Genomic DNA, 57,671 nt, shown 5'->3' with positions numbered 1-57,671 from the left:
GTGACGCGCACCCACTACGACGCCACTGCCACCATCGGCAACTACACGCACGCCAACATCGGCGGCACGTGGGACGCAGGGTTTGCGAAGTTCTTCGCGCTCTACAACAAGGTAACGGTGAAGCTCGCCGCAGGCACGGTGCGCAAGAACACCGCCGAGATCGGCGCGCACATTCCGGCTTTCGAGGTCGGCCGCATCCGCGTGAGCTACGCCTACCTGAACGACCGCAGCGACGAGAGCCTGCGCAATGCCAACGGCATGCCGCGCAACCGCGACGATGCGCGGCAGTTCGGCATCGGCTACGTGCACAACCTCTCCAAACGCACCGCGCTCTACGGCACCTACGCGCGGCTCATGAACAGCGGCCAGGCGCGCTATGTCGTCAGCGGCGGCGTGGCACCGGCCGGTGGCCGCCGCTCGTCGGGCTGGGAGCTTGGCGTGCGGCATCTCTTCTGAATAAGGAGCAAAAAATGCGACGCAGAAACCTGACGCTGGCGGCCCTTGCAGCCGGCGGTTCGCTGGCCATGCTGCCCGGCGCGGCGGCTTGGAGCGCGGAGACCTATCCAGACAAGCCGCTGCGCCTGATCGTCGGCTTTGCACCCGGAGGCGGCGCCGACGCGCTCACGCGCATCATTGCGGAGGGGCTGTCGAAGCAGCTCGGCCAGCAGGTGATCGTGGAGAACAGGCCCGGCGCCGACGGCGTGCTCGCGGCGCAGGCCACGTCATCGGCCAAGCCCGACGGCTACACGCTGCTGATGGGCACCAACACCGCGATGGTGGCGGCGCCCACGCTGCGCCCCACGCCGCCTTACGACCCGTTCAAGGCCTTCACGCCTATCAGCTCGGCCGGCCAGTTCTCGATGTTCCTGGTGGTGCCTTCGAGCCTGCCGGCGAAGAGCGTGAACGAGTTGCTGGCCTTGGTCGCGGCCAAGCCCGGCGCCTACAACTCGGCCTCGAGCAACAGCGCCTCGGAGCTGGCCATGCTGCAGCTGCTGGGCGAACGCAAGGTGGTGAACGCCCGCTACAAGGGCGACATGCAAGCCATGACCGACCTGCTCGGCGGCCAGATCCACATGATGTTCACCACCGGCACGCTGGCGCCGGGTTTCGTGAAGGAAGGGCGCATTCGCGCGCTGGTCACGCTGCTGCCGCAGCGCAGCGCCTTGCTGCCCGACGTGCCCACCGGCAGCGAGCTGGGGCTGGGCAAGCTCACCATCACGCCCTGGGCCGGCTTCTTCGGGCCGCCGGGGTTGCCGCAGGCCATTACCGACAAGCTGTCGCAGGAACTGCAGAACACGCTGAAGCGGCAGGACGTGCATGCGCAGCTGGTGCAGCAGGGCTTCGAGGGTTACGGCATGAGCCCCGCGAAGTTCGCCGAATTCTTCCGCGCGCAGTACGAGGCCTTCGGCGCTACCGTGCGGCAGCACAACGTGAAGTTCGAATAGCGGCGGTTGCGGCTCAGAGGCCGATCGAGCGCGCGTTGTTGCGCCAGAACGCCGCATCCGGAAACGAGCCCGCGCCGGCCGTTGCGTTGTCGGCCATATGCTCGGCGCGGCTGGTGCCGGGAATGGTGCAGGTCACGGCAGGGTGGCTCAGTACGAACTTCAGCAGCACCTGGGCCCAGCTCGTGCAGCCGATCTCGGCGGCCCATGCCGGCAGCGGCTTGTCCCGCAGCCTGCGCAGGAGGCCCCCACCGCCGAAGGGCATGTTGACGATCACCGCCACGCCGCGTTCGGCCGCGAGCGGCAGCAGGCGCTGCTCGGCCTCGCGCGCGTCGATCGAATAATTGATCTGCAGGAAGTCGAGCTTCTCGGCGCGCAGCACGGCCTCGACCTCGTCGTAAGCCGAGGCGGTGTAGTGCGTAATGCCGATGTAGCGCACGCGGCCCTTGTCCTTCCAGCCGCGCAGTGTGGAAAGATGGGTTTTCCAGTCGACCAGGTTGTGCACCTGCATCAGGTCCATGCGCTGGGTGCGCAGCCGCGCGAAAGACTGCTCCATTTGCGCAATGCCGGCCTCGCGGCCCGATGTCCAGACCTTGGTCGCAAGAAAAGCCTTGTTCTCGCGCTGCTTCGATGAGGCCAGCAGTTCTCCGGTGGTTTCCTCAGAGCGTCCATACATCGGCGAACTGTCGATCACCTTGCCGCCGGCAGCGAAGAGGGCGTCGAGCACACCCGGCAGGCGCTTGTATTCGTCGGTACCGGGGCGCTGGTCGAACCCGATCCAGGTGCCGCAGCCGACAACCGGCAGGGCCTCCTGGGTGGAAGGAATAGGGCGGGTGTTCATGGTCATCGCAGGCCTGCCTTGTTGCTGTGCGAAGGAGGGGAGCGCGGCACCGGCGCAGAGTGCGGCGCCTAGCCTGAGCAGCCGGGCGCGGGTGATGGGGAGGTGTGGGGCGTTCGTGAGTGGCGTCACGAATCAAATTTTGCGCCGTAGCCGTTTACTCGGCGCTTGATGGGGCTATCTTGGGGGCGTTGTTCAATGGCGCGTTGCTTCAGGGCGGCGCACCCGCCGACGGGGTACCTTGCTCCGCGAATGTCCCCCGGGGCTGCGCCCCTCCTCCTTTATTTCGCTGCGCAAGGCACCCCATCGACGTGTGCGTCATACGCGCTGGTCGTTGATCAGCGGTGGACCGAGAGCGTGCCCAAGTGCACAGGGCATCGGGTGCTCCGCGCAGCGAAATAAAGGAGGAGGCCGCAGGCCGGGGGACATTCGCGGAGGGGAGTACCCGGTGGCCTTTGCACACGCCCTGAAAAAGAACTTACCCCGGCACGCAGAAAGAACTCAACGCAAATAGCGCCCGTCAGCCTTCAGCATAGACAGTTCAGAAAAGGTCAGCCCCCGGTGCTCCCCCGGCCGGTAAGACACAGCAATCCCGCCAATGTCCAGCGTCTTGAACGACTCGAGACCCTTGTGCAGTGAATCGGCCGTCGGGTTCGCGCCCGCCCGCTTCAGGCCTTCGACCATCACCTTGGCCGCCACATAGCCCTCGAGGCTGGCGTAGCTGAACTCCGTTGCGCCGATCTTCTTCATGGCCGCCTGGTACTCGGCAATCACCGGCATCGCGCTGTTCCACGGGTAGGGCACGACCTGCGAAATGACCACGCCGGCTGAGTCCTTCTTGATGTCCTGGAACAGCTTCTGGCCGTTCAGGAAAGAGAACGAATAGAAAGCCGTTTCGCCACCCGCCGCGCGGTAGGCGGTGATGAACTTGGCCGCCACGTCGTTCGTGGCCGACAGCACCACGGCCTTGGGCTTGAGCTTGACCAGTTCCGCCGCGCGCTCGGCCGCGTCGGAGCCGTCGTTCTTGATTGCCACGCTGCCGACCATTTTTTCGCCGCGCTCGGCAATGAATTTTTGCGTGCTCTCCATCGCCGAGCGCGCGCCCGGGTTGTCGTTGTGCGCAAAGGCGATGCGCGAGAGGCCGATGGTGAACAGGTGGTTCACGATGCGGCTGTATTCCTCGTCGAAGCTGATGCGCACCGGAAAACCGTATTCCGACGGTTTAACCACCGGCGCAGCGCCCGTGTACGAGCCTACGACCGGAATCTTGAGCTCGTTGGCAGCCTTCAAGGCGCCAACCGCCGACGACGTGCCGATGGGCATCAGGATGCCCACGGCGCCGTCTTTCGCAAAAGTCTTCACGTTCTCGGCGCCCTTGGCGGGGTCGTAGGCATCGTCGAGTTGGCGCAGCTCGATGGGCCGGCCGTTCACGCCGCCATTGGCATTCACCGCGGTGAACAGGGCGCGAATGCCGACCAGCGGCTCGGTCGACAGCGTGGCCAGCGGCCCGGTCTGCACATAGGTCTGGCCGATCAGGAGCGGCTTGGTTTGTGCGTTCGCAGCAGGCAATGCTGCAACAAGAAGGGTGACGAAGGCCGAAGCCAGCAAATGAATCTTTTTGTATTGCATGGTCACAAATTGTTTGTTCTGCCATCTTAAGAGGCAAGGCGCTTTGGGTAAATCGCTATTTGTCCCGTGCTGGTTGCGGCTCATGGAATACTGTATAAAAATACAGTTAACGATTGCATCATGGGCCTCCCTTTCCTCAACTCCTTTTCCGCCGCCGCAGGCCGTGGCGTCTGGCATGCCGACGAGCTCGGCCTTGCCGACGCGCAGGTCGTCGCCACCGGCCACGCCGCGCTCGACGCCGAGCTGCCGGGTGGCGGCTGGCCTGTGGGCGCCATGACGGAGTTGCTGCAAACCGCGCCGGAAGCCCACGTCTGGCGGCTGCTGCTGCCCGCCCTGGCGCAGGCAGTCCAGGCGCGGGGCGGGCCGGTGGTACTGATCGGCGCGCCCTACGAACCCTGCGGGCCGTCTCTGGCGGCGCAGGGTTTGCCGGTGGAGGCGCTGATGTGGGTCAGAAGCGACGCGCCGGCTTCGCGGCTGTGGGCTTGCGAACAGGCGCTGCGCTGTGCGGATGTGTCCGCCGTGCTGGCCTGGCTGCCGCAGGCCCGGGTGGGCGAGTTGCGCCGGTTGCAGCTGGCGGCCGCCCAGCATGACGTGCTGCTCTTCGTGTGCCGGCCCGAATCGGCCGCGCAGGGTGCCTCGCCGGCACGGCTTCGGCTTCAGGTGGAAAGCTGCGAGGCCGACAGCTCGCAGATCGAACTGCGCATTCTCAAGCGCCGGGGGCCGCCCTTGGCCGCGCCGATGATGCTGCCCGCGCGCAACGAGCGCATGGCCGCATTGCTGGCGGCGGCCCGGTTGCGCCGCAAGCTGCGGCTGCAGCAACAGGGCACGGTGCCGGCCGGCGAAGCGGCAAGGTCGGACACGGACACGGCCACGGCCACGGTGGTGCGCATCGACGCATGGAAGGGAGGCCCCAATGCACTGGATCGCATTGCGGTGGTCGCTTGAATCCGATTCGCCTGAAGAAGCGCAGCCACTGCCCACGCCCGAGGCACTGGGTTGGTGGGCGCTGCAATACACGCCGCACGTCGCCTGGCAAGACGAGGCGCTGATGCTCGAGGTTTCGGCCTGCGAGCGCCTGTGGGGCGGGCGCTCGTCGCTGATGCGCCAATTGGCCCACGAGAACCCCGCGCCCGGCGCGGTGATGCGCGGCGCGCAGGGCGCCACCAGCCTCATCGCACTGGCCCGGCTGCGCCTGTTCGAACGCAACGAGAGCCGGCCCAAGGACATTCCCGCCGGCCTGCCGCTGGACACGCTGAGCGCCGCGCGCGAGCACCTCGACCTGCTGGCGCGCCTGGGCTGCCGCACCTGGGGCGATGTGGCGGCCTTGCCGCGCGGCGGCCTGACGCGGCGCTTTGGCGCGGCGTTGCGCGAGGCGCTCGATATCGCCTGGGGCCTTCGCCCCGAAAGCCACCACTGGCTCACGCTGCCCGACGTGTTCGAGCAGAAGCTCGAGCTGCCCGCGCTGGCCGAAACCGCGCCCGAGCTGATGTGGTCGGCCAACCGGCTGCTCACAGCGCTGCAGTTCTGGCTGCGTGCCCGCCAGCGCGGCGCGCGCGCGCTCGAGCTGCAATGGACGCTCGACCTCAAGCGCTTCAACGGCGTTAACCTGCCGCCGCACCAGCAGGTCACAGTGCGCACGGCCGAGCCCACGCAGGACATGGCGCACCTGCGGCGCCTGCTCTCCGAAAAACTCGCCCTCACCACGCTTGCGGCGCCCGCGAGCTGGCTGCGCCTCCGCACGCTCGAAACCGATCCGTGGGCGGGCGCCAGCACCAGCTTTCTGCCCGAAGACAACCGCAAGGGCGACAAGCTGCACGAAATGGTCGAGCGGCTCAGCGTGCGGCTCGGGCCGCAGCAGGTGGTGGTGCCTGTGGCCCAGGCCGACCACCGGCCCGAGCGCAAGCAGGCCTGGCGGCCTGCGCTGCAGAAAGACAATGCATTGCCGGGCACCCGAAAGGAAGCCAAGGAAACTGCAAAGGCGAAGGCCGCGGCTTCGCAGCCCGATGCGCTCTACCCCCCGTGGCTCTTGCCCGAACCGCTGCTGCTCGAGATGGACGGCGAGCGCCCGTGCTACCGCGGACCGCTCAGCAAGCTGATCGGGCCGCAGCGCGTCGAAGCCGGCTGGTGGGGCGGCGAAAAAGACGGCGGCCAGCCCGCAATGCGCGACTACTACATCGCCGAAAGCCCCGAAGCCGGACTGGTGTGGATTTTTCGCGAGCGGCTCTCCGCGCGCTTTTCCCCTGGCGAAGTGCGCTGGTACCTGCAGGGGTTCTATGCCTGACTTGAGCGAAAAGCAGCTGCGCGGACGCAACTCCGCCAAGGTGCATGCGCTGCCGTTGCCCCTGCGCAAGAAGCCGCCGCCCACGCTGCCCGACTATGCCGAGCTGCACTGCCTGACCAACTTCAGCTTCCAGCGCGGCGCCTCGACGCCCGAGGAGATGGTCGAGCGCGCCTACCAGCTCGGCTACAAGGCGCTGGCCATTACCGACGAATGCTCGGTGGCGGGCATCGTGCGCGCGCATGTCTGCCTGCGCGAGCTGCCGGCCAAGCTCGACGAATACGAACGCAAGCACCCCGACGAGCCGCCGATTCCGCGCAACCCCGATTTCCGGCTGCTGTTCGGCAGCGAGTTCCGCTTCGAGCGCTTCAGGCTCGTGGTGATTGCCAACGACACCGAAGGCTGGGGCAACCTGTGCGAGTTCATCACCGCTGCGCGCAACACCGAGCTGCCCAAGGGCGAATACCGCGTGAGCTGGGACGAGAGCGACGTGGCATCGCTGCAGCACTGCCAGGTTCTTTTTGTGCCGCACAGGGCGCCGGGCGGTGCCATGGACATCGCCTCGCTGCATGAAGACCTGCTGGCCGCCAAGTCGCTCTATGGAGAAAACCTGTGGCTGGCGGTGGAAATGCTCAACGAGCTCGACGACGACCTGTGGTTCGTCACGCTGATGCAGGCGGGCGAGCGCACGGGCGTGCCGCTCGTGGCGACCGGCGACGTGCACATGCATGCGCGCTCGGCCAAGCCGCTGCACGACGTGCTCACAGCCGTGCGCGAAGGCAAGACCGTGGCCGAATGCGGCTTTGCGCTGCAGTCGAATGCCGAGCGGCATCTGCGAATGCGCATGCAACTGGCCGGGCTCTATCTGCCCGAAATGCTGTCGAACACGCTGGTGGTGGCCGAGCGATGCTGCTTCGATCCCAATGTGATCCGCGAGACCTACGAGTACCCGCTCGAAACCGTGGGCAACCATGAAACGCCCGTGCAGACACTGGTGCGCAAGACCTGGGAGGGCGCGGCAGGGCGCTTTCCCCGGGGCATTCCGAACAAGGTGCGCGAGCAGATCGAAAAGGAACTCGCGCTGATCGTCGAGCTGAAGTACGAGATGTTCTTTCTCACGGTCGAAGACATCGTGCGCTTTGCGCGTTCGCAGAAAATCCTTTGCCAGGGGCGCGGTTCCTCGGCCAACTCGGTCGTCTGCTACTGCCTGGGCATTACCGCGGTCAACCCCGAGAAGGGCCACCTGCTGTTCGAACGCTTCCTGAGCCGGCATCGCAACGAGCCGCCCGACATCGACGTCGACTTCGAGCATCAGCGGCGCGAAGAGGTCATCCAGTACATCTACAAGAAGTACGGCCGCGAGCGCGCAGCCATTGCCGCCGTCGTCATCTGCTACCGCGCGCGCAGCGCCTTGCGCGACGTGGGCAAGGCCATTGGCATCGACGAACGCCTGATCGACGAGTTTGCAAAAGACCACTACTGGTTCGACGACACCGTGCTGGGCGAGCAACTGTTCAAGGCGGCCGCGCGCGTCGGCGTGCAGGAAGACGAGCTCAAGCTGGTGCAATGGATCGAGATGACGCAGCGCCTCAAGGGATTTCCGCGCCACCTGAGCCAGCACGTGGGCGGCTTCGTGCTCACGCACACCAAGCTTACGCGCCTGGTGCCGGTCGAGAAGGCATCGATGAAAGACCGTTCCGTCATCCAGTGGGAGAAGGACGACCTCGAAGCCATGGGCATGCTCAAGGTCGACGTGCTCGCGCTCGGCATGCTCAGCGCCATACGCCGCGGGCTCGACCACATGAACCGCTGGCGTGGCTCGATGGTGGAGATGCATCACATCCCCAACGACGACCAGAAGGTGTTCGAGATGATCTGCGACGCCGACACCATTGGCGTGTTCCAGATCGAGAGCCGGGCGCAGATGTCGATGTTGCCGCGCCTGAAGCCGCGCACCTATGAAGACTTGGTGATCGAGGTCGCGATCGTGCGGCCCGGGCCCATACAGGGCGGCATGGTGCATCCCTACCTTAAGCAGCGCGAGCGGTTGGCCAAGGGCTTGGCGATCCACTACGAGAAGGAGGAACTGAAGCCCGCGCTGGAGCGCACGCTGGGCATTCCGATCTTCCAGGAGCAGGTGATGCAGATCGCGATGATCGCGGCCAAGTTCACCGCCGACGAGGCCGATCAGTTGCGCCGCGCCATGGCGGCATGGAAGCGCAAAGGCGGCCTCGAGAAGTTCCACGAAAAGCTCGTGAAGGGCATGACCGACAACGAATACAAGGCCGAGTTCGCCGAAGCCATCTTCAAGCAGATCCTCGGCTTCGGCGACTACGGCTTTCCCGAAAGCCACGCTGCGAGCTTTGCGCTGCTGGTCACCGTGAGCAGCTGGCTCAAGAACTACGAGCCCGCCTGCTTTCTCGCAGCATTGCTCGACTCTCAGCCCATGGGCTTTTACAGCCCCTCGCAACTCGTGCAAGACGCGCGGCGGCATGGCGTGGAAGTGCGGCCGGTCGATGTCACGTGCAGCGACATCGACACCACGCTCGAAGCCCGCGCCCCCGATGCACCGCGCATGCCGCCGGGCACCGATGCGCGCTATGCCGAGCGCCTCGGCAACGAGAACCAGCCCGCGGTGCGGCTCGGGCTGAATCGGGTTTCGAGCCTCAGCAAGGAGGGCGCCGAGCGCCTGCTTGCAGCGCGTGCGCAGGCGCCCTTCACCAGCACCGAAGACCTCGCCCTGCGCGCCGAACTCGACGGCAAGGACATGGCCGCGCTGGCCGCCGCCGATGCGCTGATGTCGCTTTCGGGCCATCGGCGCCAGCAGGTGTGGGACGCCACCGCGCAGAGGCGTTCGCCGGCCTTGCTCAAGGGCGTGCCGATCAACGAGCAGGTGCTGCAACTGCCTGCCGCACCCGAGGGCGAGGAAATCGTCGGAGACTATGCCGCGCTTGGCCTCACGCTGCGGCGCCATCCGCTCGCGCTGCTGCGCCCGCGCCTTGCACGCATGAAGCTCATGAGCGCCGAAGAGCTGCGCAGCCTGCCCAGCGGCCAGACCGCGCGCGCCTGCGGCATCGTCAAGGGCCGGCAGCGCCCGGGCACCGCCAACGGCACCATCTTCGTCACGCTCGAAGACGAGACCGGCAATGTCAACGTCATTGTCTGGAGCCATGTCATCGAAGCCTGGCGCGAGCCGCTGCTCAAGTCGCACCTGCTTGCGGTGCAGGGCACCTGGCAGCGCGACGACGAGACCGGCGGCAAGGTGCAGCACCTGATTGCCACGGGCTTCAAGGACCTGACGCCGCTCATGGGCCGGCTGGCGCAGAGCAACACCAGCCGCGATTTTCATTGACGGCACCGGATGCAACCGATCGTTCCATGGCTCGCGCAACCGGCCACTTTTCGCTAACCTGCTTCTCCCATGTCCGCACTTGCACTTGATCCCGTCGTGGCCTTGCCGATCGGTCCGCCGCCGCCCGCGCCCGATGTGCCCATTCCCATGCCGCCGCCACCGCAGCCCGGGCCGCCGCCGGAAGGCGATCCACCGCCCGTGGAGCCGCCGTTCACCGATCCCGGCTTTCCGCCGCCGGTGATCGATCCGCCGCCGCCCATGCAGAAAACCGGCGAGGTGCCTTTCGGAAAGGCGCACGCGCGTCGGCTGCGCGAAATCTATCGTTCGGCCGGCTGGCCCTGCTGCGACACCATCGAGGTCGAGCTGCTGGCCGGCGGGTTTCTCGAGCGCGTTCGCACGCCGCACGGCCACGAAACCCTGCGCGTCACCGACGCCGGCATTGCCCGCATTGCCACCACGCTCACCATCAACCGCGCGGCGCTCTCGCCGCATGAGGCATTGGTCGAACGCGTGGCGCGCGAAATGACGCGCGGCGGCCGCATCGCGTGGCGCGGCCTTGGCCTGCGGGCGCGCCTGCCGCCGCTCGAAGAGGGCGGCAAGCCGCGCTGGTGCATTGCAAAGCCCGATGTGTTTTCCATTCGCAATACCAGCGTGGAAGCCTATGCGCACCCCATCGTGCATGAGGTGAAGGTGAGCCGCGCCGACCTGCTGGGCGACCTGCGCAAGCCCGACAAGCGCGCCGCCTACCTCGACCTGGGCGGCGAGTGCTGGTATGTGCTGGGCAACGACGCGCGCGGCCGCTGCATCGCATCGCCCGACGAAATTCCGCAGGAGTGCGGCGTGCTGGTGCTCGAAGGCGAGCGGCTGGTGGTGGCGCGCGCGGCAGTGCACCGCGCCTTCGACCGCATTCCGTTCGGCGTGTGGCTGGCACTTGCAAAGGCGCAGCCCATTGCGGGCTTCGACGACGATGCGCAGGACATGCTGGGCGACGATACGCCCTGAATGACGGCCTGCGCGGCCGTCTCGCACCTTGCTAGGCCTCCGGCCACCATTGCTCGGCCGTTGTGCGAATGATGCGCGCCGCCTGCAGGCGGATGTTCTTGCCGTCGTCGTCGCGCTCCTTGTCGGAGACCACGCGAAAAGGCCAGGTCGAAATGCGGCCCGCATGCGGGCGCGGCTGCGGGCGCCTCAGCGGCGAAAAAAACAGAATCCGCGCAGAAGGCGCTGGCGGGCTGGCGGTGGTCATGGTGTCGCCTCGAATGTTGCTCTGGGAGACGAGTAATTCTAGAGGAAGCACTGTATGAACGTACAGTATATTTGCGCCGTCTCAAATGCTGAGAAGCGGGTGCGTGGCTCTCGGCATGTCCGGCCCGCTGCGCAGGTTGCGCTCGATGAACTCGCGGGCAATGGCGTCCAGGTTGGCCGGCGCCGGCGTGACGAAGGACATGCGGTATTTCAGCAGCCGGCCGTTGCGCCCCGTGAGAAAGGTGAACGACTCGTAGGTCTTCTGGCTCTGGGCGTGCAGCACGCGAAAGCTCACGCGCCGGAAGGCCAGCCCATCGATCAGCTCATCGCTCACCGGGCCGACGTCTACCTTGGCATAGACGCCTCTTGCGCCCGCAAGCCGGACCTCTTCCACGGCGGCCTTGAAGTGCTCGTCGAACGCCGGATCGGCAACGCCGGCGGCCCAGTCGCTGCGCTGCATGCCGTATACATAGACATCGACCCAGCCCACGTTGCTTTGATACCGGTGGCTCATGCCCAGCCCGGGCTGCCCGGCCTCGTACGAAGTCGAGCGCACGTACTGCCACTGCACCGCGCTGGCGGCCGGAGCGGAGGCGACGGGAGGTCTCGCGGTCGGCGCGTTGCAGCCCGCGAGCAGGGCTGCGGCCGTCAAGATCAAGGCAGGCCAGCGCTTCGTCATGAAGGGGCTGCCTGCAACAGGGTGGCGTGCCTCGGCCGTCAGTCCGGCCGGACTTCGAAATACGCTTCGTCGGCTTCGCCCAGTGCGCGAAAGCCGGCGGTCTTGGCCGATTCGTAGGCCTTGGCCCAGCTTGCGGCCAGCGCAATCTCGTCTTTGGTGAGTTCGTCGGCACTCGACTCGCTGGCGTTTTCGAAGGCCTTCAAGGCCTGCGTCACGCCGTCGCCCAGCAGCTTGTCGAGTTCGCGCCGGAAGCGCGACTCCGCCGCGGAAATGACTTCGGTCGGTGCATCGGGGAAGTCGATCAGGTTCACTGTGTAGCTCATGGGCCGGATGCTACGTGATGGCAACGGCCCCGTCCTCCGGTGGCGTTGTTGCCACGCATGTCAGGGGTGTGCCACCAGCTGTGTGCCCGCACCCACGCTGCCGCTTGCAGCCAGCGCCTCGGGCGGCGTCGCCGTCGCGGTTTCGGGCTGCGTTCTGATGGCAGCGCAGCGGCCGTACGTGTCGTCGAAGCGGACGATGTCGTCCTCGCCCAGATAGCTGCCGGTCTGCACCTCGATCACTTCGAGCATGGTCTTGCCCGGGTTCTCGAGCCGGTGGATCGCACCCGAAGGCAGGTAGATGGATTCGTTCTCCCGCACCAGGCTGACCTGGCCGTCGCATGTGGCCCTGGCCGTGCCGCGCACCACGATCCAATGCTCGGCGCGGTGGTGGTGCATTTGCAGCGACAGCTTCGCGCCCGGGTTCACGGTAAGGCGCTTCACCTGGAAGCGCTCGCCAAAGTCGAGCCTGTCGTAGGCGCCCCAGGGCCGCACCACGCGCCGGTGTTCGGTCGCTTCGGCCTGGCCTTGCTGCGCGAGCATGCGCACCACCTCGCCGACTTGTTCGGCGCAATCCGCCTTCGCCACCAGCACGGCGTCGGGCGTGTCCACAATGATCAGGTCTTCCGTGCCCAGGGCCACCACCGGTCGGTGCGGCGCATGAATGAAGGTATTGCGCGCACGCAGCGTCCTGGCCTGGCCGCTCAGGCGGTTGCCGGTTCCGTCTTCCGGATGCAGCGTGGCGACCGCGTTCCAGCTTCCCACGTCGCTCCAGGCGCCTTCGAACTTCACCACGGCAATGTTCTGCTGCTTTTCGAGCACCGCATAGTCGATGCTGTCGCTGCGGCAAGCCTGGAAGGCCTCGGGGTCCAGGCGGTCGAAACTGCCTTCGCTCGAAACACCGGCGGTCGCGCGCTGGCAGGCCAGCAGGATGTCGGGGGCGTGGGCGTTCAACGCCGAGATCAGCGTACTTGCCCGTACCAAGAAGATGCCCGCGTTCCAGCAATAGCCGCCGTGCAGGATCAGCGATTCAGCCACCGCAGCGGTGGGCTTTTCGACAAAGCGCACCACCGCCCGGCTGCAGCCGTCGGCCGACACCGCGCCGGCTTCGATGTAGCCATAGGCGGTGCTTGCGAAAGAGGGCATCACGCCGAAGGTCACGATGTGCCCGGCCACCGCCGCGTCGACGCCGCGCCGTATCGTTTCGGCGAACAGCGCCGTGTCGGGAATGTGGTGGTCGGAGGGGGCGAACAGCAGCAGGTCGTCCTTGCCGGCGAGCAGTGCCGCCGCCGCCATGGCTGCCGCGGTGTTGCGCGCCATCGGCTCCAGGATCTGCCGTCCGGTCGCGCCGGCTTTCTCGACGGCCTCGCGCACCAGGAAGCGGTGGTCTTCAGATGCGATGCAGGTGATGTTGCTGTTCAGGCTGCACAGGCGCTCCAGCGTCATCTGCAGCAGGCTCTTGTCGCCGATCAGCGGCGCAAACTGCTTGGGAAGCGTCTTGCGCGAGAGCGGCCACAGGCGCGTGCCGCTGCCTCCGCAGAGCACGACGGGGTGGATGGTGGGGGTGTTCATGACAACGTCCTTGATGAAAGGTGAAGGCCGGCTGCTCAGAGCTGCCCGGTGTTGGTGGCAAAGCTCACCGCCTGCGCGCGCGAATGCACCTGCAGCTTCTTGTAGATGTTCTTGATGTGGGCGTTGACCGTCTGCCCCGAGATTCCGAGCCTCATGCTGATCTCCTTCGATACGCAGCCGCGCGCCACGCAGCGGAGCACTTCGCGCTCGCGCGTCGTCAGCGTTACCTCGCGCTGCTGCGGCGCTTCGACCGGGGGCGGCTCGCTGGTGTGCTGGTTCATGCGCGTCAGCAGCCGGCGCGCCAGCTTGGGCGTGATGGCCGCGCCGCCGTTCACCACCTGCAGCACGGCCTGCGCAAAGCTCTGCAGCCAGGCGTGCTTGAGCAGGTAGCCCGTGGCGCCAAGCTCGAAGGCATGCATCACATGGGCGTCGTCTTCCATGGCCGAGATGACGATGATTTCGCAGTAGCGATGCAGCTTGCGCGCCTCGCGGATGAGCTCGAACCCCGATCCGTCGCCGAGCCGCAGGTCGACCATCAGCACGTCGAATTCATGGGTCGCCAGCAGGCGGCGGCCGTCGCGCACGCTGCCGGCCTGCGCCTCCAGCTGGATGCGCATGTCCGACAGCAGCTCCTGGGCAATCACGCGGCGCATGAACTCGTCGTCGTCGACGAGCAGCACGCGAACCGGGGCATCTTCCTGCCCCGTCAGGAAATGCGGCCACAGAGGTTCGGCCGGAGGACAGACGCCGGACGGATAAACCGTGCGGCGCTCGGACGCCCGAGCGGAGTCAGGGGAGTCGGAAGAGTGAGGCGCGGTGTCGGACATGAAGGTTCCTAGAGAGTTGTTAGGGTTGGAGGAGGTTTCACGTTTGCATCGAGATACGCCCGCCGTCAGGGGCCGGCAATTTGGGAGCCTTTGCAGGCGGCTTTGAAGAAGTCATGGCCTGGATCCGGTAGGGGCGGGAACCGCGAGCGGCTCGGCCACGCAGCGCATCAGCTCGCGCTCCAGGCGCTGAAGAATGGCGTTGCGGTCCAGCTCTGTTTCCGCGAACGAACGGGCGGCCGCGCCCATGGCTTCGCGTTGCGGGCGAGACATCGCGAGCTGCGCGATGGCGTCGGCCAGCGCGTCCGCATCGCCGGGTGCAACCACCATGCCGCGGCCGGACACCACGTTGCTCAGCTCGGTGCCCGCATGGGCCGTCACAATCACGGCCTTGCCGCTCGCGAGCATGCCGGCCAGCTTCGAAGGCATCACCAGGTCCGCGGCGTCGGCGCGCTGCGGCAGCACATGGATGTCCGCCATGCCCAGCAGTTCGTTGAGCCGCTCGGCAGGCTGCAGGTCGATGAAGTGAACGCGCGGCAGGTTTGCGCAGGCGGCCCTCAGCGGCTCGCGGCTCGGGCCGTTGCCGCAGAAGACGAAGTGGATATGCGCCGCCGCAACCAGGCGGTGCGCCGCATCGGCCAGCAGCTCGATGCCTTGCTTGGCACCCAGGCTGCCCGCATAGAGCACCACCACCTCGTCCGCCGGAATGCCCAGCATGTTCCGGTAACCGGTGGCGCCGCCCGCATCCGACGCACCGGAGGGTTGCGGAAAGATCGAGCGCACATCCACCCAGTTGGGCAGCAGCACCAGCCGGCTTTCGTCGATGCCCTTGTCCCTTGCCTTGTCGAGCATGGCGGCCGAGATGGTCGATACGCGGTTGAACCGGCCGAGCAGCCAGCGCTCGACCGAGAGCGCGAAGCGCCGCACCCGCGCGCCGCGCACCAGGCCCATGCCGAAGGCGGCGTCCACTTCGTAGTCCTGGATGTGCAGCCACGACTTGATGCCGAGCATCCGCGAGAAGAAGAGCACGGACGGCGCGCAGAAAAGGGGCGGCTCGACCACGAAGACCAGGTCCGGCTTCCAGCGGATCTGCGCGAGGAGCAAGGGCATGCTCGACACCATGAAAGAGAACAGATGCGCGAGCCGCGCGATCGCCCGCGGCCGCGCCGGTACCCAGGTCGGCGCACGCCAGACCGTGATGCCGTTCCAGTCGGTCTTGCGGTAAGCCCAGGCCGAATACCCTTCGAACGGGGCCCACTGCGGAAAGAAGGGCGGCGATGCAATCACGCGCACGTCGTGGCCTTTTGCATGCAGCCACTGCGCCATCTCGCCCGAGTACTTGCCGATGCCGACCAGCTCGGGCGTGAAGTTCATCGAGTAAAGCAGAATTTTCACGACGCCCTTTCAAAGGAACCGCGGACCAGCCGCACGATCGGATAGAAGCCGAACAGCGCGCGCATGCGCACTTCGTAAAGAAGAAAATCGGAGACGAAGGCAATGAAGAAAACGTAGTGCGGCTTGCCGGGAAAAACCGACACCACCACGCCGTACGACAGCAGCCGAAGCGCCACCTCGAGCAATGCCCAGCCGCCGAGCGCGGCCACGGGGCTCTTGAGTGCCAGCAGCATCTCGTGGTGGATCGTGTAGGTGCGCAGCAGGAAGTACGGCGTAATGCACAAGAAGATTTCCAGCGCCTCGTGCCCCACCTTCAGCAGCGGCGCGGCAACCGTGATCAGCGCGGCCAGGCCGGCAAAGAGCACGCAGCCCAGCAGGAACGATTGCCTGGCCAGCTGCAGCGTCGACGCGTCGAGCTTGCCGGCCTCGGCGCCCAGCATGGCGCGCGTCTTCGTATAGAGAAACGCCTGCACGAACTGCGACGGGGCTTCCGCCAGCAGGAAGGCGACCTTGAAAGCGCCCACGTATCCGAGCGGCATGAAGAAGGCGACCACCAGCAGGTCCGACTTGCGAAGCAGGAACATCAGCAGCGAATAGACGGTGGCGCCGCCCTGCGACTGGAGACGCAGCGCGGGCCGGCCGCGCGGCGGGCCCGCAGCCCAGCCGGTGCGCATGCTGGCCGCGCCCACAAGCAGAAAGGCCACGAGGTTGATGAGCAGCAGCTGCCAGGCACCCAGCTCGAACCCCAGCACGATGAGAGCCGCGATGCCCAGCACCAGAATGCTCGAGCGGATGCCCGTCTCCAGGTTGAGCAACCCCGCGTAGCCCAGCCCCCGGCTGTAGGAAAGGCGCAGGCTGATGAACGAGAACACGGCCAGCGTGCAGACGATCAGCGCAAACGGAACGCCCGCCACCGGCAGGTGCTGAACCTTCAGGATGAGCGCGACCAGCAGCGTGGCCAGCGGAATGCCGATGGCCAGCGTGCGCAGCACGTCGCCCCGGCGCACGCCAGGCGGCACGCTGGCGGCTTCGCGCGAGAACAGGAGCGAACTGCCCAGCGTTCCCACCACCAGCGCCGCTTCCAGCACCGACTGGTAGATCGAGTACTCGCCGAACTCCGCGGGCGAGACATACGCCGCCATCAGAAAGACGGCCAGGAAGCCCGACAGGTAGGCATAGAGCCGCGAAGCCAGCGCACCCAGGCCGCGCAGCTGCACGGCGCGAAAACCGGGCAGCGTGATGGAGCGGTCGAGGAGGTTCATGGCCTGCGCCTGTTGCGTGCCGGGCGCGTCATTTCGGCGCGGAGGCGCCCGCAAACCGGCCCGCGCCGGCGGCACGCTGCGCGAGCAGGCCGCGGCCGAAGGCCCAGTTCTTGGCGCGGCGCGCCGCCTGCAGCGCATATGTCAGCGCGGCGACCGTGTGCACGCGGCCGCGCAGCACGTGCGACATGGCCATCTTTGCGCTGCCCTGGAAGTGCAGGGCCATCACGCTCACCAGTTCGCCGCCCGGCGTTACCACGCTGGGGTGGCCGTCGACGTACACGATGCGCTTGGCGCCGCCCCGCGCCTGGAATTCGTTCAGCAGCAGGTTGTGGCCGCCGTTGATGTTGTGGTCGATCATCCGTCCGCCGAACACGCGGTTGATCGGGTCCGCGTTGCCGCTCGCCTGGGCCCAGAGGTGGAGCAGCGTCATGTCGGACACGCCGCCGCGCACGCCACGGGCCGCGAACCGCGCCGCAATCGCGCGCAGCTTGCGGCGGCCGGCAGGCGTGGCGTAGGTGTTGAGCACAAAGGCGATGAAGCGCTGCAGGCCCATCGCGGTCCAGTAGCTCACGTGCGGCGATATCTGGCAGGGGTCCCAGCCGTCGCGGGGGCGCATGTACGAGCCGGAAAAATCCGCCTTTCCGGCCACGCGCCGGATGTGCGCGCCGACGCCGCGAAACAGCAGCACGTCGCTGTCGATCAGCACGAACTCGCGGCACTCCGGATGCGCCTTGAGGTACTCGGCCAGCAGGAAATAGCGCCGGAAGCAGATCTTCTCGAACTCCGGCGAGTTGCTCGACAGGTGCACATAGTGGCTGCACAGGCGCTCGTAGTCGGGCCCGGCGTCGGTGCCTGCCAATACGACGAGGTGTTCCTGCGCCAGGGCCGCGGACTCGCGGCACAGCAGCAGGGTCTTGTTCTGGCGGTCTTCCACCACGATGAATGCGAGAGCGTTGGTCATGGGTTATGGAAAAAAAATGGCGTTGGTAGTGGGGCGGCGCTCAGGGCTGCGGCGCGGTGGCGCTGCGCACCAGCGCGACATGCGTGGGTAGAAAGCGGTAGTCCGAGTCCAGCGGCAGGTCGAGCGTGAACAGGCCGCCGCGCGCTTTCGCGTCGGCAATCCAGTCGCGCACCTGGGCGGCCGTGAAGCGCGGCGCAGTGGTCTGGCCCCACGACGCGCCGAGCGGCGTGAGCACATGGAACGCCAGGCCCGATGCGGGAGTGGTGGAAGGCACCGAAGGCGCCGGAGGCTGCAGGAGCTCCCCGGCCATGAGGTTCTGGCACGGCGCGGCCTTGGCACTGAAGCGCTGCGGGCCCTCGCCGGAGTTGAAGGCGAGCCAGCGCTTCGGCGCGCCGGTGCGCGCGGCGGCGCAGAGCCCGTCCCAGTCTTCGGCCGACATGCCCTTTGTGTTGTAGACACCGTCGAACCACCAGCCCTTGGCAAGCGCGCCGTAGTGTTCCGACCATTCCCGGACCACCGCGGTCCATCCGGCGATGAAGCGCGCGGGCGGCGGCTTCTGCTCCGAAACATCGCCCAGGCAATCCATCAGGTAGGCGTCGCCCTGCGGCGCGCGGAAGGGCAGGTACAGCACCAGCGCGATGCCGCGGCGCTGCAGGGCGCGGCCGATGTCCATCGGCAGGTCGCGCGGCGGGCGGTTCTCGATGCTGCCGGGGCACAGCAGCTCCAGCGCCGCATTGGGCGCGATGAACTGGCCGTTGTTCTGGCCGAGCGTCAGGATGAGGTAGGAGGCCCGCATGCGTGCGAGCGACGCGGCAAGCGCTTCGGCATCGAACCGCGCGACATCGGCAATGGTCTGCTTGTCCGGCAGGTAATGCACCATCACGCCGAAGCCCGTCACCTGCGGTGCGGCCGATGCCGCGCAAGCCGCGCACAGCAGCCCTGCCGGGAGAGGCCGCCGAAGAGCGCCTGCGAGCCAGGTCATTACATGGCCCCCGCGAGCGAAACGGCTTCATGCTTGAGCGTGAGGTAGCGCCTTGCCACCGTGCCCGGCGCGCAGGCTTCTGCGAGCGGCCAGGCCGGCTGCTTGGTCCGGTGCTCGGCCAGGTAGCGCGACAACCCGTCGAGGTCGGTGGAGCCGTTGCCGATGAAGAAGGCGTAGTCGCCGAACAGCTCCCGGTGCACCGGAATGTCCGACAGCAGGAGCGGCACGCCCAGCGTGGCGGCCTCGGCGGCGGAGAGGTTGAAGCCCTCGAAGGCCGACAGCGAAATGAAGGCCGCCGCGCCGCAGTACAGCTGCGTCAGCTCCTTGCGCGAGACCAGTCCCCTGTGGCGCACGCAGCCGCTGATGGCGGGGTCCATGCGGGCGGCCATCCGCTTCACTTCGGCCGCGCCGTTGCCGGTGACGTCCAGCCAGTCGACCAGGCCCTCGCGCTTCATGCGCTCGAACAGCTTCAGCGTGCCGTCGAAGTTCTTGTGCGGGTAGTAGTGGTAAGAGGCGATGAGGTAGCGCTCGCCGACAACTGCCGCGCGTGCCGGCTTGACCGGGCCGGGCGGGCCGGGCGAGCGCGTTGCATCGACCGGGTTGAAGATGACGGTCGGGTGCTCGCAGCGCCCGAAGTAGCGCTCGAAATCCTGCTGGCTGCTTCTGCTGATGAACACCACGTCGGCCGCGCTGCGCGCCACGCGCCGCAGGCACCAGTCGAGCCACAGGCGCTTGGTGCGGCTGAAGTACTGCGGGTAGGCCTTGTACTGCAGGTCGTGCACCACCACGATCGAATCGCGGTGGCGCCCGAAAAGCGTGAACGGCAAAAAGTAGTTGGGGAACAGCGAGAACACCGTCTCGCCGGACACCAGCGCCCGCAGGCGGTGATAGTTGTAGAGCAGTATCTCCAGCAGGAACCGGCTGACCTTCAGGCGCTGCGCGGCGGCATAGATGCCCGGGTGCCGCTCGCTGATCGGCTGGATGTGGTCGCCCTTGCACATGCGCATCCTGCGCAGCAGAAGATCGGACACGTTCAGCACGCCGCCCGCGCCCTTGTTGAGGCTGATCGAGTCGTAGAAGAGGTATTTGTACATGGTGAAACCTCACGTCGTGCCGTGCGCGTACACCGCCGCCCCGCGGCGCGGCTGGCGAAACCGCGAACTCAGCAGCCCGGCAAAAACCGCCGCGATCAGCCCCGAGGCCGCGAACGGGCCCCAACCCAGGATCGGCCCCCGCATGAAGGGCACGTATGCAGCCAGCAGCACCAGTGCGCAGAGGTAGGTGGCAGACAGCGCGGCATGCGGCTGGGCCACTTTGTCGAGCATGCGGAACAGGGCCGATACCGCCAGGCCGAGCATCACCGGCCCTGCCAGGCCGAAGTCGAAGTACGCCGTGGTGAATGGCGGCAGCGAGAGGTTGCTCTGCGAGAAGTTGCCCAGCACGGCCGGCCATCCGAGGGGGTCGAACTCCGGGTACATCTTCAGGCTGCGCGGCAGCATGAAAGAGAAGGCCGACAACAGGTAGCGGCCAAAACCGAGTTCGGGCTCAGGTGCGCGCTCCAGCAGCCCGGCTACGATGTACATCGCGTCGAAGTCCTGGCTGTAGGGAAAGGTGGTGAGCGTTTCGCCCCAGAAGCTCCCGCGCGAAATCAGGTTGAGCACCGGGCCGAGGCCGGCAATGGCGCCGAAGATCAGCATGGCCAGCAGCCAGCGGCGCTTCACGCCCAGCGCATAGATGAAAAGCGGCAGCAGGCCGATCAGCAGGATCTGCCGCGGCGTGTTGACCGGGTAGGCCGCAATGCCGGCCAGCACCAGCGCAAAGCCGGCGGCGCACCACGACCAGATCGTCCGGCGGCGGTATGCATGGATGGCCAGTGCCACGAAGCACATCAGCACGATGAGTTTGGGCAGCGTCGAATAGACGATGAAATCGACCGGCAGGTTCTGGCCTTCGTCCGGCAGGCCGCGCGCGATGAAGTTCAGGTCGGGGCGGATGAACAGCGACGCGAACGCCGCGACCGTGCCGCTCAACAGCAGCAGCACGGGGTGCGCAACGCCGGCGATCTGCGTCTCGGGCACGCCGGCCCCGCGCGCGGAGGCCGGGGCTGCCGCCTCGTGCATGCCGAACCTGGCGGCCTCCACACCCGCCATGTACAGCAGCAGCAGCGTGAGGGCTTGCGTGTGCGCGCCCGCGCCGATCACGCCCGTGTCCCAGAACGAAACGTCGGCCGCGATCTGCATGGCCGGCGCCACCGAGAAGTAGGTGAGCACCGCGGTGTAGTGGATCAGCAGGAACGTGCTCGTTCCCGGGGCGCCGAGCATTGCAAGCTGCACCAGCGAGAGCACGCACACCGCCGCGTAGCCCCAGACCGGGTCTACCTGGGCGCAAGCGAACGCAGCCGCAATGCCGAACCAGAAGCAGAGTGTTCTCATGACGGGGCCTTGTGCGGTCGGTGTGTGGGCGTTCGGCTCAGGCGTGGGCGATCTCTTGGACCGGACGGATCGCCTCCTGGTAGGCCGCATAGGTGCGGCGCAGGCCTTCTTCGAGCGGCACGGTGGCGTGCCACCCGATGGCGGCGGCGCACGACACGTCGAGCAGCTTCCTGGGCGCGCCGTCCGGCTGCGAGGTGTCGAAGCAGATCCGGCCGCGGTAGCCGACGACATCGCCGATCAACCCCGCCAGCTCGCCGATCGACAGGTCTTCACCCGTGCCGAGATTGATGTGCGCGCACATGGGCGTGGTGTGCTGCTCGTAGCTGTCGCGCGTCATGTCCATTACCGCGATGCAGCCGTCGGCCATGTCGTCGACATAGAGGAACTCGCGCCGCGCGCGGCCGGTGCCCCAGATCACCACCTCGGGTGCGTTTTCCGCCTTGGCCAGGTGAAAGCGCCTGATGAGGGCCGGCACCACGTGGCTGTTCTGCGCGTGGTAGTTGTCGCCGGGCCCATACAGGTTGGTCGGCATCACGCTGCGGTAGTCGATGCCGTGGGAGGCGCCGTACTGCCGGTTGTAGCTCTCGCACAGCTTGATGCCTGCAATCTTGGCGATTGCATAGGGTTCGTTCGTCGGCTCGAGCTTGCCGCTGAGCAGCGCATCTTCGTGGATGGGCTGCTCGGCAAGCCGCGGGTAGATGCAGCTCGAGCCGAGGAACAGGAGACGCCTGACGTTCGCAAGGAACGCCTGGTGCGTGACATTGGCGGCGATCAGGAGGTTCTGGTAGATGAACTCCGCCGGATAAGTCATGTTGGCGTGGATGCCGCCGACCCTGGCCGCCGCGAGATAGACCTGGTCGATCTGCTCGGTGGCGAAGAACCGGCGCACTGCCTCCTGGTCGAGCAGGTCGAGCTCCTCGCGTCCGCGCGTGACGACCTCGTGCCCGAGGCCCCGCAGGCGCTTCATGAGCGACTGACCCACCATGCCGCGATGACCAGCAACGTATATACGCATATGTTCTTTCGGTTGAAGGTTGAGGATTGAGATGGTCGGAACAAGGAGTGCGTGGGGCCCCGACGCCTAGCCGGAACCCTTTGCGCCGGCAACCACCAGGAAGGTCTTCAGCAGGATCACCACGTCCTGGCGCAGGGACAGCGTGGCGACGTAGTCGGCGTCCATGGCGGCGCGGCGCCGGTAGCTGACCTCGCTGCGCCCGCTCACCTGCCACAGGCCGGTGATGCCCGGGCGCACCGAGCAGTAGTGGCCCCAGTAAGGGCCGTACAGGTCCTTCTGCGAGAACATGCAGGGGCGCGGGCCGACCATGCTCATGTCGCCCTTGAGCACGTTCCAGAACTGCGGCAGCTCGTCGAGGCTGTACTTGCGCAGGAACGCGCCGAAGGGCGTGATGCGCGGGTCATGCTCCAGCTTCTGGTACATGTCCCATTGCCGGCGCGCCTCTTCGTTCTCGCGCAGGTGGCGCGCCAGCACCGCGTCGGAGTCGGCCACCATCGAGCGGAACTTGTAGAAGCTGAAGACGCGCCCGTCGCGGCCGTAGCGCGGCTGCTTGTAGATCGCCGGGCTGCCGGAGGTCAGCAGCACGCCGAGCCACACCAGCGCATAGACCCACCCCAGGAAGAGGAAGAAGCAGCTCGCCATTGCGATGTCCGCACCGCGCTTGGTGGCCATCAGCAACCGCGAGTTGCCCGCCCACTGGACGGGAGCATTCGATGGCAGGGTGTTCACGCTGTCGCTCCCTCCGCCGCGGCAGAGGCCGCGACCGGCGTTGCGGGCCGGGGCAGTTCCGGCGGCGCGGTCGGGTAGTCGTGCGCCCGCAGGCGGTAGGCGCCATACCGGTAGGCAAGGCTGCCGTAGTAGCGCCGGCGGGTGTCCAGCGCATTGAGCACCACGCCCTGGAAATGCGCACCCGCGTGCCGCAGCTGCTTCACGCTTTCGGTCAGGTCGCCCAGCTCGTTGTCGCCGGCGCGCGCAACCATCAGCAGGGTGCCCATGCAGGTCGCCATCTCGGCCGTTTCCGATGCGAGCAGCATGGGCGGCGTGTCGACAATCACCACGTCGTAGCGGGCCGAGACCTTCTCGAGCACGCGGGCGAAGGCATCGCTCGTGAGCACGCCGGTCGGGTCAACCGGCAGTGCCCCTGTCGTCATCACGTCGAGATGCGGCAGAACCCCCTTGTGGATGGCGCCGTCGAGCTCGATGGAGCCTTGCACCAGCTCCGAGAGCCCGCCATTGCGCCTCAGGCCGAAGCGGGGTGCCACGCTGCTGCGCCGCAGGTCGGCATCGATCAGCAGCACGCACCGGCCGCTCGATGCAAGCACCGCCGCAAGGTTGGCCGACACGAAGGTCTTGCCCGCGCCGGGCGTGGCGCTGGAGATCATGATCCGGTTGTTCAGCGCGCGCGGCATCGCGAACTTCAGCGCGGTGCGCAGCCGCCGCAGTCCCTCCAGCGCCGGGTCGTCGGGATGAGCCGCCGCCAGCACGTGCACGCCGGGCTTGCCTTGGAGCACGGCGCGGTCGAGATGGCGCTGCTGGTCGCTCAGCGTGACGGTGCTGTACACGTCCAGGCCGGTGTGCGTTTCGATCTCGGCCGGGCTCGCGATAGTGTTGCGCCATGACCTGCGCATGAAGGTCGAGGCCGCACCGATGAACAGGCCCGCCAGCAGCGCAAGCGCCATGGTGATCGAGGCTTTGGGCCGGATCTGCTTTTCAGGCGTCAGCGCCTGGTCGAGCACGCGCACGTTGCCGATGCGCCCTTCCTTGGCGAGCCGCATCTGCAGCGAGCTGTTGAGCAGCGACACGTAGAGGTCGGTGTTGACCTTGATGTCCCTCTGCATGCGCAGCGAGTCCTGCTGCATCATCGGCATGCGGCGGATGCGCTGTTCCACGCCGCCGAGCGCCTTCTTCAGCGAGGCGATCTGCGCGTCGATGGTCATGACGCTCGGGTCGCGGGCCGTGAAGCGCTCGGTCAGCTCCAGCCGCTTCTGCGTTGCGTCGAAGAGCTTCGTCTGCAGCTCGATGTTCTGCGACAGCGCGTTGCGCGCCTCGTCGTCGAGGCTGATCGTGCCGTTGCGGTTGCGGTACTGGTTGTAGACCTCTTCGGAGTCTTCCAGCTGTTGCTTGAACTTGGGCAGCTCGCCGCCCAGGAAGTTGAGCGCGCGCTGGGCCTGTGCGGTCTTCTGGTCGATGTTCACGCGCACATAGAGCCGCGCGACTTCATTGAGCAGGTTGGCCAGCTGCGTGCGGTTGCCGGTTTGCCAGCTCACGTCCATCACCGAGGACTGCTTGCCTTTCTCGATCACGCGCAGGTCCTTCTGCAGCTCGAGCAGGGTGAGCTGCTTAGACTGGCGCACCAGCGAGAACGCGGCACCCGGCAGCCCCGAGACGGAGCCCACCAGCAGGTGCACCGGGCCGAGCGGCGTTTCGGCGTCGAGCGGCGTGCCGACCTTGCCTTCGAGCGGCGCATCCAGCTTGGGATGCGTCAGCGTGTAGGCGCCGTTCTCGCCCGCGGTCAAAAGAAAGCGCGTGCCCTCCAGGTCCGTCGGCACGTCCATCTGCGCGACCACGATGCGCTCGTTGCCGCTCACGTAGCCTGAAAGGCCCGCGAAGCCGGGTTCGGAGAGCGTCTTCGCGCGGCGTGCCAGCCAGGGGCCGACGATCGGCACATAAAGCGGCTCGGCCTCGATGTAGAGCTTGGTGTTCTCGATGGCCTGCCCGAGCACCAGGCGCGACTTCAGGATTTCGGCCTCGCCCGCGGTCGGCGTCTTGGCGTTCAGCGCGCTGCTCGCCGAGTCGCCGACCAACGTGCCGCCCGAGCGCTCCGGGTCTTCGACCTGGATGAGCACGTTGGCTTCGTACACGCGCGGCCCGAACATCGCGTAGGTCGCGCCGATCAGCAGGGCGACCGCGGTGATCTTCGCGATCTTCCATCGGTTGTCGATCAGCAGGTCGATATGCTCCCGCAGTCTTGAAGGAGGCTGCTCGGAAGCCGGTGCCGCATCTGTGGGGGCGGTAACCATGGGTTGCCAGTGCGCATTCATGAGATCACCTTTTGGGGTTGCCTGGACGGGGAGGGAGGGTTCAGCGGCGGCTTGCCGTGCCGCCAAGGTTCACGACCTGCGCGGCGGGAAGGATCAGGCTGATGACGCGGTTCCATCGCACCAGCGGCACCGGGTCGATGTAGACGACGTCGCGCGCCTGCAGCGGAAAGCGGTCGGCCAGCGCCAGCGCCACCGGGTTCTTCGCGTCGAGGTGGTAGATCTCGGGCACCTCGCCGCGCGAGTTGCGCACCACGTAGATCTGGCCGGGCGATGAGGTCAGCAGGTCGGGCCCGCCCGCATCGCCCAAGGCCTCGTTCAGGCTCAGCCGGCCGTTGCGCATCAGCAGGGCCGAGGGGTTGCGGATCTCGCCCATCACATACACGCGGCTGTCCTCGCGGGTGCCTACGTTCACCAGGTCGCCGTTCTGCAGCGGGATGCGGCTCGCGTCGAAGCCGTAGCGCTGCAGCAGCGGCAGGTCGATGTTCAGCGTGCGCTCGCCGCGCGTGAGGGTCACGCGCGAGCGGTCGGCGGCGGTGGTCACGCTGCCGGCGCGGTTGATCGCCTCTGCAAGCGTCATCGGCACGTCGGTGAAGATCTGCAGGCCCGGCGTGCGAACCTCGCCTTCCACGTACACGCGCCGGCTGCGGAACGACTGGATCCGCACGCTGACCAGCGGGTCTTTCACGAATGGCGAAATGCGCCGCGTGATCAGGTCGGAAGCGGCGCTTTCCGTCATGCCCTCGACCTTGGTGCGGCCGATGTAGGGAAAGCTGATCTCGCCCGATCCGTCGACGATGAACCCGGGTGCCACGCTCACGCCCGTCGGGTCCGACTGCTGCGAGATCACGGCGCCCGCGTTGGGCATGAGTTCCGGATGCCGGTACACCACGATGCCGATCACGTCGCCCGGAGCGATCGTGTAGGCCGGTGCCTTGCCGAAGAGCTGGCGCACTTCCGCCGGCACGCCCTGCGGTTCCTGCGCGGCGCGCGTGCGGATCAGCTCGGGCGTGATGGGAACGATCTTCGGCTCGCCTTCCGCGTGGGAGCTGCTCCAGCCGCTGGTGTCCGGCGTCTTGAAGCCGGGAATCCCGCAGCCAGCCAGGCACAGCGGCAGCACCAACGCGACCACCGACCCGATCCGGCGTCGGACGCGCGCGCGGGTGGAAGCTTGGACGGACGCGAGGGCAACGGGTGCGCCGCGCGAAGAACTGGCTGGGTCAAGGTGTGCCATGGGATGGTCCTTTGCTCGTGGGGGATCCTGAAAGTCCTGGAATGGGTTCACTGCGGCGCGTAGGCGCCATGCAGGGGGCGCTCGGCAACGGCCGGCGTGGGGCTCACGGCGCGGCGCTCGGCACCGGCGCCCGAGGCGCATGCGGTCACCCAGTCGCCGACCGACTGGAGAAAGAGCTGCTGCCCCTTTGCCGTGCAGAAGGTGTGGTCGAGTTCGCGCATGAACTCGTACTGGAGGGCTTGCGCGAAAGCCTCGCGCCGGAAGGGGCCCAACTGGTCGCGGCCGCGGTCCGACACATGCAGCGAGCCCGAATACAGCAGCTGCACCGCCACCTTCCGCTCGACCAGGCGCTTCATGGCCGCGCCGAACCAAATGGCATTGACTTGCGGCGGCTTTCTTTCCGTGAAGAAGCCGGGCAGTGCCTTGGTGGAGTAGCTGCGCAGAAAATGCCGCTGGAGCCAGCGCTTGGCCTTGCCCGCGAAGGCCGGGTGCGCAGGGGCCGCAATGGCGCGCCGCACGGTGCGCTCCAGGCGGGAGCGCCATTCCGGGAACGCGAAGCCGTCGAACAGCGAAATGGCCACCACGCGCGTGTCCGCTTCGGCCACCGCCATGGCGTGCTCCACGCCCGAGCACATGGCCACGATCACGAACTGCCGGATGCCCATCGTGTTCTCGAGCAGGTCCATGCCGGCCTGCAGGTCATGCATTGCGCGGGTCTGCAGGTCGTGCGAGAAGTCGGACGCCTCGCTGTCCCCCACGCCGCCCAGGTCGAAACGCAGGCTGCTCACGCCGCGCGCGGCCAGCACGTGCGCCAGCTTCACGTTGATGCGGCGCGGCCCGATGCGATGGTTGGCGCCCATGTTGAACATCAGGCATGCGGCGGTGGCAGGCACCTGCTGCGCGGGCATGGTGACGGTGCCGACCAGCGAGTTACCGGCGCCGAACCGCACCGGGGTTTGCGTCATGTCATTCATGAAGGGCCCCCTGCAGGCGATTGAGCGCATCGGCCGGAACCATGGCGCTGTTGGGGTAGGGGTCTGAAGTCCAGTCGAGCCGGTGCTGGAAGTAGGCAAGGCGCACCGGCATGTAGCGCGACTGCTGCTCGGCCGCCCACTGCGCCGTGTGCTCGTCGTCGGGGCCTGTGAGCACCAGCGTGTCGTGCAGGGCCGTGAGCGGAAGCGATTCGGGCGTGAGCGTGGCCAGCTGCGTGCGCAGCGTGGCGGAAAGCGAGGTGCCCAGCGCCTCGTCGGGCATGGCGCCGGGCTGGCGCGAAAGGTCGCGCCGCCACGCCAGGTCGGGAATGCAGAAGGTCGTGTCGAGGGCTGCCACATGCTCTTCGCGCAGCAGGCGCGCATAGCGGCGCCCGTCGATCACGGGCTCCCACAGCACCAGCCGCGCCGGATCGCAGCGCCCGTTGCGAGCCGCCAGCACGGCCAGGGTGGCGCCGAGTCGCGCACCTACCCAGACGATGCGGCTTCCCGGTGCGCGCCGGCGCAGCTCTTCATGCGCCGAGCACAGGTCGCGCCGCCAGCCGTCGAGCTCGCCGTCGTCCTCGTCGCCCGGTGAATCGCCGGTGCCGTAGAAGTCGAAGCGCAAGGTCGCAATGCCCGCGCGCGCCAGGCGCTCGGCCAGCACCTTGAAGAAGCGATGGGTGCGCATGCCCTCCTGCCCGAACGGCGGGCAGATGAGCACTGCGGTGTTTCCGGGCACTGCTTCCTCGGCGGCGTGGAACAGGCCGAAGATCTGCCGCGACGCGGGGCCGAACAGGAATGGATAGGGGGTCATGCAAAGCTCTCCGTTGCCCCGCGCGGCATGCTGGCGCGGGTGTGGGTCTGCCGCCATTCGGCGATCGATCCCACGCTGTCCATGCGCGAAGGCGCGGGCTGCAGCACAAGCCACAGGATTCGGCCGGCAACCGGCACCTCGACGCTGCGGCAGTCCGCGTCCACACCCACTTCGAAGCGCTCCGGCGGCACGATCAGCCCCAGCCCGATGGCCTTGAGGCAGGCCTCCTTGCGCGTCCAGCAGGTGAGAAAGGCCCGGTCGCGCTCGCTGGCGGGCAATGCGCGCAGCGCTTCGTTCTCCAGCTGCGTGAAATGCGTTGCGGCAAGCGCCAATGCGTCGGGCACCGGGCGCAGCTGTTCCACGTCCACACCCAGCGGGCCGCGCTCGCCGATGGCGATCAGGCCCAGCCCCTGGCTGTGGCTCAGCGAGAAATGAACACGCGGCCAGCCCAGCAGCGATGGCTTGCCGAAGGCGCTGTGCGTGAAGCGCAGCGCATCGGCGCGCGCGCCGGTCTGCTCGGCCAGCGCATAGCGCAGCGCGGCGTGCGCCGCCACGTAGCGTTGCCGCTCCTGCGGAAAGCGGAACTGCCCGGCGCGTGTGCGTTCCTCCTTGGAGAGGATCAGCGCGGCGCCGGGGCCGGCGCAGTCATCCAGGTCGAAATACCGGCAAAGCGGTGCGTCGACAGAAGAAAGGGCGAAGGCCGCGTGTCCCATGATCGTTACTCCTTGCGCAGCCAGCCGCCGAAGGTGCGGCTGAGCAGGCCCTCGCCGCGCGCACCGGTCTTGAGGTTGCCCATGGCCAGCGGCGCGAGCTCCGACAGCTCGGCGCTGTCATGCGCTTCGCGGGCGGAGGCGGCAATCTGGCCGAGGTTCTCGAACAGGTAGCGGCGCGACTGCACGCGGTAGCCCAGCGTCTGCTCGGTCTGCTGCAGCGCCCGCAGCACGAGCAGCGAATCCCCGCCCAGGTCGAAGAAGTTGTCGGTCGGGCGGATGTCGTTGACGTCGATGCCGATCACCGAGGCCCAGATCTGCGCGAGGCGGGCGTGCTCCGGGTTAAGGAGCGTTTCGTCCGCCTTCGGAACGGCGGCGCTGCCATTGGCCGGTGCCGAAGCCTTGGCCGGATCTACCGCGGCGAGCCTGCGCAGGTAGACGGCGCTGGGCGAACCCTCTTCGCTGGACAGTTCGGCCAGCGTGGCTTCGGGATGCGCGGCGGCCCGTTGCAGCAACTCCAGGTAGCGGTCGCGCAGGTGTGCCCCGGTTTCGCGCAGGTAGATGTCCGCGTTGTAGTTCAGCGCGCCCTCCAGCCCGTGCGGCTTGTCCATCAGCCACATGCCGATGTCGTCGGTGGCGCCGTGCTGCATCAGGTGCAGCTGGCGGGTTTGCAGGCTGCCCAGGCGCCGTGCGCGGTCGCGTGCGTCCTGGAACGAGAACATCGTCTGGTAAGGGCCGACCGCGCGGATGCGGGCGCCCAGGGCGGGCTCCGCCATGAGCCGCTCGAACGGCACCTGCTGGTAGTTCATGATCGACAGCAGCTCGCGCTTCACGTAGCGCATGAATTCGGCGAGCGGCTGGTCCAGGCCGACCTGCAGAGAGACCGGCAGCACGTTGTTGAAGAAGCCCATCACGTCTTCGGTCTCGGGCTGCTGGCGGCCGCGCACCGGGTTGGCGATGACGATCGACTCCGAGCCGATGACCCGACTCATGGTGAGCGCATAGATGCCGAAGGTCAGCATGCTCAGCGTCACGTCCATGTCGCGGGCAACCTTGCGCAACTGCTGCGTGGTCGAAAGGTCGACACGGATCCACTGCGCGCCGCCCTGGCCGCTCTTGCCCGAGCGCCGCGGCATGTCGGTGTTGGGCAGGCGCGGCATCGGCGCGTCGGCGAAGCGCTTGAGCCAGAAGTCGAGCTGCTCCTGGAAGCCGGGCTCGTTCATCCAGTTGGCCTGCCATTCGGCATAGTCGCCGTGCGTGGTGGCAAGTGCGGGCAGGCCGTGCGGGCGCCCGCGTTCCGCCGCGTCGTAGATGGCGGAGAGCTCGCGCTGGAGCAGGTCGAACGACCAGCCGTCCCAGATCAGGTGGTGCGGCACGAACACGAACACATGCTCATGCGCATCGAGTTGGAACACCGCCGCATGCATCATGGGCGCGCGGTGAATGTCGATCGGCCGGTCGGCAAGCTCCTGCATGCGATCGGCCAGCTCGGCTTCGCGCTGGTCGGCCGGCAGGTTGCGCAGGTCGATGAAAGGCAGCTCGAAGTCCACTGCCTCCGACATCGCCTGCACCGGCTGCCCGGTGTGCGGATCGGTCGCCATGCGGGTGCGCAGGGCCGGCTGGCGGCGAATGATTTCCCTGAACGCGGCCTCGAAACGCTGCGCATCGAAATTGCCGGTCAGGCGCTGGGCGGCGGGCGCGTTGTAGACCGAGCGGCCGGGATGCAGGTCCTCCATGAACCGGATGCGTTCCTGCGACGGGGTGAGCGGCGCCGTCTTGCGGTTGATGCGGCAGGGCAGCGGCGCCTGTGCGAGAGAGCCCGCGCTTTGCAGGCCCTCGACCACCGCGGCCAGCTTTTCGGCCGTGGGCGCCTCGAACAGCGAGCGCAGCGGCAGCGTGATCTTGAACTCGCGGCTCAGCAGTGTTGTGAGGCGCGAAGCCAGCAGCGAATGGCCGCCCATGGCGAAGAAGTCGTCCCGCATGTCCAGGCCGGGCAGGCTCAGCACCTTTTCCATGGTCGCGAGCACCTTGCGTTCGCAATCGGTGCGCGGGCCCGCGCCGCGACGTGCCTCGTCGCGCGAGACGGCCTGCGGCGGCGGCAGCGAAACGCGGTCGACCTTGCCGTTGGGCAGCGTGGGCAGCGTCTTCAGCGCCACCACGTGCTGCGGCAGCATGAAGGCGGGCAGGTGTTCGCGCAGGTGCGCCATCAGCGCGTCCTGATCGAATTCGACGCCGGGCGTGAGCGCAAGATAGGCCACCAGGCGCACGTCGCCCGGGCTGTCTTCGCGCGCCACGACCACGCAGCGCGAAACGCCGGCCACCTCGCGGCAGCGCGCCTCGATCTCGCCGGGCTCGATGCGGTAGCCCCGCACCTTGAGCTGGAAGTCGAGCCGGCCCAGGTGCTGGATCAGCCCGTCGTTGCGCCAGCGGCCCCGGTCGCCGGTGCGGTACAGCCGCTTGGCGGTGCCGAAGATGCGGGCGGTGACGAAGCGCTCGGCGGTGAGCTCGGGCCGGTCGATGTAGCCTTGCGAGAGGCCGTCGCCGGCAATGCAGATTTCGCCGGGCACGCCGATGGGGCAGGGCTGCAGGTCGGCGTCGAGAATCCAGATCTCGGTGTTGTCCACCGGGTGGCCGATGGACACGCCGCGCGATGCAACGGCCTTCGGGTCGACCAGCCAGGCCGTCGAGTACACCGTGGTTTCGGTCGGTCCATAGCCGTTCCAGAGCTCCGAAAGACGCTCGCACAGCGCAAGCGCAAAGCTCGGGCGCAGCGGCTCGCCGCCGATCCAGCCGCGAAAGCCCGGCGCGCCCGGCCATTGGGCGTCGAGCAGCAGCTGCCACATGCCGGGCGTGGCCTGCAGGAAATTGATCCGCTCTTCCTGGAGCAGCGTGCTCAGGCGCACGCCGTCCATGGCCAGTTCGCGCTGCACCATCACGATCTCGGCGCCCACGGCCAGCGGCAGCAGCAGGTCCGGCACCGCCATGTCGAACGACAGCGTGGTCACCGCGGCAATGCGGTCGCTGGCGTTCATGCCGGACTTTCTCAGCATCCACTGCAGCAGGTTGGCCACCGATGCGTGCCGCGCGGACACACCCTTGGGAAGGCCGGTGGAGCCGGAGGTGTAGATCACATAGGCAGGGTCGTCCGGGCCGGCGTCGTCTTCGCTCGCGGGCAGGGGATCGCCCGAGGCCTGTTGCCAGGCGCTGTCGCGGTCGATCTCGAACACCTGCTCGGCCGCGCCGTCGCGCCAGTTGCGCGGCGCCGCGGCAATGTCCGACGAGGTCAGCAGCAGGCTGAGGCTTGCATCCTTGGCGTAGTGGTCGAGCCGGGCCTGCGGAAACGCGGGGTCGAGCGGCACGTAGGCGGCGCCCGCCTTCAGAACGGCGACCATTGCAAGGACCATCTCGAGGCTGCGCTCCAGGCACAGGCCCACATGCTGGCCGCGCCGCACGCCGCGCTCGCGCAATGCACGCGCAAGCCGGTTGGACTGCGCATCGAGCTCGGCATAGGTGAAGACTCGCGCGCCGTCGCGCACCGCGGGGCGGTCAGGCTGCAGCGGCACGCGCGCCAGGAAGCGTGAGAGCGCATGCGGCGCGCCTTCCAGCGCGGTGGGCGGCGGCTGCAGCGCGATGAGCTCTTGCGCGCCCTCCGGCGAGAGCACCTCGAGCCGGCCGACGGCTTCGCCCGGGTTGCGTGCAGCCGAGCGGAGCACGCATTCGAACATGTCGAGCCAGCGCTGAACGGTGGCTTCGTCGAACAGGTCGGTGTTGTATTGCGCCTCGATCTGCAGGCCGCCGTCGAGCGGGCGCAGGTTCAGGAAGAGTTCGAAATTCTCGTACTGGCGGGGAATGGTGTCCTGCGTGACGTCCAGGCCTGTGAAGGCCTGCGTGCTGCTGGCGACGTCGGGGTCGACGTTGAACACCACGCTCACCAGCGGCAGGCGGCTCGGGTCGCGCTGCAGCGCAAGCTTGCCCAGCAGCGCGCCGTAGGTGAGCGCCTGGTGATCGAAAGCATCGAGCACGGCGGTGCTGCATTCGCCCAGCAGCGCGTCGAAGCGCATCTGCCCGTGCGCGGCAAGGCGCAGCGGCAACAGGTTGACGCAGTGGCCCACCAGGTCGGGCATGTCGCGCGCGATCTGGCCCGACGCCGGAATGCCGACCACGATGTCGTCCTGCCCGGTGAGGCGGTGCAGCGTGGCGACGAAGCCTGTGAGCAGGCCCGCGAACAGGCTGGCGCCGGTCTTCGCGCTCATCGAGCGCAGCGCGGTCACCAGGCGGCGGTCGAGCAGCCGCTCGGCGCGGCGCGAGCTGAAGGTGCGCGTGGCGGGGCGCAGGTGGTCGAGCGGGAGCTCGATCACGGGCAGGGTACCGCCGGGAAAGCGCTCCAGCCAGTAGTCCACATGCACCTGCATGTCGGGATGCGCGGCTTCGGCGGCTTCTTCCGACGCAAAGCTCGCATAGGTTGGCGCGGGCTTGAGCCGCAGGCCGTTGCCTGTTTGCTCGGCATACAGATGGCCGAGCTGCTCGGTAATGACCACCCAGGACCAGCCGTCGCAGACCACGTGGTGCGCCGACATGACAAGTTCATGCTCGGCATCGCCAAGCCGGTAAAGCACGGCCCGGAACAGCGGGCCTTGCTCCAAGGAGAAAGGCGTGCACACCGCGGTGTCGTGCGCGTCCTTCAGCGCCTGTGCCCGGGCCTCGGGCGAAAGGCCGCTCAGGTCCCTTTGCTCCATCGGGTCTTCGGGCGGACGGCCGACCAGCATGCAGGTGCCGTCAGGCGAAACCGTGGCGCGCAGCGACTGGTGGCGCTCGACGAGCCGGGCCACGGCACGCGCCATGGCATCGCGGTCGAGCGAGCCGCGCAGGCGCAGCAGCACCGATTCGTTGTACGAGAGCGAAGCTTCGGTGCTCATCGTTGCGCCGAGCCAGACTTCGCGCTGCGATTCAGTCGTCGGAATGACGCATTCGATAAGGCCCGCGGCGACGGGGGGGCGAAGAACGGCGTTCATGCTGTGGCCTTTCCATTGATCAGATGGCTGGGGGAAGAGGTGGTGTCGGGCACGTACCAGAAGGGCTGGCCGTCGATGTCCCGGGCGAGGACCGAGCCGTCCTCTTCCTCGGCCTTGCGGTAGTCGAAGCCGGTGACGACCGTTGCGCGGCGCGGCAGGAATCCGGATTCCTGCATCTCGGCCACGGACTCCTTGAATGCGCGCTGGATGGTCGCGATGTCCTCGGCGCTGTGCGCGCTCGTGAGGAAGCACGGGAAGTTGTCCAGGATGTGCACGCCGCGGCTGCGCATCATTGCGAACAGCAGGTCTTGCAGCGGATGGTCTTCGAGCCAGCTCACGCGCCAGAGCGAAGCGAAGTGCCTGATGGCGATGGGCGCCCCCACCTCGGCGCACCAGGCGGTGAGCTCCTCGGCCATGGTGCAGGTGCTGGTGCTGAGCCCGATCTGCAGCACGGGGCCCGCCTCTTTCAGGTAGGTAAGCGATGCCTTGGCCGCGGCCAGCGCGAGCGGGTGCCGCACGAAGGTGCCGGCAAAGTACGTCACGCCCACGCCGGGAATGGAGTCGTCGCCGTACTGCCAGGCGCCGCCGTCGAGCGCGTCCATGAACTCGCGCTTGCCGGCAATCACGCCGACCGGGAAGCCGCCGCCGATCACCTTGCCGTAGGTGGCAAGGTCAGCGCGTATGCCGAACAGTTCTTGCGCGCCGCCCAGCCCGACGCGAAAGCCGGTGATGACCTCGTCGAAGATCAGGCAGCTACCGCTTTGCGCGGTAATGGCGCGCACTTCTTCCAGGAACTCGCGCGGCTGGAAGTCGGGGCGGCGGCTTTGCACCGGCTCGGCCAGCACGGCGGCAAGGTCGTCGGCGTTCTCGCGAATGAAAGCCAGCGCCTCGGGCGTGCCGTAGTCCAGCACGCGGATGTCGCCGAACATGCCGCTCATCACGCCGGGCGCGGCCGAGAGGCCCTTGCCGCCCTTGCCGGCGCGAACCAGCACTTCGTCGAATGTGCCGTGGTAGGAGCCGGTAAAGACCACCACGGTGCTGCGCCCCGTGACCGTGCGCGCAATGCGCAGCGCCGCCATGACCGCCTCGGAGCCGGTGTTGCAAAGCGCCGCGCGGTCGCTGCCCGTGAGCTCGCAGATGAGCGCGGTGACCTCGGCGGCCAGCGGATGCTGCGGGCCGATCTCATAGCCCTCGTCGAGCTGCCGGCGCACGGCTTCCTGTACGAAGTCGGGCTGCCAGCCGAACATGTTCATGCCGAAGCCGTTGAGCGCATCGACGTATTCGTTGCCGTCCAGGTCCCAGAGCTTCGACCCCTTGGAGCGCTCGATGACGATCTGGTAGGTGATCTCCTTGGTGATCGGCCGGAAGCCGTTGACCACGCGCGGGTCGGCCATGTGGGGACGGTTGGCTTCGGTGAACTGCTTGCTCTTTTGCGTGCGCTCCACGTAGCGGCGCATGAAGGCCGCGAGCCGCGCTTTCTGCCGGCCGCTCGGCTCGGCGGTGCGCTGCGTGTGGATGCGCGCGATGGCGCCGAACGCCTTCGTCACGTCGTAGCGCACCGGCTCCTTGGCTGCGGCGGGTTCGTCGGCATTGGGCAGTGCGGGCAGTGCGGGCGAGGTGGGTACCGGCTGCGCCATGGCCGCCTGCACAGCGGGCTGGGTTGCCTGTTGCACCGCCTGCGCAGCCACGTCATGCGACAGCTCCGCCCCGGCGCCAGACAGCAGCGCGAGCTGCTGACGCATCAATTCCATTTGCTGCGTAACCAGTTGTACAAGTGGTGTGGCGCCGATTCCGCTGGCTTGCAGCGGCGTGAAAACGGGCGACGGATGCACGGCGGCTGGCACGGTGATCGCCGTTGCCGCAGGCGCGAAAACGGCTGCGGACACCGGAGTGACTACCGGAGCGATTACCGGCGCAGTGGCGACTGCAGCTACGGGTTCGGGCGGCAGGCTTTCCCGCAGGAATGCGCCGAGCGCGTCGAGGCTGCGGTAGTTCTCCATGAGCTGGCGAAAGCTCAGGTTCACCTTGAAGCGCTTCTTGATCTGCGTGGCGACCTGCGTCAGCGTGAGCGAGTCCAGCCCGAGTTCGCTGAAGGCGGCGTTCCCCTCCGCCTGGGCCATGTCGATGCCGGAGATGTCCTCGAACAAGGACCGCAACCGCGCGTCGAGCGAGGCGTCCGACGAAGCGGATGTGGAAGAAACAGGTAGCGGGGGCGCTGCAGCAACTGTCACGGTCGTCTCCAAAATGGGGGGTGGTACGAAAAGGGCGAGCACGGGCGGCGCGGCTTCCGGCGGAATGGCCGGCTTTGCTGCGGGGGCCGCGATGTCGACCCAGAAACGCTTGCGCTCGAACGGATAGGTGGGCAGGCGAACCCGCTGCGCGCCAGTGCGCACCGCGAGCCGCGACAACTCGACATCGGCGCCGCATGTCCAGAGGCGCGCCAGCGCCAGGCGCAGGGTGCGGGCCTCGTCGGCCGGCTCGCCATGCAGCAGCGGCGTCACCTCGCCGGCGCCGTGCTGGCGCACCAGCGTGGTCAGTGCATTGCGGGGGCCGACCTCGATGAAGAGCGGCCGCGCCGTGTGCGCCATGGCGCTGCGCACGGCCGGCGAAAAGTGCACGGTGCCGCGCAGGTGGCGGGCCCAGTAGGCCGGGCTGGTGGCCTCGGCGTCTTCGAGCAGGCGGCCGGTGAGCGTCGAATAGATCGGAATCGTCGGCGGGTGCAGCGCGACTTCACTGACCAGCGCTTCGAAGGGCGCTACTGCGCCGTCCATCATTGCGCTGTGGAATGCGTGCGATGTTTGCAGCGGGCGGCTCGGAATGTCTTCTTCCTGCAGCGAGACTTGCAAAGCCGCAATCGCCTCGAAGGGGCCGGCGGCCACGCAAGCTGTCGGGCCGTTGTCTGCGGCAAGAGATAGCGAATCGCCGAGCCTGGCCGTGAGCTGTTCGGCACCCAGGCGCACCGACAGCATTGCCCCCGCGGGCTGGGCCTGCATGAGCGCGCCGCGGCGAGCGACGAGCCGGGCGGCGTCTTCGAGCCGCATCACGCCCGCCAGCACCGCGGCCACGAACTCGCCCACGCTGTGGCCGATCAGCGCATGCGGCCGCGCACCCAGCGAGAGCAGCCTGCGTGCCAGCGCGTATTCCAGCGTAAACATGGCGGGCTGCGTCACGGCGGTGGGGGCCAGCGCATCGGCTTCGCCTTCGAACATGCGTTCGCGCAGGTCGAAGTCGAGCGCGCTGCCGAAGGCTTTCACGCAAGCATCGAACGCGGCGGCAAAGACCGGGTCGTTCGCGTACAGGTTCTTGCCCATGCCGGCGTACTGCGCGCCCTGGCCGGGGAACATCAGCACCAGCTGCGGCGCGCGCGAATCGATGTGGCCGCTGACGCGCCATGTGCTGTCGCTGCCGCGCAGCGCGGCAACGGCTTCGGCCGCGTCGCTGGCCACCACCGCGCGCCGGAACGCGTGTGCCTTGCGGCCGACGCCCAGCGTGTAGGCGACATCGGCCAGCGGCAGCCCGGGGGTTGCATCGAGGTGCGCGGCCAGCTGCTCCGCGGCCACGGCAAGCGCCGCCTCCGAGCGGGCCGAAAGCGGCAGCACCTGCGGGCCGACTGCGATTGGCGAAGCGGGACGCGGCGGCGCCTCTTCGACGATGACGTGAGCGTTGGTGCCGCCCACGCCGAAGGAGCTGACGCCTGCGCGGCGCGGCTCTGCGGCGCGCGGCCACGGCTGGAGGCTTGGCGTGACGTAGAAGGGCGTGCGCGAAAAGTCGATGGACGGGTTCGGCGCGGTGAAGTGCGCCGTCGGCGGAATCGCTTCGTGGTGAAGCGACAGCGCCGCCTTGATGATTCCTGCGGCTCCGGCGGCCGTGACCATGTGCCCCACGTTGCTCTTGAGCGAGCCGAGCGCGCAGAAGCCCAGTGCATCGGTGTGCTCGCCATAGGCACAGGTCAGCGCCTCGACTTCGATGGGGTCGCCCATTGGCGTGGCCGTGCCGTGCGCTTCTACATACGAGATGCTGCGCGCCTCCACATTGGCCGCAGCCAGTGCGGCGCGAATCACCGCGGCCTGGCCGTCGACGCTCGGCGCGGTAAAGCTCGCCTTGGCGCCGCCGTCATTGTTGACAGCGGCACTGCGCAGCACCGCGTAGATGGTGTCGCCGTCGGCCTGCGCGTCCGCCAGGCGCTTCAGCAGCACCACCGCGGCGCCGTCGCTGAACACGGTGCCCTGGGCCTGCGCATCGAAGCTGCGCGTGCGGCCGTCGGGCGAGAGCATCGAGCCCTCCTGGTAGAGGTAGCCGCTGCGCGTGGGGCAGGTAACGGACGCGCCGCCCGCCAGCGCCATGTAGCACTGGCCCGTGCGCAGCGCATGAAAGGCATGCGCCACGGCCACCAGCGATGTCGAGCAGGCGGTGTGCACGCTCACCGCGGGGCCGGTGAGGTTGAGCCGGTTGGCCACCCGCGTGGTGATGTAGTCCTTCTCGTTGGCCAGCATCACCTGGAACTCGCCCACGGCTTCGATGAGGTCGGGCCGCGTGCTCACGTGGCGCTGGAAGTAGCTGGCGTTGTACATGCCGGCATACACGCCCACGGGGCCGGGGGCCGCGTCGGGCACATAGCCGGCGCGTTCCAGGCACTCCCAGCAGATCTCGAGGAACACGCGCTGCTGCGGGTCCATCAGCGCCGCTTCCTTCGGGCCGATGCCGAAGAAGGCGGCGTCGAAGTTCTCGATGCCTTCGATCACGCCGCGGGCACGCACATAGGCCGGGTCGGTGCGCAGGGCCTCGGACACGCCGGCATCGAGCGTCTCGTCGTCGAAGAAGCTGATGGTGTCGCGGCCGGCAACCAGGTTGTCCCAGAACTGCTCGACATCCGCGGCGCCCGGAAAGCGGCCTGCGGTGGCGATCAGCGCCACGGCGTCTTGCAAGTCGGACGTGTTCGCCGCCTGGGATGTGCGTGGCCGATTGATGGCTGCGGGTGCCGCATCACCGGCGGACGCCAACTGAGCCGCCATTGCGGCCGGCGTCGGATAGCGGAAGAAGAGATTGGTCGAAAGCGGCTTTGCGCTGTCCCGCTGCAGATCGGCCAGCACCTGCAGCACGCGCATCGAATCGCCGCCCAGGTCGAAGAAGTTGTCGTTGCGGCCCACCTTGGCAATGCGCAGCGCGCGCGCAAAGGCTTCGCACACGCGTTGCTCGGTGGCGTTGCGCGCTTCTTCGAACGGCTGTGCAAGGTCGGGCCGGTCGCCGGCTGGTTCGGGCAGCGCCTTGCGGTCGAGCTTGCCGTTGGCGGTGACCGGCAGCTGCTCGAGCCACACTTGTGCGGAGGGCACCAAGGCCGCGGGCAGGCGGGCCGCCAGGTGCGCGCGCAGCGCCTCCCACGAGAGCTTTTCTTGCGAGCGCGCAACAAGGTAGGCGACGAGGCTCAACTGCCCGTCGGCATCGGGCCGCGCGACAACGGCGCAGTTCTTTACGGCCGGGTGGGCGAGGATGGCTGCCTCCACCTCGCCGGTTTCGATACGGTGGCCGTGGATCTTGACCTGCCCATCGCGCCGGCCGATGAACTCGATGGTGCCGTCGGGCAGCCAGCGCGCAAGGTCGCCCGTGTGGTACAGGCGCTCGCCCGGCGCGCCGAACGGGTCGGGCACGAAGCGTTCTTCCGTCAGCGCGGGTTGCCGCAGGTAGCCGCGCGCCAGTCCGTGTCCGCCGATGCAGAGCTCGCCCACCAGGCCCGTGGGAAGCAGGGCCATCGTGGGGCTCAGCACGCGCAGCACCGTGTCCTTGATGGGCCGCCCGAGCGGCACCGAGCGCAGGTCGGCGGGCAGCGGGGCGGGAATGCGGTAGGTGGCCGCGAAGGTCGTGCACTCGGTCGGCCCGTAGCCGTTGCTCAGCGCGAGCTGCGGAAGCGCGGCCAGTGCGCGCCGCACATGCGGCACCGAAAGAGCTTCGCCGCCGGTAAGCAGGTGCCGCAGGCCCGAGAGATGCGCCGGGTTGTCGTCGATCACCGCATTGAACAGCGCCGCCGTGAGCCAGGCGGTGTGCACGTTGTGGCGTGCAATGGTGCGGGCAAGGCCGGCACCCGTGGGCACGCGCTCGTCGTGAATGACGCAGCAGCCGCCGTTGAGCAGCGGCCCCCAGACTTCGAGCGTCGAGGCATCGAAGCCGAGCGGCGCGGCATGCAACATGGCGCGGCCGGGGGCCAGGTCGACGTAGCCGGCATCGACTACCAGGCGAAGAATCGCGCGATGACAGATCTCGATGCCCTTGGGCGCGCCGGTAGAGCCCGAGGTGTACATCACGTACGCCACCGATTCGCCGTCGATGGCCGGGGCCTTCCACGAAGCAGGCGCAGCATTGCCTTCGGCGCCGTCGGGCACTTCTGCGGACTCGTCGAGCACCAGCACGGCCATCGACTCAGACACGAGATGGCGGTGCGCAGGTGCGGCGATGGTCAGCTGCGCATTCGCTTCGGCCAGCATGTAGGCAATCCGCTCGGCCGGAAAGTCCGTCGGCACCGGCACGTAGGCCGCGCCCGCCTTGAGAACGCCCAACTGGGCCACCACGGCCGCCATTGAACGGTCGAGCAACAGCCCGACGGCGTCACCCGTCTGCACACCCATTTGCTGCAGGCGTTGGGCGAGCTGGCCGGAGCGGCACTCGAGCTCGCTGTAGCTCATCTGCGCATCGCCTTCGGCAAGGGCCGGCGCATCGGGCGTGGCGGCGGCCTGGCGGCTGAACATTTGCGCAGCGTTGAGTTGGCGATCCAGCGGAGCGAGCGGCGTGTTCCAGGCGACGAGCTGTTGCTCGCGGTCAGCCGGGGGCAGGGTGCGGATGTCGCCAAGCGGTGCGTCGGGTCGGCTGAGCAGGTCAGCGGCCGTGTCGGCGATGGACGCCAGCAATTGCTCGATGGATGCGGCATCCAGAAGGCCTGCCGCCGCGTCGGCGTGGAGGCACGGCGTGTCGGATGCGGCGTTCAGCCAGAGGTGAAGGGGTGCCTGGAGTGAGGGGGCGACGGCTTCGCCGCGCAGCCAGAGACAACTTGGCGAGGACTCGGGCGTGTCTGCTTCGAGTGCTTCAGCGGCCTGGCGCCGCTTCTGGTCGAGCATGGCCAGCCATGCACTTGCCGGCTGTGCGGGATCGAACGTCTCGGCAAGCGTGGTGTGCCTTGCGGCTGCTTGCGAGGGGTGTGCCGACGCTTCGTGCAGAACCACTTGCTGGGCGCCGAGCCAGCGCGCCTGCAACAGGAGCCAGGCTGCTGCAAATGGGGTGTCCGGCAATTGACCGGCGGCTGCTGCCCATTGGCTCCAATGCCGTAGATTTTTCGGTGCGACTGCCATTGAGCTGCCAATTCGCTCTGCCGTTGCCGAACCGGGCAGCGAAATGAACAGGTCGCCAAGCGAAAGCTGGGGGGCTTCGAATTGCACCGAAAAAACCGAATGAAGTTTCATGAAAAAGCTCGAATGAGTAAAATCTGCTAATACATTGAATACGGAAAAATTGCATTAAGTAAAAATAAAAGGAGGTAGTACGTTTGGTCATATTTCGGAGGCAATCCTAGGGTGTTTGACGCAGACGGTGGGGGCAAATGTTGGTCAAGTTACACTCCGGAATCATTTGTTACATAGACGTACTACCTGATATCGCCCAAACAGGGTAGCTAATCACTCGATTCAAGTAGGTAACTCGCTATCGAGGGTGCGCTCGGGTTCCCGGTCTGCGTGAAAACAGCGGCCGTGAGTTGTTCACGGAGGAACCAATGTAAAAATTCCCTGGCTCTGGCGCATGAGCGATGTGCCCCCTTTCGGGGGAGACAATCGCCCCGTTTCCCTCGGACAGACCCATGACAAAGCGCCTGCATGGCATGCCGGGCTGCGGCCAAAAGAAGGAGCGGGGATCCCGGCGTTGCACCGGGGCCTGGTGATTACAGTTCGGCCTTGATCGGAGGGGCGCTGCCCCAGCATCGACGCCCGCAAGTGGTGCGAACGCGACGCCAAAATATTGAGAACTAAGGATGTATGGATAAACAGGGTAAACGGCCCCTGTTATTAATCATTCGAGCTTGTAACCAAGTTAAAAATTCCCGTTCTGGAATCCGAAGTCATGTAATTCTTGCGCAATAACTTGTCTCAAGATTCGTAACTCTTGAAGGATTCAAAATGTTCCGGGACATCTTATTGCCGAATGTAAATTTGAAGCAATCCGGGGTCTACTATGAGTCCGGACTCAAGCGAAAAACAGAAGCCATTACCGCCAATGCCACTTATTTTGGCAATCCGCAGTGGGCTCAGGAATACCTCGACTTTTGCCATCGAGACGCACATTTCAGGAGCCGATGGCTCGCGGCAGCGGGGGACTGGACGGACAAGATCGTCATCGACCTGGGCTGCGGACCCGGGAACATCTTTGCCACCGTAGGCGGAAAGCCGCGGCTTCTGGTGGGCGTGGATGTCGCCCCCGGCTCTCTGGAGCTGGCCGCAAAGCTGGGCTATACGGCGGTGCTGGCCGATGCGGCCTACACGCCTTTTCGCTCGCATGTGGCAGACATCGTCGCCATCAATGCGTCGCTGCACCATTGCGACGACATGGCCGCGGTGCTGCGCGAAGGCGCCCGGCTCGTAAAGCCGCACGGCCTCTTGGTAACCGACCACGATCCGCAGCTCACCGCATGGGACTACAAGGGCATCGCCAAGCTCATGTGGGATGCGCGGCTGTGGGTCTACCGGGCCATCCGGCATGGCTTTCACAAGACCGGCAGCCAGCAGTCTTGGGGCCTCAGGACCGAAGTCCATCACCAGCCGGGCGACGGCGTCACGAAGGAGTTCTTCAAGTCGACGCTGGAGCCGCTCGGCTTTGACGTGCACGTTTATCCGCACAACCATCAGATCGGCGCCGAAGCGCTGAGCGGCGTCGTGGGGCCGGCGCAATGGAAATACCGGCTGGGCAATGTGCTGTCCGGCCGCCGGCCTTCGGCACCTACCAGTGCGTTGTCATTGATGTGCGTGGCCAAGCGCCGCGGCGACGCGCCAAACCTGGCGGCTGAATAAAGCCGCTCCACAAGAACAAAGAGGAGACCGACCCATGCTTGCAACCCTGATGCCGCAAACGCCCCTGACACCGAGCGACTACGAGCGCAAATTCCTGGATAACCAGGACGAGAACCTTTTCATGGGCTCGTTCGAGAGTTTTGCCGCCGCCGAAGCAGGCGCACCCCCTTCGAAGGCGGTGGGCTACGACAACGCCGAAGCAGCCTGGGAAATCTACAGCCACCAGATTTATTTCTACGATTACCCAGGCCTTTTCTGGCTCTCGAGATCCCTCGATGCGGGCATGTCGCGCGTGTTCGACCTGGGCGGACACGTGGGCATAAAGTACTACGCGTTTCGCCGCGTGATGCCTTATCCCGACAACCTGCGATGGACTGTTTGCGATGTACCGGGCGTGGTGCAAACCGGGCGCGAACTGGCCGTGCGACGCGAGGCGACCGCGCAACTGAGCTTTACCACCAACTACGAAGATGCCAGCGGCTGCGACGTGCTGTATGCCTCGGGCAGCCTGCAGTACCTGCCCGTCCGCATCGCGGAAATTATTGCGTCGCTTGCAGTAAAGCCCAAGCGCATCGTGCTGAACACGACCGCCGTTCACCCCGAGCGCACCATCTACACGCTCAACAGCATCGGCTTTGCTGTGTGCCCCTATCGCATCCAGCATGACGAGGAGCTGTGGGCCGAGCTGAGAAACGCCGGATACAAGCGACGCGATGCATGGCGCAACGTAGGCAAGCCGATCGAAGTGCCCTTTGTCGAGGGCGGGGACAAACCGTATTACGCGGGGTGCTGCTTCGACCTTGCAGGGTAAGGTGAAGGGAGAGGGCTGCTCGCGAGCCCTATCTGCGTTGTCACCGTGCGTAGCGCGCGAGCTCGTGCTTGGCAATCGCGTTGCGGTGCACTTCATCCGGGCCATCGGCCATGCGCAGGTGGCGGGCGTAGGCCCAGAAGTTAACCAGCAGCGTGTCCTGGCTCAAGCCCATGGCACCGAAGGCCTGCATCGCGTCGTCGATCACCTGAATGCAGTTGTTGGGTGCAATCACCTTGATCATCGCGATCTCCTGCGCCGCCACCTTGTTGCCCACCGTGTCCATGCGCCAGGCTGCGTGCAGCACCATCCAGCGCGTCTGGTCGATCAGCATGCGGCTCTTGGCAATGCGTTCGCGCCACACGCCCTGTTCGGAAAGCGGCTTGCCGAAAGCCACGCGCGACACCACGCGTTCGCACATCATCTCCAGCGCCGACTCGGCCATGCCGATCATGCGCATGCAGTGGTGAATGCGCCCCGGCCCAAGGCGGCCCTGCGCAATTTCGAAACCGCGGCCCTCGCCCAGCAGGATGTTGTCGGCCGGTACCCGCACGTTCTCGAACAGCACCTCCGGGTGGCCGAACGGCGCATCGAAGTGATTGACCAGCGCCATGTCGCGCAGCACCGTGATGCCGGGCGTGTCCGCGGGCACGATGACCATCGACTGCTGCCGATGGCGATCGGCGTTGTCCGGGTCCGTCTTGCCCATCAGGATGAACAGCTTGCACCGCTCGTTCATTGCGCCCGTGATGTACCACTTGCGCCCGTTGATCACGTATTCGTTGCCCTCACGCCGGATACTGCACGCGATGTTGGTGGCGTCCGAAGAGGCCACTTCCGGTTCGGTCATTGCAAAGGCGGAGCGAATCTGCCCGTCGAGCAGCGGCTGCAGCCAGCGCGCCTTCTGCGCGGCCGAACCGTAGCGCTCGATCACCTCGGTGTTGCCCGTGTCCGGCGCACTGCAGTTGAACGCCTCGGCGCTCCAGTAGCGGCGGCCCATGATCTCGCACAGCGGCGCGTACTCCAGGTTCGTCAAGCCCGCACCGTGCGCCGTCTCGGGCAGGAACAGGTTCCACAGGCCTGCCGCGCGAGCCTTTTCTTTCAGTTCTTCGAGCAGCGGCAGGCCGGTGTAGAAGCCGCCATTCTTCTGCGCGTTGAGATACGACTGATGCGCCTCTTCAGCCTGGCGCTTCTCGTTGGGGTAGATGTGCGCATCCATGAAGGCAAGCAGGCGCGTGCGCAAGTCCTGGACCTTGGGCGTGTAGGCGAATTCCATGAGAGACGTCTTTCGAGGGGGGTTGGGAGTGCCTCGATGGTGCCCGGGTGCGGGCTGGGCGGCTGTCTCCTGCATGACGGGGGCGTACGGGTCGGAGCAGCGAGGAATGCGTTGCTTTCTCTCGAAGGGCCGCATGTTGCGCATGGCCCGGGCCGAGCGAATGCTTGCGATGCAGGTGGGATGAACCGTAGGGGCCTTGAACAGCACTGCTTGGCATGGGCGTGCTGTAGATGCGGCTGGCGAAGCGCCTCTTACTCGCGCGGAGTTTCAGCTATTTGCGCAGCGCTTGGAGCGGGTGAAGGGAATCGAACCCTCGTATGAAGCTTGGGAAGCTGCCGTTCTACCATTGAACTACACCCGCATTTTGCAGCCCGTTGACTTCTAACGAGCTATCGACCTAAGTGCCTGATTTTACAGAGGGAAGTTGAGATTTAGCTTCGACCGTGTTCCCAACGTCACCCGGCCTCACCCCTATCAACTTGGCGTAGGTTTTTTGAGAGAAACTACACCCGAAACCACTCGTCTTCCGCATGCCTGCGGGAGCCGACAGCCGGAGTATAGGGCCATGTTCTTTGACGTTCGAGTCGCCAAGTTCTCAAGCCAGCTCCCGGGAGGTAGGTTGCCTACGGTTTAAATAAGAACGCCGGCCACCACGCATTCGAACCCCTTAGAAAGTGGGTTCCTGCCGATCAGTTCGACCTCAAAATCGGGCTTGAAACCAGTCAGGTCGACGCCGTACTGATGAGTCGTGGTGTGGTAGCAGTCGATCATGGTGTGCGACGTTCCATCGCTGATGCGCAGCATCCCAGACCATGGGTGACGAGTCACCACTAGGGCCCGCGGCGACACCTGCAGCGTCGCTTCCATGCGAGAGCCGACGCCTTGCATGATCGCCTGGGCTCCGCCACCTGCGCTGGCGCCGTTCGGGTAAGTCAGGGATTCATGATTGCTGCGCAGCAATGTGCGACCCGCTTTCGAGAATCGTTCAGCGATGCCGCGCGAGGTCGCGGGGTCTGCCGGCGCAGCATCGCGATGTCTTGCCAAGATGGTCAGGTCGGCCGATGCGGTGTAGATCGTGCCAATGGTGTGCGCGAGAACTTCAAACCCGGCTGCAGTGAGCATGGCGATCCATTCGCCGGGCCCGTGGAACAGGAGGTGCTCGTCGCTGTCGTCGAAGCCTAGCGGCACAGACATGAAGAGCACACCTCCGTCTTTCAGCACGCGGCGGATCTCTGCCAGCGTGCCGACGATGTCAACCGCGTGCTCTAGACAATGGCTGGAGAAGACGAGGCTGAACTTTCCATCAAAGGGGAGGCAAGACACCTCCCCTGTTTTGAAGTTGCTGGCTGGCAGGCCGGCTGTTATTCCGAGATCGACTAGGTGCTGAATCGAACTCCGATCGACATCGAAGGCGTGATAGTTGTGCCCACGCTCCTTGATCAGCATCTCAAAGATTTGAGGCGGCATCCATCCGACCCCCAGGTCAAGAATCTTCTCGCCTTCGTTGACGTAGACCAGTGCTTCTTTCCAGCGCGTCAGGTATCGCGAGATACGCTCTGCGATCAGGTCGATTCCACGAGCCTCCGCCGCTGCCCGCTTCGTTCGGAAATCTGCGAGTTGGCTGGCCATCAGCTCTTGCACCTGATCGGCGCCCTTGGGCATGGGAAAGGTTTTAGTTGTCATGGGAGCTCGCAGCAAGGTGGAGGCGGCGCCCTCTGCGCCGCGAGTGATGGTAGCGGCTGTTGCGTATTTGCGGGGCTAGAAATCCCCCGGGCTGCACTGTTGGTTCCATCGGCGCATGGGGCTGGGATGCCGGGCTACGCGCTACCCCAAGGCCGGCCGATCCCTAAGCCTTAAGCTTCACCGCGGCGGCGCCGGCAGCAAACCTTCTTCTACTTCGTCGTCGTTCACATGGAACCCTGTTGAGCTACGAGGGTTCATGCGCTCGAGCGCTGCGTAGCCGCTCTCCAGTTCCGCGACACTGACACACCATTGGGTCTGCCGGGTCTTGATCGACTTGCTTTTCGCCCCTCGGGCGCTGATCCTCGAAGCCTTCGACCGTGGCGCCGCCTTCCTTTTGATCGTCAGTACGTGCGCGTACTGCAAAACAGGCAGCAGATCCGTCTTTAGGTTCTTAATGGCCAGCAGCCGCGCCTGCAAGGTATTGCCCAGTGCAAAGCTGCTTGAGCCACCGCATGCTTGCTCTATGGCCATTAGTCCCCACAAGCCAATACCTCGGGGGCTGATACAGCATTTCCGTGGGATAGATTGTGAAAGCGGAAACCAAGTCGTTCCGGACAAAAAAGGCGTTAACGCCGCTCAGGTTGCACGAGACAAGGGTATACCGGTCCCTGAGTTCGTCGATCCATGACTGCAAGGTTGCGCCGTAGTAGTCGTCGCCGGACCAGATGTGCACCGGGTTGTAGTTGATCGACAGAATGGTCGGCGGAGGAAACTTGCCGTTGTATTCAACGCATAAGAGCTTCGGCGTTATGGATTCCAGCGACTTGCGGACCAAAAGCAGGTCGTTGCCATCAGTATCGAAAGTGTAGAAGTCGATGTCATTGGTCCCGATGAACGCAAGGAACTCATCAAGCAGCGATTTCATCGATTCGACAGTGGCAAAACTCTCTTTCGCGAAGAGTTGCTCAGACGTCAACGTGCCCAAAGCTTCTTTGATGCGTGCAATGTTCGTCGGACTCCCGTCGAGCCATGCACCTTTGAAGCCGTCTAACAGGAGTTGGTGTGTGTTGTTCTCCAAACCGTCGCCACACCCAACCTCAATAAATGTCTTCGACAAAGTCGCGATGGTCGAAATTCTGCGCAGGCATTCGCGGACGATCCCGTCCTCATCACACTGCGAATAGGTATTCCACCCTTTGCTGGCCGGGTTGTCCGGCATCGACTGAGCGATCCTTCGTCTCAGGTCATCCAGCATCAATGCGGTGTCCTGATGCGTATGGCCAGCAGTTTTGCTCGCGTTCAAATGAAGATCGAGCTCTTGCACTGTGATCGACACCTTCTGAACGTCTCTTTCGAGTCGTTCGGCCAAAGTGTGCTCAACAGCTGTTTGATGCCTGATCTCCTGGCGCAGCATGGCCAACTCCTCTCGGATGTCGGCTGTTTGGCTTGGGCTGTTGATGACCGCCCCATAGAGACGTGAAAGTTGGCGGAACGGAGTGCGATTTTTTAGCATGGTCGCTGACGTAGTACGGTGCGCAGCAGTTTACTGGCGCAAGACACCCAGCAGATTGCCGAGTGGGAAGCCCGTACCGACCCCGCTGCCTGTCAGCGTGCCGAGGATCGATCCGCGGTCCTCGCAGCCAAGGCTGCACGAAGTCGAGAGCTTCTTGAATCAGGCCGAATCGTTGTTGAAGGGAGAGACAACAGAGCGCAGCTTCCGCTCGGTCCAGAAGAATGATCGGATACTCTTCGTGCCATTGGCTCAGCCGTCGATCTTGAAATGAAAAAGGCCCCCGGCGCTTCGGCGCTGGGGGCCTTGTTTCCGTTCCGAGGCGCTGTTTGATCAACGAGCTACAAGATCCTCGATGCTGGTCAAACGATCGCTCCCCGAGGGAATGGCCACTAAGTTGATGAAGGATCCCGATGTAGGGGACAGCCGGTCCGTGATCTCGGAGCGCACCCGCAGCTCGTCAATAGATAGCAACGTCGAGCGCGCTTCCGTGAGCTCGAACATTTGATAGCCCATGCCGGCCAGTTGGCCCCAAAGCCACATCGGATCGTCGCCCGAGTTGGTCAGGCCGAAGGGCCAGAATTCCATCAAGAAGATGGGGCGCCAGCCCTTTGAGAAGAGGCCTTGAGCACCGCGGAAGATGCGTGCCTCGGACCCCTGCGCATCCGACTTCACGAGGTCGGGAAGTCGGGAGGCATCCGCGAGAATTGCGTCAAGCGTTGCCGTTGGAACTTCAATCGTTGGACGCTCTGTTCCATCGCTGAAGATTCGGTGGTCACCGAGGTTGTCAGGGGACAGAAACAGCTTCAGCGTGCCCTCTGCGTCGCTCACGGCCTTCTGCAGGGGCGTGGCGATGGCGCCACCTCGCACTCTTTCGAGATTGCGCGAGAGCATCGCGAAGTTCCGCGGGTCGGGCTCGAACGTTATGATCTGTCCGGCCGGACCCAGCACCTTGGAGAGAAGCACGCTGTACCAGCCGATATTGCCGCCAATGTCGAGCACGAAGTCGCCAGGCCTGCTGAGTCGCGTGATGACGGAGGTTTCGAGCGGCTCCCAGATACCGGTCGCCTCCAGTTCGGTGGAGATGTATGCGTCGCCAGCACGATGAATCTCGAAGGCGAAGGGCTCGAAGCCCGGAACGTTGCCTTCGATCAGGAAGGGGCGGTTGTCCATGCTGGCCGACTGCAACCTGAGATGCCGGGTGAGGGTCTTCAACCTTTCCACCTCGGTTGAAAGTCTGCGAATCTCGGCCTCGTTCGCATCCAGTCGCGGCCGCGCATCGAAGTACTGGACAACGGGCGCTGGTGCTGGTGTAGGTGCAGGCGCTGATGCAGGCGCGGGTTGCTGGCTATGTGCGCTGAGCGTTGCCAGGGATTCGGCGGCCGAGAGGATTGCGCGATACAGGCGGGCGAGTTGCCGAACTGGGGTGATGTCTCGGAGCATGCTTGTTGAAGAGGTGGGGTCGTCAGAGTGTAAAGGCCTATTTCAGCCAACAGGCCGTATTGCGGCTTCTATTGCTGCTGCCACTGCGGCAGCTCGCGGTCTTCGTGCACCCTGCCGCCCAGCCACGACGGCGTGCGCAGGGTGGTGGCGGGCTGGGGCATAAATTCAGTTGGCTCATGTGTCATTGACTCGCGCCAGTTGTGTGGTCAAGCCGCAGCAGCATGGCGAGAGCTGGCACGTAGTCAGGCAGCAATCGAAGTCGATGGGCACCTACAAGGCGCCATGGCTGCAGGTCTGCTCGAGCTGCAGAAGATAATTGCCGAAGCTCGGCTGATCGGCGTAGGTTTTGGCGTAGGTTTCAGTGAAACAGCGGTGTTTTCACTGGAGGGCGCAGATCTACCATTGAACTACACCCGCATCTGGCAACTCGTTGATTTCTACGAGTTATCGAGATGAGTGCCCGATTCTCCAGAGGGAAGTTGGATAACCGGTCAACCGGTTCCTTCCTCACGGAATCGGGCATCTCCCATTTTTGCAAGTTCGGTGAAGCCGGCCTCCGTGATGCGAAGCACTGTGGCAACGCGTGAGGTGGCATAGCGAACGGTGGACTCCAGGGCCTGGATCTCAGCTTCGATCAATCCAGTAGCCAAAAGGACCGAGACGTGCCGGATGTCCTCTGGATTGGCAACATGAATTGGAAGCCGCACATGCAGCAGCCGCATCAAAAACGAGAGGGGCATTCGAGTCTCCGAGTGCCGGCGCTTGTCTTCGTTCTGCCAAGAAATGCCGGCCATTTCTGGTCGGCGGAATGTAGCTACAAGTGCAACTCGGCCGCTACTGCTTGCTTATAAGTCAGAACCATTTTTGAGAAATACTTCACACTTGTCACTAGGCTGGCCGGACTTCACCCTCGGTCTGGCTGCCATTTAGCTTGATGCGTATGACGATGTAGGCACCCGCCTGTAGTTCACCTCGACCGCAAGCGCTTCCTCCCCACCCGGCGTGATGTTGAACATCCGGATGTCCAGGTGCTCGGCGTCAGGCTGCGACACCTCGGTGCGCCAGCCCCAGTGTTCCCCATCCGCGCCGGCACCGTAGCTGCCCTGCGCGCCGAAGCGTCGGTCCTCCACTCGGCCGGTGCTGAACATGATCGACGTGCCGGTGCCGAAGCTCTCGCTCCAGGCGCATTCGAAGGCGTCTTCGTCGAGGTGGTAGCCCAATAGCGCGACGCCCTCGAAAGGCTCGCCGCTGCAACGGCCCTCGTACTCATGCAGCAGGAACCGGCCGCGGCCGACGAGGCGGATGGTGCCGCGCTGCACCGATTCGTCGGCCGGCTTGCCGGGCTCGAACCAGAGCCGGAAGCGGCCTTCCCAGTTGCCGGCCATCGCCGCCAGCCGGTGATGCACGCCGCCGGGCGCGGCGGATCGTTCGAACGCTTCTTTGCTCATGAGGCCTCTTGTGAACAGGCTGCTGCCGCAGGGGGAGATGTTGGGTTCATCGCTCGGCATGGTGCGCCACCCGCTCAAACCCGACTTTTTTGCCCAACTAATGTAGACACCGTCACATTGCCTCAAAACAATCCGGCACCCTCAGGTTCAACAAAAAGCATTCGTTGAGGGGATCAAGAAATGCACCTGCTCTTCTTGCTGCGGCTCCAGCATGTCGAGTTGCCTGCCGAGATCGTGAGGCCCGAAGAAATCAAGCATGTTTCGGTTCTCAAGGCCACTGGCTTGGTAGAAGCGGAAATTGCACCGGCCATCGACCCATCCGGCAAGTTCAACATGGCCCGGACCGCCATCGTCACGGCAATCACCGAAGACGGCATCGCCGAGATCATGAAGTTGCGCACCGAACGGATGCGGCCCGCAACCACATGGCGGGCGGCCAGGCGCCGCCGAAAGCTGTGCATCCGATGCGGCGCGCCCCATCAGCCGAACGCTCCGGTTTGCAGCTGTTGCCCGGCACCTGAACCGGAATCCAGCGCGCCGACCTGACTGACAGAAACAGGAAGGCCGCAAGAAGGCCGGGGAAGGCCGGAGCGGCAAGAAACCGCGCTCGTCCGACACGGCGCGGCTTGCTCATCGCTGACCATTCCGCCATGTCAACGCTTCGGAGCATTGCCGTCACCGTCATCGAAGTGGAAGAGGGCGCCTACCGTTGGCGCCTGGTTGAGCTCGGCGACGAGGAGCTGGGGCAGGGCTGGAGCGTGCTGCGCCAGCAGCCGAGGGCGATGAAGACCTACAAGGCCGCGATGGCCGCGGGCCTGGTCGAGTTGCAGAAGATGATCGACGACCTCGACCTGGGACCGCGGGAGCAAGAAGAGGCCGGCCTGGCGAAACCCGCGAAGAAGAGCGGACCGGTGTTCGGGTTCGGCTTCGGGCTGCCGAAGCTCGGCTGAAGGGCGAAGAAAAGACGGGCCGCCGAGCCGTTTCAGACCGGGCCGTACAGCGCCCTGATGTGCCGGCCCGCATTGGCAGAGGCCGAATCGCCGTAGCCGTCACCCACCGCAGCGCAGAGCTCGGCAATGCCGTGGGCGAATTCAATATGCATCTGGTCGAGACGTTCGCCCGGCTTGATGATGCCGACCTCGGCCGCCAGCGCGGTGAAGTTGGCCTCGGGGTCGCGCACCAGCTGCTCGGGCTCGGGGGTGTTTTCGAAATGCTGGCGCGCCACGTCCGCGGGTTGCCGGTCGCCCACCACCCGCACCAGGCTCAGGCCTTGGTCGATCAAAAATTCATGATCGGCGCGCCCACCGGCCAGCCGCGTCCATTCGGCGGCGAACAGCGACGCCCACTCGAGGCGGGCATTTCTTGGGGCAAATTCGGGCATTTCGCGGAATTCAGAAAAGTACCTCTAAAGTATACATCTTCGTTTTTGAAGTTTGTGAGTGAATTCACCCCTCGCACCTGCCACCAGCCCCCTCAACGCAGGAAAACATGCTCCATGAACTGCCTGATGGGGTACTGGATCATGGTTTGCACCCCGGCCGGTAGTTCCAGCGGGCGCATCAGCATCTTGAGCGTGGCGCCGGCGCTCAGGTTGGTGCGCACTGTGCTGTTCAGGCGGGCGCTCAGTTGCTCGACAAAGGCCGTGTCGCCGGCGCGCTCGGGCGACCGCGTGCGAACCACGTGGCGAATGGCGCAGTCGGCGTCTTCGCTCTTCAGCTCCAGCGTGCGTCGGCCAATGGTGCCCAGCACGCGAAAGCGGCTGAGCCGTTCCTCGTCGCGGTAGCGGCGAAAGAAGCGGTAGAAATGCTTGTAGTGGTTCACCTCGTCGGCTGCAATGCGGCTGGCCAGGTCGCGCAGCACCGGTTCGGCCGTGCTGCGCGCCATGGCGCGGTAGTAGGTGGCGGTGCCGGTTTCGACCACGCAGCGCGCCGTCATTTCGAGCCCGCGCGTGGGGGCGAGGAGCTCGACCTTGCAGTAGGTGGCGTATTCCTCGAGAAAGCCGCGGTAGGCGGTTTCCCAGTCGAATTCTGGCCACACATGCGCCACATAGGCGCGCAAGGCCTTGCCGTGCTGCAGTTCCTCGGCCTCCCAGTGGCGGGTGAGCCACTCCGTAACCTCGTCGTCGCCGCGAAAGAAGTCGACCAGGTTCTGGGTGTACAGGTCAGAGCCGCTTTCAATGAAGGAGGCGGACGTGACGAGGTAGAAAAGATTTTCGTCCTGGCGGACTTCGTCGCGCGCAATGCGCGAAAACTCCAGATCCTCGATCTTCCAGTGTGGCGCCTCATGACCTGCCATGCATGCTCCTTGATTCACGTCGGGATGAAATAGCCGTTAGGACGAAGCCGAACGCATTTGGTTCTCCCGGTCCGGCCCATGGTAGCGGCGCTCCCCACGGCAAGCTGACTGCAGCCCCGGCAAGGCGCGGGGCGGTAGCCAAACCTATAATCGTTTGTTCAAGCAAATCAAGCAGTTAGGTCGGTTCGACGCAGTGGGTTCGACGAGAGGGTCGCCATCGCCAGGCCGCCCTCGACAGAAGACGAAATCCAAAGATGAGCCAGCCCACATTCACGGTCGCGGACATCCGCAAGACCTTTCTCGATTTCTTCGCCTCCAAGGGCCACACGGTGGTGGCCTCGAGTTCGCTGGTGCCGGGCAACGACCCGACGCTGATGTTCACGAACTCGGGCATGGTTCAGTTCAAGGACGTGTTCCTGGGCGAAGACAAGCGCCCCTACGTGCGCGCCGCCTCGGTACAGGCGTGCCTGCGCGCCGGCGGCAAGCACAACGACCTGGAGAACGTGGGCTACACCGCGCGCCACCACACCTTCTTCGAGATGCTGGGCAACTGGAGCTTCGGCGACTACTTCAAGCGCGAATCGCTCAAGTGGGCCTTCGAGCTGCTGACCGAGGTGTACAAGCTGCCGGCCGAAAAGCTCTGGGCCACGGTCTACATCGAGGACGACGAGGCCTACGACATCTGGACCAAGGAAATCGGCCTGCCGCCCGAGCGCGTGGTGCGCATCGGGGACAACAAGGGCGGCCGCTACATGTCCGACAACTTCTGGATGATGGCCGACACGGGCCCCTGCGGCCCGTGCTCCGAAATCTTCTACGACCACGGCCCCGAGATCCCCGGCGGCCCGCCCGGCAGCCCCGATGAAGACGGCGACCGCTACATCGAGATCTGGAACAACGTGTTCATGCAGTTCGACATGCAGCCCGACGGCTCGGTCAAGAAGCTGCCCGCCCCCTGTGTGGATACCGGCATGGGCCTGGAGCGCCTCGCCGCCATCCTGCAGCACGTGCACAGCAACTACGAAATCGACATCTTCGACGCGCTCATCAAGGCCGCTGGCCGCGAGACCGGCACGCAAGACCTGTCGAACAACTCGCTGCGCGTGATTGCCGACCACATCCGCGCCACCTCGTTCCTGGTGGCCGACGGCGTCATTCCGTCGAACGAAGGCCGCGGCTACGTGCAGCGCCGCATCGTGCGCCGCGCCATTCGCCACGGCTACAAGCTGGGCCAGAAGAAGCCGTTCTTCCACAAGCTGGTGCCTGACCTGGTCAAGCTGATGGGCGATGCGTACCCCAAGCTGGTGGCTGACGAGAAACGCATCATCGAAACACTGAAGGCCGAGGAAGAACGTTTCTTCGAAACACTGGCCAACGGCATGGAAATTCTCGACTCGGCGCTGGCCAATGGCGCCACGACGTTGCCGGGCGACGTGGCCTTCAAGCTGCACGACACCTACGGCTTTCCGCTCGACCTGTCGGCCGACGTGTGCCGCGAGCGCGGCGTGAGCGTGGACGAAGCCGGCTTCAACGCCGCCATGGAAAAGCAGAAGGCCGCGGGCCGCGCGGCCGGCAAGTTCAAGATGGACCGCAACGTCGAATACGGCGGCGCGGGCAATGTGTTCACCGGCTACGAACACCTGGAAGAAACCGCCAAGGTGGTGGCGCTGTACTTCGAAGGCGCGGCCGTGCAAGAGCTGAAAGAAGGCCAGCCCGGCATCGTGGTGCTCGACACCACGCCGTTCTATTCGGAAAGCGGCGGCCAGGTCGGTGACCAGGGCGTGCTCGTGGCCGAAGGTGTGCAGTTCGGCGTCGAAGACACGCAGAAGATCAAGGCCGACGTGTTCGGCCATCACGGCACGCAAACGCAGGGCACCCTGAAGGTGGGCGACACGGTCAAGGCCGCGGTCGACACCGCGCGCCGCGACGCCACCATGCGCAACCACTCGGTTACCCACCTGATGCACAAGGCCTTGCGCGAAGTGCTGGGCACGCACGTGCAGCAGAAGGGCTCGCTGGTCGATGCCGACAAGACGCGCTTCGACTTTGCGCACAACGCGGCCGTCACGCACGACCAGATCCTGGAGATCGAAAAGCGCGTGAACGCCGAAATCCTTGCCAACACCGAGACGCACGCCCGCGTAATGGACATGGAATCGGCCCAGAAGACCGGCGCCATGATGCTGTTCGGCGAAAAGTACGGCGAGAGCGTGCGCGTGCTCGACATCGGCACCAGCCGCGAACTCTGCGGCGGCACCCACGTGGGCCGCACCGGTGACATCGGCATGTTCAAGATCGTGAGCGAAGGCGGCGTGGCTGCCGGCGTGCGCCGCATCGAAGCGGTAACGGGCGCCAATGCGCTCAGCTACCTGCAAGACCTCGAATCGACCGTGCAGAGCGTGGCCGCCACGCTCAAGTCGCCCGCCGCCGAGCTGCAGGGCCGGCTCACGCAGGTGCTGGAGCAAGTGAGGGCGCTGGAGCGCGAAGTGGGCGCGCTCAAGGGCAAGCTCGCTTCGTCCAAGGGCGACGAACTGGTGTCGCAGGCCATCGACGTGAACGGCATCAAGGTGCTGGCTGCCAAGCTCGACGGCGCAGACGCCAAGACGCTGCGCGACACCATGGACAAGCTGAAGGACAAGCTCAAGACGGCGGTGATCGTGCTGGCCGCGGCCGACGGCGCCAAGGTGCAGGTGGCCGCGGGTGTGACCAACGACACTGTGGGCAAGGTCAAGGCCGGCGAGCTGGTCAACTTTGTTGCGCAGCAAGTGGGCGGCAAGGGCGGCGGCAAGGCCGACATGGCCATGGCCGGCGGCACCGATGCCGCGGGCCTGCCCGCAGCGCTCCAGTCGGTGCAAGCCTGGGTGGCGGAACGCACCTGATGGCCGCCACCGAGGTGCTCGGCTCCCCTCCCGGCGAAGTGCTGGTGATGGGAGCGGGCACCATCGGTTGCTTCATCGGCGGCAGCCTTGCCGCGGCCGGTGTTCCAGTTACTTTCGTCGGGCGTCCGCGCGTGCTGCAAAGCCTTGCGGCGCACGGCCTTGCGCTCAGCGATCTGGAAGGCGGTTCGCATCGCTTGCCCGCCGCCAGCCTGCGGTTGAGTGACCAGGTGCCTGTCGGCGCAACGCCGGCACTGGTTCTGCTGTGCGTAAAGAGCGGCGCCACCGCCGAGGCGGCCGCCGAGCTTGCCTTTGCGTTGCCCGCGGGCACCACGGTCGTCTCGCTGCAAAACGGCATTTCCAATTGCACAGAGGCATCGAAGGCCGGCCCCACGCTGGGCGTGCTGCCCGGCATGGTGCCCTACAACGTGGCTGAAACCGGGCCGGGTGCCTTTCACCGGGGCACGGCAGGGCGGCTGGCCGCAAAGGACGATGCCGCACTGCGGCCCTGGCTGCCGGTGTTCGAGCGCGCAGGCATACCCATCGACCTGTACGCCGACCTGCTGCCCGTGCAATGGGGCAAGCTGCTGCTCAACCTCAACAACCCCGTCAACGCGCTCTCGGGCCTGCCGCTGCGCGACGAACTGCTGCAGCGCGGCTACCGGTGCTGCTTTGCCGCGCTCATCGATGAAGCGTTGGGCGTGCTCGGCAGCGCCGGCATCGCGCCCGCGCAGGTGGCCGCGGTACCAGCGCGGCGGCTGTCCACAGTGCTGCGGCTGCCAGACTGGCTGTTTCGTATCGTCGCGGCGCGCATGCTGCGCATCGATGCCAAGGCACGCTCCAGCATGGCGGACGACCTCGCGCTCGGGCGGCGCACCGAGATCGATGCGCTCAGCGGCGAGGTCGTGCGGCTCGCGCAAAACCAGGACATGGAGGCGCCGCGCAACGCAAGGATGTCGGCGCTGCTCGAAGAGTGGCCGCGGCAGCCCAGGCGCTGGACCGCACGGCAATTGCAGGACGCGCTCTGGCTTTAACGCCGCGATGAACTTGTCGCGACCAGATCAAGGGCGTGATCAACCTGCCATCGACACTCCTGGCCAAGACCGAGGCAGGGGCACCGCCATGAAGAAAACATTGAGCTACCTTGCGGCCGCGGGTCCGCACTGCGCTTGCGTTGAACGGGTTCGGGTTCGGGTTCATTCAGGGCGGGCACCCGCCGACGGGGTACCTTTCTCCGCGAATGTCCCCCGGCCTGCGGCCTCCTCCTTTATTTCGCTGCGCAAGGC

The 57,671-nt window shown here is 66.0% G+C and carries 43 protein-coding genes and 1 tRNA gene (1 of these 44 running past the window's edge); 13 read left to right on the top strand and 31 right to left on the bottom strand.

Annotated elements, in window-relative coordinates:
* Together V9L21_RS18450 and V9L21_RS18445 are read left to right on the top strand one after the other, a co-directional pair.
* Nucleotides 1–456, top strand: partial view of a porin gene (locus V9L21_RS18450; RefSeq protein ID WP_337314329.1) — the 3' end only. 672 nt of this gene lie to the left of the window's left edge; 456 of the gene's 1,128 nt are visible here — the last part of the coding sequence; its start codon lies off the left edge, out of view; it ends in the stop codon at nucleotides 454–456.
* Between the two features lie 14 nt (nucleotides 457–470).
* Nucleotides 471–1,445, top strand: coding sequence for a Bug family tripartite tricarboxylate transporter substrate binding protein (locus V9L21_RS18445; protein WP_337314327.1), 975 nt, complete (start codon nucleotides 471–473; stop codon nucleotides 1,443–1,445).
* Between the two features lie 13 nt (nucleotides 1,446–1,458).
* Here V9L21_RS18445 and V9L21_RS18440 read toward each other — a convergent pair whose 3' ends face one another.
* On the bottom strand, nucleotides 1,459–2,379 hold the full coding sequence (locus V9L21_RS18440) for an aldo/keto reductase (protein WP_443305171.1): 921 nt from the start codon (nucleotides 2,377–2,379) through the stop codon (nucleotides 1,459–1,461).
* A 402-nt stretch (nucleotides 2,380–2,781) separates the two neighbouring features.
* On the bottom strand, nucleotides 2,782–3,909 hold the full coding sequence (locus V9L21_RS18435; RefSeq protein WP_337314323.1) for an ABC transporter substrate-binding protein: 1,128 nt from the start codon (nucleotides 3,907–3,909) through the stop codon (nucleotides 2,782–2,784).
* Between the two features lie 120 nt (nucleotides 3,910–4,029).
* On the opposite strand from V9L21_RS18435, the gene imuA reads away from it, so the two are divergent.
* The 4 genes from imuA to V9L21_RS18415 all read left to right on the top strand — a co-directional run bounded on the left by imuA (nucleotide 4,030) and on the right by V9L21_RS18415 (nucleotide 10,541).
* Nucleotides 4,030–4,854 (top strand): translesion DNA synthesis-associated protein ImuA, encoded by an 825-nt coding sequence (imuA, locus tag V9L21_RS18430; protein WP_337314321.1) that lies wholly within the window; start codon nucleotides 4,030–4,032, stop codon nucleotides 4,852–4,854.
* Complete coding sequence (locus V9L21_RS18425) at nucleotides 4,823–6,190, top strand: Y-family DNA polymerase (protein ID WP_337314319.1); 1,368 nt, start codon at nucleotides 4,823–4,825, stop codon at nucleotides 6,188–6,190. The genes imuA and V9L21_RS18425 overlap by 32 nt, the downstream gene beginning before the upstream one ends.
* Complete coding sequence (locus V9L21_RS18420; RefSeq protein ID WP_337314317.1) at nucleotides 6,183–9,539, top strand: error-prone DNA polymerase; 3,357 nt, start codon at nucleotides 6,183–6,185, stop codon at nucleotides 9,537–9,539. Before V9L21_RS18425 ends, V9L21_RS18420 begins: the two co-directional genes overlap by 8 nt.
* 69 nt (nucleotides 9,540–9,608) lie before the next feature.
* Complete coding sequence (locus tag V9L21_RS18415) at nucleotides 9,609–10,541, top strand: hypothetical protein (protein ID WP_337314315.1); 933 nt, start codon at nucleotides 9,609–9,611, stop codon at nucleotides 10,539–10,541.
* 31 nt (nucleotides 10,542–10,572) lie between these two features.
* On the opposite strand, the gene V9L21_RS18410 is transcribed toward V9L21_RS18415, so the two are convergent.
* From V9L21_RS18410 to V9L21_RS18315, 20 genes are all read right to left on the bottom strand, one after another.
* Entirely contained in the window at nucleotides 10,573–10,785 is a 213-nt protein-coding gene (locus V9L21_RS18410; protein ID WP_337314313.1) for a hypothetical protein, read from the bottom strand.
* A gap of 81 nt (nucleotides 10,786–10,866) precedes the next feature.
* Nucleotides 10,867–11,463 (bottom strand): hypothetical protein, encoded by a 597-nt coding sequence (locus tag V9L21_RS18405; protein ID WP_337314311.1) that lies wholly within the window; start codon nucleotides 11,461–11,463, stop codon nucleotides 10,867–10,869.
* Nucleotides 11,464–11,501: 38 nt separating this feature from the next.
* Nucleotides 11,502–11,786, bottom strand: a complete 285-nt coding sequence (locus V9L21_RS18400) for a hypothetical protein (RefSeq protein ID WP_337314309.1) — start codon at nucleotides 11,784–11,786, stop codon at nucleotides 11,502–11,504.
* Between the two features lie 60 nt (nucleotides 11,787–11,846).
* The gene (locus V9L21_RS18395) at nucleotides 11,847–13,355 is read right to left on the bottom strand and encodes a mannose-1-phosphate guanylyltransferase/mannose-6-phosphate isomerase (RefSeq protein ID WP_337314307.1); all 1,509 of its coding nucleotides are present in this window, start codon (nucleotides 13,353–13,355) and stop codon (nucleotides 11,847–11,849) included.
* Nucleotides 13,356–13,390: 35 nt separating this feature from the next.
* Complete coding sequence (locus V9L21_RS18390; RefSeq protein ID WP_337296396.1) at nucleotides 13,391–14,182, bottom strand: response regulator transcription factor; 792 nt, start codon at nucleotides 14,180–14,182, stop codon at nucleotides 13,391–13,393.
* A 111-nt stretch (nucleotides 14,183–14,293) separates the two neighbouring features.
* On the bottom strand, nucleotides 14,294–15,574 hold the full coding sequence (locus V9L21_RS18385; RefSeq protein ID WP_337314305.1) for a glycosyltransferase WbuB: 1,281 nt from the start codon (nucleotides 15,572–15,574) through the stop codon (nucleotides 14,294–14,296).
* Nucleotides 15,571–16,836 carry a polysaccharide biosynthesis protein gene (locus V9L21_RS18380; RefSeq protein ID WP_337314303.1) on the bottom strand — a complete coding sequence of 422 codons (1,266 nt, stop codon included), beginning with the start codon at nucleotides 16,834–16,836 and terminating at the stop codon, nucleotides 15,571–15,573. Before V9L21_RS18380 ends, V9L21_RS18385 begins: the two co-directional genes overlap by 4 nt.
* A gap of 28 nt (nucleotides 16,837–16,864) precedes the next feature.
* On the bottom strand, nucleotides 16,865–17,797 hold the full coding sequence (locus V9L21_RS18375; protein ID WP_337314301.1) for a hypothetical protein: 933 nt from the start codon (nucleotides 17,795–17,797) through the stop codon (nucleotides 16,865–16,867).
* A gap of 40 nt (nucleotides 17,798–17,837) precedes the next feature.
* Nucleotides 17,838–18,779, bottom strand: coding sequence for a hypothetical protein (locus V9L21_RS18370; protein WP_337314299.1), 942 nt, complete (start codon nucleotides 18,777–18,779; stop codon nucleotides 17,838–17,840).
* Nucleotides 18,779–19,873, bottom strand: coding sequence for a glycosyltransferase (locus V9L21_RS18365; protein WP_337314297.1), 1,095 nt, complete (start codon nucleotides 19,871–19,873; stop codon nucleotides 18,779–18,781). The genes V9L21_RS18370 and V9L21_RS18365 overlap by 1 nt, the downstream gene beginning before the upstream one ends.
* Nucleotides 19,874–19,882: 9 nt before the next feature.
* Entirely contained in the window at nucleotides 19,883–21,211 is a 1,329-nt protein-coding gene (locus V9L21_RS18360) for a hypothetical protein (RefSeq protein ID WP_337314295.1), read from the bottom strand.
* A 37-nt stretch (nucleotides 21,212–21,248) separates the two neighbouring features.
* A complete protein-coding gene (locus V9L21_RS18355; RefSeq protein ID WP_337314293.1) occupies nucleotides 21,249–22,226 on the bottom strand; it encodes a GDP-L-fucose synthase family protein in 978 nt (325 codons plus the stop codon).
* A gap of 66 nt (nucleotides 22,227–22,292) precedes the next feature.
* Nucleotides 22,293–22,955, bottom strand: coding sequence for a sugar transferase (locus V9L21_RS18350; RefSeq protein ID WP_337314291.1), 663 nt, complete (start codon nucleotides 22,953–22,955; stop codon nucleotides 22,293–22,295).
* Nucleotides 22,952–25,267, bottom strand: a complete 2,316-nt coding sequence (locus tag V9L21_RS18345; protein ID WP_337314290.1) for a polysaccharide biosynthesis tyrosine autokinase — start codon at nucleotides 25,265–25,267, stop codon at nucleotides 22,952–22,954. The genes V9L21_RS18350 and V9L21_RS18345 overlap by 4 nt, the downstream gene beginning before the upstream one ends.
* 40 nt (nucleotides 25,268–25,307) lie before the next feature.
* The gene (locus tag V9L21_RS18340) at nucleotides 25,308–26,498 is read right to left on the bottom strand and encodes a polysaccharide biosynthesis/export family protein (RefSeq protein ID WP_337314288.1); all 1,191 of its coding nucleotides are present in this window, start codon (nucleotides 26,496–26,498) and stop codon (nucleotides 25,308–25,310) included.
* A gap of 47 nt (nucleotides 26,499–26,545) precedes the next feature.
* Nucleotides 26,546–27,472: a hypothetical protein gene (locus V9L21_RS18335; protein ID WP_337314286.1), complete on the bottom strand. Its 927-nt coding sequence runs from the start codon at nucleotides 27,470–27,472 to the stop codon at nucleotides 26,546–26,548.
* Entirely contained in the window at nucleotides 27,465–28,283 is an 819-nt protein-coding gene (locus V9L21_RS18330; protein ID WP_337314284.1) for an alpha/beta fold hydrolase, read from the bottom strand. The genes V9L21_RS18335 and V9L21_RS18330 overlap by 8 nt, the downstream gene beginning before the upstream one ends.
* On the bottom strand, nucleotides 28,280–28,996 hold the full coding sequence (locus tag V9L21_RS18325; protein WP_337314282.1) for a 4'-phosphopantetheinyl transferase family protein: 717 nt from the start codon (nucleotides 28,994–28,996) through the stop codon (nucleotides 28,280–28,282). Before V9L21_RS18325 ends, V9L21_RS18330 begins: the two co-directional genes overlap by 4 nt.
* 5 nt (nucleotides 28,997–29,001) lie before the next feature.
* Complete coding sequence (locus V9L21_RS18320) at nucleotides 29,002–34,005, bottom strand: amino acid adenylation domain-containing protein (RefSeq protein WP_337314280.1); 5,004 nt, start codon at nucleotides 34,003–34,005, stop codon at nucleotides 29,002–29,004.
* Nucleotides 34,002–41,339 carry an amino acid adenylation domain-containing protein gene (locus tag V9L21_RS18315; protein WP_443305148.1) on the bottom strand — a complete coding sequence of 2,446 codons (7,338 nt, stop codon included), beginning with the start codon at nucleotides 41,337–41,339 and terminating at the stop codon, nucleotides 34,002–34,004. Before V9L21_RS18315 ends, V9L21_RS18320 begins: the two co-directional genes overlap by 4 nt.
* Before the next feature lie 819 nt (nucleotides 41,340–42,158).
* Here V9L21_RS18315 and V9L21_RS18310 point away from each other — a divergent pair.
* Together V9L21_RS18310 and V9L21_RS18305 are read left to right on the top strand one after the other, a co-directional pair.
* Complete coding sequence (locus tag V9L21_RS18310) at nucleotides 42,159–43,046, top strand: class I SAM-dependent methyltransferase (RefSeq protein WP_337314276.1); 888 nt, start codon at nucleotides 42,159–42,161, stop codon at nucleotides 43,044–43,046.
* A gap of 34 nt (nucleotides 43,047–43,080) precedes the next feature.
* Nucleotides 43,081–43,857, top strand: coding sequence for a TIGR04325 family methyltransferase (locus tag V9L21_RS18305; RefSeq protein WP_337314274.1), 777 nt, complete (start codon nucleotides 43,081–43,083; stop codon nucleotides 43,855–43,857).
* A 40-nt stretch (nucleotides 43,858–43,897) separates the two neighbouring features.
* Here V9L21_RS18305 and V9L21_RS18300 read toward each other — a convergent pair whose 3' ends face one another.
* The 5 genes from V9L21_RS18300 to V9L21_RS18280 all read right to left on the bottom strand — a co-directional run bounded on the left by V9L21_RS18300 (nucleotide 43,898) and on the right by V9L21_RS18280 (nucleotide 49,766).
* On the bottom strand, nucleotides 43,898–45,130 hold the full coding sequence (locus V9L21_RS18300; protein WP_337314273.1) for an acyl-CoA dehydrogenase family protein: 1,233 nt from the start codon (nucleotides 45,128–45,130) through the stop codon (nucleotides 43,898–43,900).
* 287 nt (nucleotides 45,131–45,417) lie between these two features.
* A tRNA-Gly gene (locus V9L21_RS18295) sits at nucleotides 45,418–45,491 on the bottom strand.
* A gap of 269 nt (nucleotides 45,492–45,760) precedes the next feature.
* On the bottom strand, nucleotides 45,761–46,813 hold the full coding sequence (locus V9L21_RS18290) for a class I SAM-dependent methyltransferase (protein WP_337314271.1): 1,053 nt from the start codon (nucleotides 46,811–46,813) through the stop codon (nucleotides 45,761–45,763).
* Nucleotides 46,814–47,264: 451 nt separating this feature from the next.
* Nucleotides 47,265–48,227, bottom strand: a complete 963-nt coding sequence (locus V9L21_RS18285; protein ID WP_337314269.1) for a hypothetical protein — start codon at nucleotides 48,225–48,227, stop codon at nucleotides 47,265–47,267.
* A gap of 429 nt (nucleotides 48,228–48,656) precedes the next feature.
* A complete protein-coding gene (locus V9L21_RS18280; protein ID WP_337314267.1) occupies nucleotides 48,657–49,766 on the bottom strand; it encodes an FkbM family methyltransferase in 1,110 nt (369 codons plus the stop codon).
* 282 nt (nucleotides 49,767–50,048) lie between these two features.
* On the opposite strand from V9L21_RS18280, the gene V9L21_RS18275 reads away from it, so the two are divergent.
* Nucleotides 50,049–50,222 carry a hypothetical protein gene (locus tag V9L21_RS18275; RefSeq protein ID WP_337314265.1) on the top strand — a complete coding sequence of 58 codons (174 nt, stop codon included), beginning with the start codon at nucleotides 50,049–50,051 and terminating at the stop codon, nucleotides 50,220–50,222.
* A gap of 35 nt (nucleotides 50,223–50,257) precedes the next feature.
* Here V9L21_RS18275 and V9L21_RS18270 read toward each other — a convergent pair whose 3' ends face one another.
* Both V9L21_RS18270 and V9L21_RS18265 read right to left on the bottom strand, forming a co-directional pair.
* Complete coding sequence (locus V9L21_RS18270) at nucleotides 50,258–50,506, bottom strand: hypothetical protein (protein WP_337314263.1); 249 nt, start codon at nucleotides 50,504–50,506, stop codon at nucleotides 50,258–50,260.
* 186 nt (nucleotides 50,507–50,692) lie between these two features.
* Nucleotides 50,693–51,214 carry a DUF1579 domain-containing protein gene (locus V9L21_RS18265; protein ID WP_337314261.1) on the bottom strand — a complete coding sequence of 174 codons (522 nt, stop codon included), beginning with the start codon at nucleotides 51,212–51,214 and terminating at the stop codon, nucleotides 50,693–50,695.
* A gap of 180 nt (nucleotides 51,215–51,394) precedes the next feature.
* On the opposite strand from V9L21_RS18265, the gene V9L21_RS18260 reads away from it, so the two are divergent.
* A complete protein-coding gene (locus V9L21_RS18260) occupies nucleotides 51,395–51,760 on the top strand; it encodes a hypothetical protein (protein WP_337314259.1) in 366 nt (121 codons plus the stop codon).
* Nucleotides 51,761–51,864: 104 nt separating this feature from the next.
* Entirely contained in the window at nucleotides 51,865–52,164 is a 300-nt protein-coding gene (locus tag V9L21_RS18255; protein ID WP_337314257.1) for a hypothetical protein, read from the top strand.
* A gap of 32 nt (nucleotides 52,165–52,196) precedes the next feature.
* Here V9L21_RS18255 and V9L21_RS18250 read toward each other — a convergent pair whose 3' ends face one another.
* Both V9L21_RS18250 and V9L21_RS18245 read right to left on the bottom strand, forming a co-directional pair.
* On the bottom strand, nucleotides 52,197–52,595 hold the full coding sequence (locus tag V9L21_RS18250; protein ID WP_337314255.1) for a hypothetical protein: 399 nt from the start codon (nucleotides 52,593–52,595) through the stop codon (nucleotides 52,197–52,199).
* A 92-nt stretch (nucleotides 52,596–52,687) separates the two neighbouring features.
* Nucleotides 52,688–53,509 (bottom strand): ferritin-like domain-containing protein, encoded by an 822-nt coding sequence (locus V9L21_RS18245; RefSeq protein ID WP_337314253.1) that lies wholly within the window; start codon nucleotides 53,507–53,509, stop codon nucleotides 52,688–52,690.
* Between the two features lie 254 nt (nucleotides 53,510–53,763).
* Here V9L21_RS18245 and alaS point away from each other — a divergent pair, with 254 nt between their 5' ends.
* Entirely contained in the window at nucleotides 53,764–56,388 is a 2,625-nt protein-coding gene (gene alaS / locus V9L21_RS18240) for an alanine--tRNA ligase (RefSeq protein ID WP_337314251.1), read from the top strand.
* Complete coding sequence (locus V9L21_RS18235) at nucleotides 56,388–57,419, top strand: 2-dehydropantoate 2-reductase (RefSeq protein ID WP_337314249.1); 1,032 nt, start codon at nucleotides 56,388–56,390, stop codon at nucleotides 57,417–57,419. Before alaS ends, V9L21_RS18235 begins: the two co-directional genes overlap by 1 nt.
* The last annotated feature ends 252 nt before the right edge of the window (nucleotides 57,420–57,671 follow it).

This window comes from Variovorax sp. CCNWLW235 (genome assembly GCF_037204085.1).
Classification (GTDB): Bacteria; Pseudomonadota; Gammaproteobacteria; order Burkholderiales; family Burkholderiaceae_C; genus Variovorax.
Note: the sequence above shows the minus strand (reverse complement) of the source record. Positions and strands in the feature narration are given on the sequence as shown.

What these genes read in the sequence shown, in the direction of transcription:
- V9L21_RS18405 (WP_337314311.1), bottom strand. Translation starts at nt 11,463, where the DNA reads ATGACGAAGCGCTGGCCTGCCTTGATCTTGACGGCCGCAGCCCTGCTC.
- V9L21_RS18340 (WP_337314288.1), bottom strand. Translation starts at nt 26,498, where the DNA reads ATGGCACACCTTGACCCAGCCAGTTCTTCGCGCGGCGCACCCGTTGCC.
- V9L21_RS18345 (WP_337314290.1), bottom strand. Translation starts at nt 25,267, where the DNA reads ATGAATGCGCACTGGCAACCCATGGTTACCGCCCCCACAGATGCGGCA.
- V9L21_RS18300 (WP_337314273.1), bottom strand. Translation starts at nt 45,130, where the DNA reads ATGGAATTCGCCTACACGCCCAAGGTCCAGGACTTGCGCACGCGCCTG.
- V9L21_RS18335 (WP_337314286.1), bottom strand. Translation starts at nt 27,472, where the DNA reads ATGAATGACATGACGCAAACCCCGGTGCGGTTCGGCGCCGGTAACTCG.
- V9L21_RS18355 (WP_337314293.1), bottom strand. Translation starts at nt 22,226, where the DNA reads ATGCGTATATACGTTGCTGGTCATCGCGGCATGGTGGGTCAGTCGCTC.
- V9L21_RS18255 (WP_337314257.1), top strand. Translation starts at nt 51,865, where the DNA reads ATGTCAACGCTTCGGAGCATTGCCGTCACCGTCATCGAAGTGGAAGAG.
- V9L21_RS18320 (WP_337314280.1), bottom strand. Translation starts at nt 34,005, where the DNA reads ATGAACGCCGTTCTTCGCCCCCCCGTCGCCGCGGGCCTTATCGAATGC.
- V9L21_RS18235 (WP_337314249.1), top strand. Translation starts at nt 56,388, where the DNA reads ATGGCCGCCACCGAGGTGCTCGGCTCCCCTCCCGGCGAAGTGCTGGTG.
- V9L21_RS18260 (WP_337314259.1), top strand. Translation starts at nt 51,395, where the DNA reads ATGCACCTGCTCTTCTTGCTGCGGCTCCAGCATGTCGAGTTGCCTGCC.
- V9L21_RS18365 (WP_337314297.1), bottom strand. Translation starts at nt 19,873, where the DNA reads ATGTACAAATACCTCTTCTACGACTCGATCAGCCTCAACAAGGGCGCG.
- V9L21_RS18420 (WP_337314317.1), top strand. Translation starts at nt 6,183, where the DNA reads ATGCCTGACTTGAGCGAAAAGCAGCTGCGCGGACGCAACTCCGCCAAG.
- V9L21_RS18290 (WP_337314271.1), bottom strand. Translation starts at nt 46,813, where the DNA reads ATGACAACTAAAACCTTTCCCATGCCCAAGGGCGCCGATCAGGTGCAA.
- V9L21_RS18410 (WP_337314313.1), bottom strand. Translation starts at nt 10,785, where the DNA reads ATGACCACCGCCAGCCCGCCAGCGCCTTCTGCGCGGATTCTGTTTTTT.
- V9L21_RS18325 (WP_337314282.1), bottom strand. Translation starts at nt 28,996, where the DNA reads ATGGGACACGCGGCCTTCGCCCTTTCTTCTGTCGACGCACCGCTTTGC.
- V9L21_RS18245 (WP_337314253.1), bottom strand. Translation starts at nt 53,509, where the DNA reads ATGGCAGGTCATGAGGCGCCACACTGGAAGATCGAGGATCTGGAGTTT.
- V9L21_RS18425 (WP_337314319.1), top strand. Translation starts at nt 4,823, where the DNA reads ATGCACTGGATCGCATTGCGGTGGTCGCTTGAATCCGATTCGCCTGAA.
- V9L21_RS18330 (WP_337314284.1), bottom strand. Translation starts at nt 28,283, where the DNA reads ATGACCCCCTATCCATTCCTGTTCGGCCCCGCGTCGCGGCAGATCTTC.
- V9L21_RS18415 (WP_337314315.1), top strand. Translation starts at nt 9,609, where the DNA reads ATGTCCGCACTTGCACTTGATCCCGTCGTGGCCTTGCCGATCGGTCCG.
- V9L21_RS18445 (WP_337314327.1), top strand. Translation starts at nt 471, where the DNA reads ATGCGACGCAGAAACCTGACGCTGGCGGCCCTTGCAGCCGGCGGTTCG.
- V9L21_RS18280 (WP_337314267.1), bottom strand. Translation starts at nt 49,766, where the DNA reads ATGCTCCGAGACATCACCCCAGTTCGGCAACTCGCCCGCCTGTATCGC.
- V9L21_RS18375 (WP_337314301.1), bottom strand. Translation starts at nt 17,797, where the DNA reads ATGACCAACGCTCTCGCATTCATCGTGGTGGAAGACCGCCAGAACAAG.
- alaS (WP_337314251.1), top strand. Translation starts at nt 53,764, where the DNA reads ATGAGCCAGCCCACATTCACGGTCGCGGACATCCGCAAGACCTTTCTC.
- V9L21_RS18370 (WP_337314299.1), bottom strand. Translation starts at nt 18,779, where the DNA reads ATGACCTGGCTCGCAGGCGCTCTTCGGCGGCCTCTCCCGGCAGGGCTG.
- imuA (WP_337314321.1), top strand. Translation starts at nt 4,030, where the DNA reads ATGGGCCTCCCTTTCCTCAACTCCTTTTCCGCCGCCGCAGGCCGTGGC.
- V9L21_RS18250 (WP_337314255.1), bottom strand. Translation starts at nt 52,595, where the DNA reads ATGCCCGAATTTGCCCCAAGAAATGCCCGCCTCGAGTGGGCGTCGCTG.
- V9L21_RS18360 (WP_337314295.1), bottom strand. Translation starts at nt 21,211, where the DNA reads ATGAGAACACTCTGCTTCTGGTTCGGCATTGCGGCTGCGTTCGCTTGC.
- V9L21_RS18305 (WP_337314274.1), top strand. Translation starts at nt 43,081, where the DNA reads ATGCTTGCAACCCTGATGCCGCAAACGCCCCTGACACCGAGCGACTAC.
- V9L21_RS18315 (WP_443305148.1), bottom strand. Translation starts at nt 41,339, where the DNA reads ATGGCAGTCGCACCGAAAAATCTACGGCATTGGAGCCAATGGGCAGCA.
- V9L21_RS18395 (WP_337314307.1), bottom strand. Translation starts at nt 13,355, where the DNA reads ATGAACACCCCCACCATCCACCCCGTCGTGCTCTGCGGAGGCAGCGGC.
- V9L21_RS18275 (WP_337314265.1), top strand. Translation starts at nt 50,049, where the DNA reads ATGGCTGCAGGTCTGCTCGAGCTGCAGAAGATAATTGCCGAAGCTCGG.
- V9L21_RS18285 (WP_337314269.1), bottom strand. Translation starts at nt 48,227, where the DNA reads ATGCTGCGCCAGGAGATCAGGCATCAAACAGCTGTTGAGCACACTTTG.
- V9L21_RS18390 (WP_337296396.1), bottom strand. Translation starts at nt 14,182, where the DNA reads ATGTCCGACACCGCGCCTCACTCTTCCGACTCCCCTGACTCCGCTCGG.
- V9L21_RS18380 (WP_337314303.1), bottom strand. Translation starts at nt 16,836, where the DNA reads ATGAACCTCCTCGACCGCTCCATCACGCTGCCCGGTTTTCGCGCCGTG.
- V9L21_RS18270 (WP_337314263.1), bottom strand. Translation starts at nt 50,506, where the DNA reads ATGCCCCTCTCGTTTTTGATGCGGCTGCTGCATGTGCGGCTTCCAATT.
- V9L21_RS18435 (WP_337314323.1), bottom strand. Translation starts at nt 3,909, where the DNA reads ATGCAATACAAAAAGATTCATTTGCTGGCTTCGGCCTTCGTCACCCTT.
- V9L21_RS18310 (WP_337314276.1), top strand. Translation starts at nt 42,159, where the DNA reads ATGTTCCGGGACATCTTATTGCCGAATGTAAATTTGAAGCAATCCGGG.
- V9L21_RS18400 (WP_337314309.1), bottom strand. Translation starts at nt 11,786, where the DNA reads ATGAGCTACACAGTGAACCTGATCGACTTCCCCGATGCACCGACCGAA.
- V9L21_RS18265 (WP_337314261.1), bottom strand. Translation starts at nt 51,214, where the DNA reads ATGAGCAAAGAAGCGTTCGAACGATCCGCCGCGCCCGGCGGCGTGCAT.